Consider the following 57,671-nt stretch of genomic DNA (forward strand, 5'->3'; position numbering starts at 1 on the left):
ACACTTGCCAGGAAGAACAATGAACGCCGCGCAAGCGCAACAGCATCCACAGCGTCATCGCCAACGCGGTACGCACCGCCGGCGGTTGGGCGCCCACCAACCAAACATAGATCAGCGTCGCCACCCAGCCTGCGACCAATGGAAAGCGATAGCCAATCAAATGGGCGGGAAGAAAAAACTGCAGCGCTCGCAACGCGGCCCAGAACAAAATGGCGACCATCGCCACATGCAACCCTGAAATGGCCATCAGGTGAGCGATGCCGGTTTTCAGCATCAGCGTGCGCAAAGCCTGCTCCAGCGCGGTTCGTTCCCCAAACGCCAGCGCCAGCAATACCGCCTTGTAACGCAATTCACCGATGTTAGTTTCCGCATGGCTGATGATGCGCTGACGCAGCCCGCAGTCGCCATCCAGCAAACGAGCCTGCCTGACCCGCCCCGTCAACGGCTGGCGCTGGGCAATCGCCCAACGTTGGCTGTCAAATCCGCCTTCATTGAGCTTGCCATGTACCGGCCGCAGGCGCAGTTTCAATTGCCAACGCTGCCCGGCACACAGCCGCTGCCGTTCGGGAGCCCACGTCGTGGTAAACGCCAGCGCAGGCGCCAACCAATGACCGTCGACCCGCTCGATGCGCATCAGCGTCTGTTTACTGGCGGCGGGCTCCAGCGCGACGCTGCTCACCTGCACCACCGCCGTCACGTCCGGCATGCGAGTTAAGCGCTCCATTTGCCCGAGCAGGCTTCCGGCGTTGAAAACCGCCCATGTGAATCCCAATCCCAGGCAGGCCAAATAGCGGCAGAACGGCCAACGCGCGCGCAACAGCAAGCAGCCGACAAACAGCATCGGCCACAGCAGCCATAGTTCTGGCAACTGCGGTAAAATCAGCAGCGGCAAGATGCCGCAGATAACGGCGAATATCGCCAGATCCAGCGAAATTTTGATCGTTCTTCTCCCATCGCACCCGCCACGCGCACAAGCGCGTTACGGCAGGCAAACAGGATGAGTCAAGCGGCATGTCGCGACCAGCGGGCTTTAGCGAGAATGCGGCGAGCGCGCCAGGGTAAGAGAGGTTTATGCAGCAACTACACCGCAAATGCGGCGCAGTACGCAATTCACAAGCGTATCGTGGAGAATCGCAGGCGAAAAAAACGGCGCCTTACAGGCACCGTTTTATATTCTTTACAAGCAACAACGCTATGATCAGTCAGCGACTAGCCATAGATATTGGCGCGGTCACGCAACTCTTTGCCTGGTTTGAAGTGAGGAACGTACTTGCCGTCCAGCTCGACTTTGTCACCGGTTTTCGGGTTGCGGCCTACACGCGGGGCACGGTAGTGAAGAGAAAAACTGCCGAATCCGCGGATCTCAATGCGTTCGCCCTCGGCCAGCGTAGCGGCCATGTGCTCAAGCATCTCTTTCACTGCATCCTCAACGGCCTTCGCCGGAATATGAGATTGCTGGCCAGCAAGTCTTTCAATAAGTTCAGACTTGGTCATAGTACCTCCAAGCTTTGCAGCTAAACTACCGTATTGGGGCGGTCAGCGACCGCCCCCCGTCATTACTCGCCTTTAGCCGCTTTGAAAGCTTCAGCCATTGCGTTAGAGAAGTTGCCTTCTTCCTGTTTGTTGTTAACAGTTGCGATGGCGTCTTTCTCGTCAGCTTCGTCCTTAGCACGTACGGACAGGCTTACAACGCGGTTCTTACGGTCAACGCCGGTGAATTTAGCTTCAACTTCGTCACCTACGTTCAGAACCAGAGTTGCATCTTCAATGCGGTCGCGAGAGGCTTCAGATGCACGCAGGTAACCTTCTACGCCGCCTGCCAATTCAACTGTAGCACCTTTGGCGTCAACTGCAGTGACTTTACCAGTAACAATAGCACCTTTCTTGTTCATAGACAGGTAGTTATTGAACGGGTCTTCAGCCAGTTGCTTCACGCCCAGGGAGATACGCTCGCGCTCTGCGTCAACTTGCAGAACAACAGCAGCGATTTCGTCGCCTTTCTTGTATTCACGTACTGCTTCTTCGCCTGCAACGTTCCAGGAGATGTCAGACAGGTGAACCAGGCCGTCGATGCCGCCGTCCAGGCCGATGAAGATACCGAAGTCAGTGATAGACTTGATTTTACCTTCAACGCGGTCGCCCTTGTTGTGGGTTTCTGCGAACTGCTGCCATGGGTTGGATTTGCACTGCTTCAGGCCCAGGGAGATACGACGACGTTCTTCATCGATGTCCAGAACCATCACTTCCACTACGTCGCCCACGTTAACAACTTTGGACGGATGGATGTTTTTGTTGGTCCAATCCATTTCAGAAACGTGTACCAGACCTTCAACGCCTTCTTCGATTTCTACGAAGCAGCCGTAATCAGTCAGGTTGGTTACACGGCCAGTCAGCTTGGTGCCTTCTGGGTAACGTTTCGCGATAGCAACCCATGGATCTTCGCCCAGCTGTTTCAGGCCCAGGGATACACGAGTACGCTCGCGGTCGAACTTCAGCACTTTAACAGTGATTTCATCGCCAACATTGACGATTTCGCTTGGGTGCTTAACGCGTTTCCAAGCCATGTCAGTGATGTGCAGCAGGCCGTCTACGCCGCCCAGATCAACGAATGCACCGTAGTCAGTGAGGTTCTTAACGATACCTTTAACTTCCATGCCTTCCTGCAGGTTTTCCAGCAGTTGATCGCGCTCAGCGCTGTTCTCGGATTCGATAACCGCACGGCGAGAAACGACAACGTTGTTGCGCTTCTGATCCAGCTTGATGACTTTGAACTCAAGCTCTTTGCCTTCCAGGTGCAGAGTGTCACGTACCGGACGCACGTCAACCAGGGAACCTGGCAGGAACGCGCGGATGCCGTTCAGCTCGACGGTGAAGCCACCCTTCACTTTGCCGTTGATAACACCGGTTACAGTCTCAGCTTCTTCGTAGGCTTTTTCCAGCGTGATCCAAGCTTCGTGACGCTTAGCTTTCTCACGGGACAGCAGGGTTTCACCGAAGCCGTCTTCAACAGCATCCAGAGCAACGTCAACTTCGTCACCAACCTGGATTTCCAGCTCGCCCTGGGCGTTTTTGAATTGCTCAGCCGGGATGGCAGACTCAGATTTCAGACCGGCGTCAACCAGTACGATATCTTTGTCGATAGCAACAACGACGCCACGAACGATGGAACCCGGGCGGGTTTCGATTTCTTTTAAGGATTCTTCAAAGAGTTGAGCGAAAGATTCAGTCATGTTGTTAATCTTCAGGGTTCTTTAGTTTAACGTCCATTTAGCGTCCCGCCGAATGGGGTTGTTTCACATACCCCGCCATTGGCTCCATGCCGACAGGGTTTAAGGTTACAGGGGTAAAATTTTACCCGATATATTGCGATACCGCTATGACAAATATGACAAAAAGCCAATAGCGCCGCCGCGCTTATTGCTGCGGCAACGCCAACACTTTCTGTGCATACGTCAACGCCTGCCGGATCACTTCTTCGATCGACATGCTGGTAGAATCCAGCACGAGGGCGTCAGAAGCGGGCACCAGAGGCGCGATAGGCCGATTACGGTCACGGTCGTCCCGTTCCTTTATCTCGGCTAAAAGACGTTCAAAGTTAACATTAAAGCCTTTCTCCTGCAACTGCAGCATGCGGCGGTGCGCGCGCTCCTCCGAGCTGGCGTCGAGGAAAATCTTGACCGGCGCGTCAGGGAACACCACCGTGCCCATGTCGCGGCCATCGGCAATCAGGCCGGGCGCCTCACGGAATGCGCGCTGGCGGCGCAGCAACGCCTCGCGCACGCGCGGAAACGCAGCCGCTTGCGACGCGGTGTTGCCGACGGTTTCGGTGCGGATCTCATTGCTGACGTCCTCACCTTCCAAAATCACCTGCAGCTTGCCGTCCTGGGCAACGAAGCGAACATCGAGATGTGCGGCCAGCGGAACCAGCGCTTCCTCAGAAGTGATATCCACCTGATGATGCAACGCCGCCAGCGCCAGCACGCGATAGATCGCGCCGGAGTCCAGCAAACGCCAACCAAGGGACTCGGCCAACGCTTTACACAGCGTGCCTTTGCCCGCGCCACTTGGTCCATCAACGGTTATCACCGGGGCTGTAGCCGTCATTTCTCTCTCCTTCAGGTAGAAAACCTCACAGAGACACGGCGTGCTTCGACTCGAAGCCCGTGAGCTCTGTCACCTGCCCAATCAGGGGCAAATACGGTGGCGTATTATACGCTGCCCTACGGCGATCTGTTACCCTGGAACTATCCGGTTGTTGAAAATAAGCGCACAACCGCGAAAAAGTATAGAAGAAACGCCGGTCGCCAAAGGTTAAAAACGATAAAGGCCCGCAAAGGGGCCTTAAAAGAAATGATTTGCAAGTACTTTTTCACAAGAAAAATCACCAGCAATCGCATCACAAAACCGTCAAACAGTATGATTTACAATCACCATATTCAATAAAATATTTAATCTTTCAACGGTGAATAAACGAGCTTAGATTTACGAATATCCTCACTAAATGATTTTGAATTTAGATCAATTATAGTAAAACCGTGCACCTTTCTGGAAGCAACATATTCACTCGTGTCAAGCATATATGCCTGAAAAATTTTGCCTTCAGCACCTTTTTTAAGCGTAACCCTTGATTGAACCAGATGCACTAATCTTAAATCTATCAACTGTTCAATTGCATCATAGTCATTTTCGCTTTTTCTTAAGGGAATCAAGAATATATTACACTTAGATTTCCCGATACAAAAATCAACTAATTTTTGGAATGACTCTTCTAGCGCAACCCTGTCTTCATTTGCGTCTAATTTAAACTCTTCTCTTTTACTCTCACCATACTCCCCAGTAGCTAAATTTACATCTTCAGCACCGACTTTGGGACCACGATGATGTTCAATTCCCCTATTTCTAGCTTGATTAATTGCCTTTGCAAAGATACCGATAAAATCACGCGTAACGCCACCAGAAGCGATAATCAGTCGATCTATTGCCGTGGAATTAAGTAAACCATTGACATTTAGTGGCGGTGTTTCATCCATTATATTAGACAAAATTTTACGCATAAACTCTTTAAGAATCAAAAACTTCTCTAAAGATATATCGATATTAATCTCTTTGGCATCATCTCCTAACTTCACACCAATTGGGGGATCAGTATGAATGTACCAATCACTTCGATGTTTTATCGTGCCAATTTTTAACCACAAGCTATTTCCTTTCGCTATACGATGGAAATAATCAATAACCTTGGCTTGATCACTACGCCTAATATGATAAAGATCATCTAAAATCAAATATGCAGGGCCGTCTGACAACTCGCCAAGCTCTGTGAAAAACCGTTGGAACCTTAAAATATTTTGATGCAAATACTCTGTTTTGTGAGACTGATAGGTTTTTTGAACACCAACAGTTAATTTAGAACCCGTAGCAACCTCACCATCTACTTTTGCAATTGGGGAAGAAATTCCAGCTTTGACAGAACCCGACAGCGAGGACTCATTTTGGCTATTATGCTGGACATCTACTATTTCAGGCATAGCCAACCTTTCGGACAAATCTTTTATTATGCTCTTTAATTCATCGACTAATTCACCAGTCTTAGCCTTGTTAAAAGGTTTTCGCTCAGGTTTGCTTCCCCAGAACTTAAGCCAAAACTTGGTCCGTTGTGCTGGCGTAGTCGCTGCAGTTTCAAGCCACTTTTCAAATTCTTGTAAACTTTTTATCAAAACACTGATAAGGACATCAGGATATGAATGCCCTTTAAATGTTTCCATATCAACAAATGAGATCGGTCTTCTATCTAAAGTAAGATCAGCAACAACTTTTCTCAAAAGCGACGATTTACCAGATCCTCTTCGACCAAAAATTATGCTGTGCTGTTTTGCTTTTGACTGCGCCAAAACTCCTGGAGCAGGTTCAATGAAACGCTTAACGTTTTCAGGCGTAGCACGCATAGCCTCGTCACATAAAATAAGTAGGCTATCAACTTCAGGTGCTGTTAGCTGAAAAGCTTTATCATCACTCATTTGCACGGTCCTTCACTTGCTAAAAATGATTAAAGATCAAATAATTAGCATGAAAATTAAAATAATAAGTTAATAGTACCTCACATTTTTCCATTTAACAACCGAGCCAGTTTACACAAACAATAAAAGACCATAAAAACAGGATATTTCTATTAGTCTCCTATCTTCTTTGAACCAATCACGTATGCCCCACTTTTTAAATGAGGATAAATTTTAAATTTAGCATATGGCTTTTAAATTCTTTTAAGGCCCGCAAAGGGGCCTTAAAATAAACGATTTGACGGGTTACGCCGGCTGGCTGATGCGCGCCAGCTGTTCGAAATAATCCGGGAAGGTCTTCGCGGTGCATTTCGGATCGAGAATGGTGACCGGCGTATCCGACAGCGCCACCAGCGAGAAGCACATTGCCATGCGGTGATCGTTGTAGGTGCCGATCTCGGCGAACTGCAGTTTGGCCGGCGGCACGACGTGAATGTAGTCTTCGCCTTCGTCCACTTCCGCCCCCACTTTACGCAGCTCGGTGGCCATCGCCGCCAGACGGTCGGTCTCCTTCACCCGCCAGTTGTAGATATTGCGGATGGTGGTCGGCCCCTCGGCGAACAGCGCTGCGGTGGCGATGGTCATCGCCGCGTCGGGAATGTGGTTCATGTCCATGTCGATGCCGCGCAGTTCACCGCGGCTGCACTCGATGAAATCGTCGCCCCAGGTGATGCGCGCGCCCATTTTCTCCAGCACGTCGGCAAACTTGGTGTCGCCCTGCACGCTTTTGCGACCGATGCCGGTCACGCGCACGGTGCCGCCCTTGATCGCCGCCGCCGCCAGGAAGTAAGAGGCGGAAGAAGCGTCGCCCTCAACCAGGTAATCGCCCGGCGCGATATACGTCTGGCGCCCCTGGATATGGAATACCCGGTAGTTGTCGTGGCTCACCGATACGCCGAAGGTGCGCATCAGATGCAGCGTGATGTCGATGTACGGCTTGGAAACCAGCTCGCCCTTGATGTGGATCTGCGTATCCTGCGGCGCCAGGGGCGCGGTCATCAGCAACGCGGTCAGGAACTGGCTGGAAACGCTGCCGTCAACGGTGACGTCGCCGCCCTGGAAACCGCCGCGCAGGCGAATTGGCGGGTAATCGGTCTGTTCGAGGTAATCAATCTGCGCCCCGCCCTGGCGCAACGCGTCCACCAGATGGCCGATCGGGCGTTCTTTCATGCGGGGTTCCCCGGTCAGCACCACGTCGCCTTCACCAAGGCACAGCGCCGCCGCCAGTGGGCGCATCGCGGTGCCGGCATTGCCGAGGAACAGTTCCAGCGGTTGGTTGGCCACCAACGGCCCGGCCACGCCGGTCACTTCACACACGGTGCGGTCGGCGGAAAGCCGGTAGTTCACACCCAACGCCTGCAGCGCATTCAGCATATGGCGCACGTCGTCGCTGTCCAGCAGGTTGGTCAGCCGGGTCGTTCCCTCCGCCAGCGCCGCCAGCAGCAGAGCGCGGTTAGAAACGCTCTTCGAGCCGGGTAAGTTGACGGTGCCATTGACCAGGGCGACCGGTTGTAACGTCAGGGAATCCACCATGTGAACAAAACTCTCCAATTCTGATAAACGAAACGGCTCCGGAATAATGCCGGAGCCGCTTTAATGCAAAAGGACAACAGCCTGAGGCCGCCCGCGCCTGGCGGGCTGCCGGAATCAACCGTGACGACGTTCGAAGTCGGCCATGAAGTCGGTCAGCGCCTGGACGCCGGCCAGCGGCATGGCATTGTAAATAGAAGCGCGCATGCCGCCAACTACCCGGTGGCCTTTCAGCGCCTGCAGGCCGATAGCCTCGGCTTCGCTGAGGAACACCTTGTCCAGCGCCGCATCGGCCAGCTGGAACGGCACGTTCATCCAGGAACGGTTGGCGATCGCCACCTGGCTGCGGTAGAAGTCAGATTTATCGATGGTCGCGTACAACAGCTCGGCCTTGGCCTGATTGCGTTTTTGCATCTCCACCAGGCCGCCCTGCTCTTTCAGCCATTTGAACACCAGCCCGGACAAGTACCAGGCGAAGGTCGGCGGGGTGTTGAACATCGAGCCGTTCTCGGCCAGCACGGTGTAGTCAAGGATAGACGGCACTTCTTTGCGCGCCTTGCCCAGCAGATCGTCGCGCACGATCACCAGCGTCAGACCGGCCGGGCCGATATTTTTCTGCGCGCCGGCGTAAATCACGCCGAAGCGGCTGACGTCGAGCGGGCGGGACAGGATAGTCGAGGAGTAATCGCCGATCACCACTTTGTCGCCGAAGTCCGGCGTTTCATCGATGGCCACGCCGTCGATGGTCTCATTCGGGCAATAGTGCACGTAAGCCGCGTCGTTGCTCAGTTGCCACTCTTTCATCGGCGTGATGCCGCTCAGGCCGTCGATGCGGGTTTTCACGTCGATGACGTTCGGGGCGCAATACTTTTCCGCTTCCTTGATGGCGCTGTGCGCCCAATAGCCGCCGTCGATATAGTCGGCGGTGGCCTTGTCGCCCAGCAGGTTCAGCGGCAGCGCGGCGAACTGCGCGCGGGCGCCGCCGTGGCAAAACAGCACTTTATAGTTGGAGGGGACTTTCAGCAGATCGCGCAGATCCTGTTCCGCCTGCTCGGCAACGGCGATGAATTCTTTGCTGCGGTGACTGATCTCCATCACAGACGTTCCCAGGCCGTGCCAGTTGCACAGTTCCTGTTCCGCACGACGCAACACTTCCACCGGCAGCATCGCCGGGCCAGAGCTAAAATTATAAACCTGAGTCATTTCCCCTCACCACATTCACTGTTCGCCGCAGAAAAGCGACCTGTCGAAAAGACGCCCGAAGTTAACGCTCGCGTTAACCAACCCATCGGTTTTATCACTCACGCCCCATGGCTGCAACGCTTATTCGCCCGTCGGCGGCAAACGGCCGTGCCGGGTGATGACAGGCTCTGCGGCCGTCGCGATTGTTTGGACGATAAAACCCTGTGACATGGGGAAATTCAGCGGGTTAACGCGGTGTTTTATGCTGTATTCAGCCAACATGGCTGCGGGAGCCCGGATGGCCCCCGCAGGAGAAGAAACGATCAGTACTGATTAAACATCTGCTGGATCTGCTTCGCGTCTTTGGTTTGCGTCAGCGCCAGCTGCAGCAGAATGCGCGCCTTTTGCGGATTCAGCGTGCCGGCGGCCACGAAGCCGTACTTGGCGTCGTCCACTTCCGCATCCTCGGTGGTGGCGCCGGTCGGCACGCGCGAAGAACGCACCACCGCCACGCCGTTGTGCGCCGCCGTCGCCAGGGTGTCGAACACGGTTTTATACAGGTTGCCGTTGCCGACCCCGGCGCTGACGATGCCCTGATAGCCTTCGGCGATCAGGGCCTTGGCCGGCGCATCGGAGGCGTTGGCGTAGTTGTAGACGATGCCGACCTTCGGCAGCTCGTTCAGCTTGCTGACGTCGAACGGCGTCTCCCGGGTATGCTTACGCTGCGGCGAGCGCTGGTAATCGATCTTGCCGTTGTGGATATACCCCAGCGGGCCGTAGTTTGGCGACTGGAAGGTCTGCACGGCGGTGGTATTGGTCTTGGTGACGTCACGCGCGTCCAGCACGGTGTCGTTCATCGCCACCAGCACCCCGCGGTTGGCCGATTGCGGATCCGCCGCCGTCACCACCGCGTTATACAGGTTGAACGGGCCGTCGGCGCTCATCGCCGTCGCCGGCCGCATCGCCCCCACCAATACCACCGGCTTGTCGCATTTCACCGTCAAATCAAGGAAATAGGCCGTCTCTTCCAGCGTATCGGTGCCGTGAGTGATGACGAAGCCGTCGGTTTTGCCGCAGTCGGCGTCAATTTTCTTCGCCAGCGTCAGCCAGACCTGATCGTTCATGTCCTGCGAGCCGATGTTCACCACCTGTTCCCCCTGCACGTTGGCGATATCTTTCAGCGCCGGCACCGCATCGACCAACGCCTCGACGCCCAGTTTGCCCGCGGTATAGTTGGATTTCGTCGCCGAATCGCCGCCGCCGGCGATAGTGCCGCCGGTCGCCAGCAGGGTGATGTTGGGCAGCGCCAGCGCCGAGGCGCTGACACCGGTCAACAAGAGGGTTAACGCGCTGAGTTTCACTGATTTCATTAGATTTCTCCGTGACAGATAACTTGCTGAATTATGGCCTTTATCCTTAAAAAAACTGTGACTTTGCCGCCGCTTTAGGAATACGTGGAGCTCCAGCGTAAAACCCCGTATCATTGCGCGTTTTTAGTACGCGCAAAAAGTGAAGACAATGACGCAAACTTTTATCCCCGGTAAAGACGCCGCCCTGGAAGACTCCATCTCCCGTTTCCAGCAGAAACTGAGCGATCTCGGTTTCAACATCGAAGAAGCCTCCTGGCTGAACCCGGTGCCGCACGTGTGGTCGGTGCACATCCGCGATCGCGATTGCCCGCTGTGCTTCACCAACGGCAAAGGCGCCAGCAAAAAAGCCGCGCTGGCCTCCGCGCTGGGTGAATATTTCGAGCGCCTGTCCACCAACTACTTCTTCGCCGATTTCTATCTGGGCAAGCAGATCGCCGAAGGCGATTTCGTGCACTACCCGAATGAGAAATGGTTCCCGATCCCGGCGGACGACGCGCTGCCGGCCGGCATCCTCGACGAGCGTCTGCACGCCTTCTACGATCCGCAGCAAGAGCTGAGCGCCAGCGATCTGGTCGATCTGCAGTCCGGCAATGCCGATCGCGGCATCTGCGCGCTGCCGTTCACCCGTCAGTCAGATCAGCAAACGGTATACATTCCGATGAACATCATCGGCAACCTGTATGTTTCCAACGGCATGTCCGCCGGCAACACCGCCAACGAAGCGCGCGTGCAGGGCCTGTCGGAAGTGTTCGAGCGCTATGTGAAAAACCGCATTATCGCCGAATCCATCAGCCTGCCGGCGATCCCGGACGAGGTGCTGAACCGCTACCCGGGCGTGGTGGAAGCCATCGCCAAGCTGGAAGAGGAAGGTTTCCCAATCCTCTCCTATGACGCCTCGCTGGGCGGCAACTACCCGGTGATCTGCGTGGTGCTGTTCAACCCGACCAACGGCACCTGCTTCGCTTCATTCGGCGCGCACCCGGACTTCGGCGTGGCGCTGGAGCGCACGGTAACCGAACTGCTGCAGGGCCGCAGCCTGAAAGATCTCGACGTGTTCACCGCGCCGACCTTCGATGACGAAGAAGTGGCGGAACACACCAACCTGGAAACGCACTTCATCGACTCCAGCGGTCTGATCTCCTGGGATCTGTTCAAACAGGATGCCGATTACCCGTTCGTTGACTGGAACTTCAGCGGCAGCACGCAGGAAGAGTTCGCCACCCTGATGAGCATCTTCGACAAGGAAGACGCGGAAGTGTACATCGCCGACTACGAGCACCTGGGCGTCTACGCTTGCCGCATCATCGTGCCGGGCATGTCCGATATCTACCCGGCGGAAGACCTGCTGCTGGCTAACAACAGCATGGGCGCGCACCTGCGCGATACGCTGCTGGCGCTGCCGGGCAGCGAGTGGGAGCCGGAAGAATACCTGGCGCTGATCGAGCAGTTGGACGACGAAGGGCTGGACGATTTCACCCGCGTACGCGAACTGCTGGGCATTGCCAGCGGCAAAGACAACGCCTGGTATACCCTGCGCGTGGGCGAGCTGAAATCGATGCTGGCGCTGGCGGGCGGCGATCTGGATCAGGCGCTGATCTGGACCGAATGGACGCAGGACTTCAACGCCTCGGTGCTGAGCCCGGCGCGCAGCAACTACTACCGCTGCCTGCAAACGCTGCTGCTGCTGGCGCAGGAGCCTGAACGCGAAGCGGCGCAGTACTATACCGCGTTCGTGAAGATGTACGGCCAGGAAGCGGTCGACGCCGCCTCCGCCGCCATCAGCGGTGAAGAGCGCTTCAACGGGCTGTTCGCCGTCGATGCCGATCTGAAGGCGCTGCCGGCCCATCAGGCGCTGCTGGCGGCTTACGAGAAGCTGCAGGCGGCCAAACGCCGCCACTGGGCCAAGGCCTAAGCATCATCAGGGGATACTGCCACTTTGGGAGTACCCCTGTTGCCAAACGCCGCACTCCGTTGCGGCGTTTTCAATTTTGCGGTTTATTTCAACGCATTCGGTTTTATTTTTTCGCCGGGAAATAGGTGGTTAAACGACCATAAAAATAAATAAACCGTCAATTGTTGCCGGACGGTGAAATAATAATTAACCGATAATTAAACTTTCAACGCCGCGCGGCGACAAAACGCCTAAAAATTTAACTTTACTCCACGCCGACCACTCGGTGGATTCAAAAAAACTTGCAAACATTAAAAAATTGTTTTTGATTAAAAATCAATAAATTAACCATAAAAACCACACAAAAAACACGCCATTTCACCGCTCTACTTCCCCGCCTTATGATCCAAATCAAATTTTCCCCTATACTGCTTTGCTAGTATCTCATTGCGTTGTTTTAACCCTTAAGAGCGAGAGTTAGTTTGAAAACTGACAGCCCCTTCGATCTGATTTTACCTGCGGCAACGGCGAAAATCGCTGAAGATGCCGGCGTGTATAAAGCCACCAAACATCCGCTGAAAACGTTTTATTTGGCGATCACCGCCGGTGTCTTCATTTCCATCGCCTTCGTCTTCTACATCACGGCGACCACCGGCACCGCCGGCGTGCCTTTCGGGCTGGCGAAACTGGTCGGCGGCATCTGCTTCTCTCTCGGGTTAATGCTGGTGGTGGTGTCGGGCGCCGACCTGTTCACCTCTACCGTGCTTATCGTCATCGCCAAGGCCAGCGGCCGCATCAGCTGGGGCCAGCTGGGCGCCAACTGGCTGAACGTTTATCTCGGCAACCTGGTCGGCGCGCTGTTCTTCGTGGCGCTGATCTGGTTCTCCGGCGAGTATATGGTCGCCAACGGCCAGTGGGGCCTGAATGTCCTGCAAACCGCAGACCACAAGCTGCATCACACCTTCATCGAAGCCGTGTGCCTCGGCATTCTGGCCAACCTGATGGTCTGCCTGGCGGTCTGGATGAGCTACTCCGGCCGCACCCTGACCGACAAGATGCTCGCCATGGTGCTGCCGGTCGGGATGTTTGTCGCCAGCGGCTTCGAACACAGCATCGCCAACATGTTTATGATCCCTATGGGCATCGTGGTCAAACACTTCGCCACGCCGGAGTTCTGGCAAGCCGTAGGGGCGGTACCTGAGCAATTCGCTCATCTGACAGTAAGCAACTTCATCATCGACAACCTGATTCCGGTCACCCTCGGTAACATCATCGGCGGTGGTCTGCTGGTTGGGTTGACTTACTGGGTAATTTATCTGCGCGGGGGCCGCGAGCAGCACTAAGCTGTGAGTAACCGCGCGCAGAGTTAGAAATCCACAATCAAAGGTAGGTGTACAATGACCGAACTTAACGAGAAATTAGCCAACGCTTGGGAAGGTTTCAGCAAGGGTGACTGGCAGAATGAAGTCAACGTTCGTGACTTCATCCAGAAAAACTACACGCCTTATGAGGGTGACGAATCCTTCCTGGCTGGCGCTACTCAAGCCACCACCACCTTGTGGGACAAGGTTATGGAAGGGATCAAACTGGAAAACCGCACTCATGCGCCGGTTGATTTCGACACCAACGTTGCTTCAACCATCGTTTCTCACGACGCGGGTTACATCGCCAAAGAGCTGGAAACCATCGTGGGTCTGCAGACCGACGCCCCGCTGAAACGCGCGCTGATCCCGTTCGGCGGCATCAAAATGGTCGAAGGTTCGTGCAAAGTGTACGGCCGCGAACTGGATCCGCAGCTGAAAAAAGTGTTCACCGAATACCGCAAAACCCACAACCAGGGCGTATTCGACGTTTACACCAAAGACATCCTGAACTGCCGTAAATCCGGCGTGCTGACCGGTCTGCCGGACGCCTACGGCCGCGGCCGCATCATCGGCGACTACCGCCGCGTTGCGCTGTACGGTATCGACTTCCTGATGGCCGACAAGCTGAACCAGTTCAAATCGCTGCAGGAAAAACTGGAAAACGGCGAAGACCTGGAAATGACCATCCAGCTGCGCGAAGAGATCGCTGAACAGCATCGCGCTCTGGCTCAGATCAAAGAGATGGCCGCCAAATACGGTTACGACATCTCCGGCCCAGCCACCAGCGCGCAAGAAGCGGTGCAGTGGACCTACTTCGGCTACCTGGCCGCGGTGAAATCCCAGAACGGCGCCGCCATGTCCTTCGGCCGCGTGTCCACCTTCCTCGACGTGTTCATCGAGCGCGACATCAAGGCGGGCAAACTGACCGAAGAACAAGCGCAGGAGCTGATCGACCACCTGGTGATGAAACTGCGTATGGTGCGCTTCCTGCGTACCCCTGAGTACGATGAGCTGTTCTCCGGCGACCCAATCTGGGCGACTGAGTCCCTGGCCGGTATGGGCGTCGACGGCCGTACCCTGGTCACCAAAAACAGCTTCCGCTTCCTGAACACCCTGTACACCATGGGGCCGTCTCCGGAGCCAAACATGACCATCCTGTGGTCTGAGAAGCTGCCGCTGAACTTCAAGAAATTCGCGGCGAAAGTGTCCATCGACACCTCTTCCGTTCAGTACGAAAACGACGACCTGATGCGCCCTGACTTCAACAACGATGACTACGCCATCGCTTGCTGCGTCAGCCCGATGATCGTCGGCAAACAAATGCAGTTCTTCGGCGCCCGCGCCAACCTGGCGAAAACCATGCTGTACGCCATCAACGGCGGCGTTGACGAAAAACTGAAAATGCAGGTCGGCCCGAAAGAAGCGCCGATGATGGACGAAGTGTTGGACTATGACAAAGTCATGGCGCGCATGGACCACTTTATGGATTGGCTGGCCAAGCAGTACGTGACCGCGCTGAACATCATTCACTACATGCACGACAAGTACAGCTACGAAGCTGCGCTGATGGCGCTGCATGACCGTGACGTTTATCGCACCATGGCTTGCGGCATCGCCGGTCTGTCCGTGGCGGCCGACTCCCTGTCCGCCATCAAGTACGCGAAAGTCACCACCATTCGCGACGAAGACGGCCTGGCTATCGACTTCAAAGTGGAAGGCGAGTATCCGCAGTTCGGTAACAACGACGCCCGCGTCGATGACATCGCCTGCGACCTAGTTGAGCGTTTCATGAAGAAAATTCAGAAACTGCGCACCTACCGCAACGCGGTACCGACCCAGTCCGTACTGACCATCACATCCAACGTGGTGTACGGTAAGAAAACCGGTAACACCCCGGATGGCCGCCGCGCCGGCGCACCATTCGGCCCAGGCGCCAACCCGATGCACGGCCGTGACCAGAAAGGCGCAGTCGCCTCCCTGACCTCGGTAGCCAAACTGCCGTTTGCCTACGCGAAAGACGGGATCTCCTACACCTTCTCCATCGTGCCTAACGCGCTGGGTAAAGACGACGACGTGCGTAAAGCCAACCTGGCGGGCCTGATGGATGGTTACTTCCACCATGAAGCCTCCATCGAGGGCGGTCAGCATCTGAACGTCAACGTAATGAACCGCGAAATGCTGCTGGACGCGATGGAAAACCCTGAGAAATACCCTCAGCTGACCATCCGCGTCTCCGGTTACGCCGTGCGCTTCAACTCGCTGACCAAAGAGCAACAGCAGGACGTCATTACTCGTACCTTCACTCAAACGATGTAATGCGCCAGCCGGGCGGGAAACCGCTCGGTAGCAACGTCAGGGCCGGTTCTGCCGGCCCTTTTCTCCCACCGCTCTCCCCTGACTCTGTACGAGTCTGTTTTGCCGGACATCTATACTGAATGGATAGCCGGCAAAACAGTTATCCGGCAACTGACCGGCCGACAGGCATCATTACCCCCGGTGGCGGGCTCACTCCGCCACTGCATCGCAGATACCTGGCCGGCGGCCACGCGCCTATTTTTAGACTGCGTTTGACAGTCAATATTGGAGAAAACCCCGCAATGTCAGTAACTGGTCGCATCCACTCCTTCGAATCCTGCGGCACCGTCGACGGGCCAGGGATCCGCTTTATCGTCTTCTTCCAAGGCTGCCTGATGCGCTGCCTCTATTGCCATAACCGCGACACCTGGGATACCCACGGCGGCAAAGAAGTGACCGTCGAAGAGCTGATGAAAGACGCGGTGGCCTACCGCCACTTCATGAACGCTTCCGGCGGCGGCGTGACCGCGTCCGGCGGCGAAGCGATCCTGCAGGCTGAATTCGTGCGCGACTGGTTCCGCGCCTGCCACGCCGAAGGCATCAATACCTGTCTGGATACCAACGGCTTCGTGCGCCGCTACGATCCGGTGATCGACGAGCTGCTGGACACTACCGATCTGGTGATGCTGGATCTGAAACAGATGAACGATGAGATCCACCAGAATCTGGTCGGCGTTTCCAACCATCGCACGCTGGAATTCGCCCGCTACCTGGCGAAACGCAACCAGCGCACCTGGATCCGCTACGTGGTGGTGCCGGGTTGGTCAGACGACGATAAATCGGCGCACCTGCTGGGCGAGTTCACCAAAGACATGACCAACATCGAGAAAATCGAGCTGCTGCCCTACCACGAACTGGGCAAGCACAAATGGGTGGCGATGGGGGAAGAGTACAAGCTGGACGGCGTTCATCCGCCGAAGGCCGAGACCATGGATCGCGTCAAAGGCATCCTGGAAAGCTACGGCCACAAAGTGATTTACTGATTGGCGCAGCGCCAAAGAAAAACCGGCTCATAGCCGGTTTTTTTATGCTCAGGCGGCGGCGAACGGCGTGTGATGGTGATCCGGCTTCTGCTTCTTCAGCAGCATCAGCAGGTAAACCAGCGCCACGGCGGCGATCATCACGAACAGTACGCGGTCAGAGTAGTTCTGCATCAGCAGCGCCGTCATCGACGGACCCAGTAGGCTGCCGATGGTGTAGCTCATCAACAGCGCCTGATTCATCGCCACCAGTTCGTGCGGCATTGCCTTCTCACAGGCCCAGGACATCGCCACCGGATACAGGGTAAAGCCGGCGCAGCCGAGGATGAACAGTGAAGGCGCCATGGCGTAGTTGCCGAGCATCGCCACGCTGGCGAGGATCACTACGAACACCTGAATGCGCAGCACCAGCAGGCGCCCGTAACGATCGGCCAGACGCCCGACCGGCCATTGGCCGACGATGCCGGAGCTGACCAGCAGCGCCATCCAGTAACCGACGTTGGCGTCGCTCATGCCCTGATGAGAGAGGTACAGCGGCATCAGGCCGTACAGCGAACCGAGCACGATGCCGGAGATGATGCAGCCGTTGATGCCGAGGCGCGCGCTGCGGCGTCTCAACATTGTCCACACCGCCGCCTGCTGCGGCTCGTCTTCATGGCGGTTGACCCGCGCGAACAGCATCGGCAGCATGGCGCTGATCACAATCGCGGTCACCCACGGCACCACGTGCAGCAATTCGGTCGAGGTCATGCTCAACAGCAATTGGCCGGTCACCGTACCGAGGTAATAGACAATCATATAGGCCGCCAGCAGCTGGCCGCGGTTGCTGAGATTGCCGCTGCGCAGCAGCGCGCTTTCCACAATCACCCAGATCCAGGCGCAACCGACGCCGGCGAAGAAGCGCCAGCCCAGCCAGCTCCAGAAATCGATCGACAGCACCATGCCGGCGGTCGCGGCGGCGAACAACAAACAGGAGAGATGGTAGCTGCGGGTGAAGCCGACGCGCTGGATCAGTTTACCCGCCACCAACGTGCCCAACAGGTTGCCGCTGAAATAGGAGGAGCTGACCATTCCCACTTGCCAGGTCGACAGCTGAGCATGGGTTAACCAAAGAGGCACTAACGTATTCAAAACGGCAATGGATACCGTGAGCAACAACAGGCCGCAGAGCAACAGGAGCACTGGGCGGGAGTATGCGGACATAGTGAAATTGTGACCGAACGCGCAATGAGAGTGCGCGCATCATGCCACTGGCGATAAAAAAGTCAATCGCCTCTTATCATTCCAGCGCACGATTTGTTTCCGACCAAACGACCGAAAAAGCGTTATGCTCAGCGCAGAGCGGATTTGACGACGGAGAAGCGAGATGAGTCAGGCAAATAATGCGGCGGTCGAGACCTTGCTGGCGGACATCGGCAGCACGCACGGCGAGCTGCTGGAGATCGTACAACAGGTGCGCCGGATCGCCACGGCGAGCGGCAGTGGCGTCAGCGAATCGGTCAAATACGGCGGCATCATGTTCTCGCATACTCAATTTTTCTGCGGCGTTTTCGCCTACCGCAATCACGTCACGGTGGAATTCGGCCAAGGGCACCGACTGGAAGATCGCTATCAGCAACTTGAAGGCAACGGCCAATATCGGCGGCACATCAAGCTTCACTCGCCCGCCGAAGTGAAAAGCAAGCACCTGGCGGACTACATTAAACAAGCCTACGCGCTGGCGAAAGGCTGAATTCTCGACATAAAAAAAGCGCCCGCAGGCGCTTTTTTCTAGTGATTGGCTGTTCAGCCGATATATTCCAGGCCGCCCATATAAGGACGCAGCACTTCAGGCACCTGAATGCGACCGTCGGCCTGCTGGTAGTTTTCCAGCACCGCCACCAGTGTACGGCCGACCGCCAGGCCGGAGCCGTTCAGCGTGTGAACCAGACGCGGTTTCTTGTCGGCCTTGCTGCGGCAGCGCGCCTGCATGCGACGCGCCTGGAAGTCCCACATGTTAGAGCAGGACGAGATCTCGCGGTAGGTATCCTGCGCCGGCAGCCACACTTCCAGATCGTAAGTCTTGCACGCGCCGAAGCCCATGTCGCCGGTGCACAGCAGCACCTTGCGGTAAGGCAAGTTCAGCAACTGCAGCACTTTTTCCGCGTGGCCGGTCAGCTCTTCCAGGGCATCCATCGAATCTTCCGGACGGACGATCTGCACCATTTCAACCTTGTCGAACTGGTGCATGCGGATCAAACCACGGGTGTCGCGGCCGTAAGAACCGGCTTCCGCACGGAAGCATGGCGTGTGTGCGGTCATCTTCAGCGGCAGAGTTTCCTCTTCCACGATCTCGTCGCGCACCAGGTTGGTCAGCGGCACTTCCGCCGTTGGGATCAGCGCGTAGTTGCTGCTGTCGGCTTCTTCTTCCAGCGGGCGGGTATGGAACAGATCTTCGCCGAACTTCGGCAGCTGACCGGTGCCGTACAGCGTGGCGTGGTTGACCAGATAAGGCACGTAGGCCTCCAGATAGCCATGCTGCTCGGTGTGCAGATCCAGCATGAACTGGGACAGCGCGCGGTGCATGCGGGCGATTTGCCCTTTCATCACCACGAAACGCGAACCGGTCAGCTTAACTGCGGCGGCAAAATCCAGCCCGCCGGCCATTTCGCCCAGATCGACGTGATCGCGCACCGCGAAGTCGTACTGGCGCGGTTCGCCCCAGCGGGTGACTTCCAGGTTTTCGCTGTCGTCTTTACCGTCCGGCACCGCGTCGTCCGGCAGGTTAGGCAGCGTCAGGGCGTAATCGCGGATCTCGCTTTGCAGCGCATCCAGCGCCGCCTTGGCGGCATCCAGCTTGTCACCCAGCTCGTTCACTTCGCGACGCAGCGGCTCGATGTCTTCCCCACGCGCTTTGGCCGCGCCGATGGATTTCGATCGGGAGTTGCGTTCCGCTTGCAGCGTTTCAGTTTCTACCTGCAGAACTTTGCGGCGTTCTTCCTGCGAACGCAGCAGATCCAGATCGAGTTTAAAGCCTCGGCGAGCCAGTTTGACGGCGACTGCGTCTAGCTCATTACGCAGCAGATTGGGATCGAGCATGCTAATCCTGTGCTTGTTGTTATTGAAAGAAGTGTTGTTGTTCTATGCGGCTGATTTATAGCCGCATAAAAGAAGAGTGATACCCGCTAACCTTACCGCAACGGCCACGCTAGCGGTAGCGTTTTGTCGGGCTATTTTGATCCTGCTCAGCCAGCCATGCCAACTTTTCGCCGATTTTCCCTTCCAGCCCGCGCGAGGTCGGTTGGTAGTAGCGCGTATGGGCCATTTCGGGCGGGAAGTAGTTCTCGCCGGCGGCGTAGGCGTTGGGTTCGTCGTGGGCGTAACGGTACTCCGCCCCCAGCCCCATCTCCTTCATCAGCTTGGTCGGCGCGTTGCGCAAATGCTCCGGCACGTCATAATCGGCCTGCTCCCTGGCGTCGCGCATGGCGGCCTTGAACGCGGTGTAAACCGCGTTGCTCTTCGGCGCGCAGGCCAGGTAAACAATCGCCTGCGCGATGGCGCGCTCGCCCTCCGCCGGCCCCACGCGGGTGAAGCAATCCCAGGCGGCGATCGCCACCTGCATGCCGCGCGGATCGGCGTTGCCCACGTCTTCAGAGGCGATCGCCAACAGACGGCGCGCCACATAGAGCGGATCGCCGCCGGCGGTAATGATGCGCGCATACCAATACAGCGCGGCGTCCGGCGCCGAACCGCGCACCGATTTATGCAGCGCGGAAATCAGGTCGTAATAACGGTCGCCCTTGTTGTCGAAGCGCGCGCTGCGCTCGCCCGACACCTCTTTCAGCAGCTGCGGCGTCAGCACCCGCACGCCTTTGGCGTCGAGCTCCGCCATGTCCGCCATCATTTCCAGGCTGTTCAGCGCCCGGCGCGCATCGCCGCCCACCAGCTCCGACAGCAGGCGGCGCGTTTCCGCGGGCAGCTCGACGTTCTGGCCGCCAAAGCCGCGCGCCTTGTCGTTCATCGCCTGATCCAGCACCTGGCCGATATCTTCGGCGGTCAGCGCCTTAAGCAGATACACGCGGGCGCGCGACAGCAGCGCCGAGTTCAATTCGAACGACGGGTTTTCGGTAGTGGCGCCGATAAAGGTGATGGTGCCGTCTTCAATGTGCGGCAGGAAGGCGTCCTGCTGACTTTTGTTGAAGCGGTGCACTTCATCGACGAACAGAATAGTGCGGCGGCCGGCGTCGCGGTTTTGCCGCGCCCGTTCGATCGCCTCGCGGATCTCCTTGATGCCGGAGGTCACGGCGGAGATCCGTTCGACATCCGCCTGACCATAACGGCCGATCAGCTCTGCCAGCGTCGTCTTCCCGGTGCCCGGCGGCCCCCATAAAATCATCGAGTGCAACTGCCCGGCCTCGATGGCGCGCGGCAGCGGCTTGCCGGCGGCCAGCAGATGCTGCTGGCCGATATACTGCGCCAGCGTGGTCGGCCGCATGCGCGCGGCCAACGGCTGGAACTCGTTCTGGGAAAAATCGAGCGACAGATTATTACTCACTTGCACCTCACTGGCGCTGGTCGTCCAGCGTCACCCCCTTCGGCGGGGTAAATTTGAATTTGGCCGGATCGGCGGCAACGTTCTGCTGGCTTTTCAGCGTATAAGCGCTGCGCTGGCCATCCTGCTCCACCGCGGCGAAGCTGCGGATGGTGCCGCTGTTGGTCACGCTGATGGCGAATTGCTTCAGGTTGCCGCTGGCGGATTTCGGCGTCAGCTCGAAATCATCGCCCTTTTGCTTCACGTTGTACTGTTTCCAGTCGCTGGCATTGTTGCGGGTGATCAGCATAAACGGCGTATTGCCGGTGGCGTTCTTCAACCAGGTCGCCGTCACCTGCTCGACGAACGGGTTGTAAAACCACAGGGTTTGGCCATCGGAGACCAGCACGCTCTCATCGGGTGAGGTCATGTGCCAGTTGAACAGGTTCGGCCGCTTCACCCACAGCTCGCCTTCACCCTGTTGCACCGCGGCGCCTTCGGCGCTGGTCACGGTTTGCGAGAAGCTGGCGTGGAAACTGTTCACCTTCGCCAGGCGACTTTGCAGATCCTGTGCGGCATCGGCCAGCACGGAGGTAGAAGCGAATCCCGAAAGCAGACAGCAGGCAACTAACAGTTTTTTCATTATTCCAGATACCTTATGAAATGCGTTAACCGCAGGGCGACGCCGTGCGGGTCAATCAACCCTTTACTCCCGTTACTTTACCTGAAGCCGGCGATCGGCCGGTAGGCCAATGTTCCGAGAAGAAACGGGTTTACGCTTCTTTGCACAAGGGCCGCTTAAGCGGCCCTTTCTTATTGAATTGCAACGGCTAAACCATCAGTCATGCCGCGGCGGCGCCAGCACCTCGCGGTTGCCGTTATGCCCCTGCTCACTGACGATGCCCTGCGCCTCCATCTGTTCGATGATGCGCGCCGCGCGGTTGTAGCCGATACGGAACTGGCGCTGTACGCCGGAGATGGAGGCGCGGCGTTTATCCACCACGAAATCCACCGCCTGGTCAAACAGCGGATCCAGCTCTTCGTCACCGTCCATGCCGCCGCCGGCACCGCCCTCGCCGTCTTCACCGCCGCTGAGAATGCCCTCTTTATATTGGGGCCGCTCGCGCGCTTTCCAATCCTTGACCACCGCATGCACTTCCTGATCGCGCACGAATGCGCCATGTACGCGCACCGGGATCGAGGAGTTCGGCGCCAGATAAAGCATATCACCCATGCCCAGCAAGGACTCGGCGCCCCCCTGATCGAGGATGGTGCGAGAGTCGATCTTGCTCGACACGGTAAAGGCGATACGCGTCGGGATGTTGGCCTTGATCAGGCCGGTGATCACATCCACCGACGGACGCTGGGTCGCCAGCACCAGGTGGATACCCGCCGCACGCGCTTTCTGCGCCAGGCGAGCGATCAACTCTTCGACCTTCTTGCCCACCGTCATGATCAGATCGGCGAATTCGTCGACCATCACCACGATGTACGGCTCTTTCTCCAGCACCGGCGGCGTGATGTCCATGCTGTCGGTCGGCTTCCAGAATGGATCCGGGATCGGACGCCCCATCGCTTCGGCCTGATCGACGCGCTCGTTGTAGCCGGCCAGGTTACGCACGCCCAGAGCTGACATCAGCTTGTAGCGGCGTTCCATTTCACCCACGCACCAGCGCAGCGCGTTGGCGGCGTCTTTCATGTCGGTGACCACGTCGGTCAACAGGTGTGGAATGCCTTCGTAAACCGACAGCTCCAGCATTTTCGGGTCGATCATGATAAAGCGCACTTCTTTCGGCGTGGCCTTATACAAGATGCTCAGGATCATGGCGTTGACCCCGACCGACTTACCGGAACCGGTGGTACCGGCGACCAGCAAGTGCGGCATTTTGCCCAGATCGGCCACTACCGGTTCGCCGGAGATGTCTTTACCCAATACGATGGACAGCGGCGACGGATTGTCACGGAAAGCCGGGCAATCCAGCACTTCGCGCAGATACACCGTTTGCCGTTTGGCGTTCGGCAGCTCCAGACCGACATAAGGCTTGCCGGGGATGACTTCCACCACGCGCACCGCCGAAGTCGACAGCGAGCGCGCCAGATCGCGCGACAGGTTGGAAATGCGCGCCGCTTTAACGCCCGGTGCCAGATCCAGCTCGAAGCGGGTGATGACCGGCCCCGGCAGGATGTCCACCACGTCGGCTTTCACGCGGTAATCAGCCAGGCTGGCCTCCACCAGGCGCGCCTTCTGTTCCAGCGCGAAGGAATCGACCGGCTCCACCTCTTTCGGCGCTTCGGTCAACAGATCCAACGTCGGCAGCGGCGTGGTCGGCTTCTGCAGCGGCTGATCGTTGCGCATCAGGAACGGGTGAATCAGGCTGTCCATCGCCGGATGTTGCTCGGCCTGAGCTTGCTGAGGCTGCTGCTGCGCCGGTTGCTGCGGCTGCTGATATTGCGGCTGCGACGGCTGTTGATACTGCTGTTGCTGCGGCTGCTGGTATTGCTGCGGCGGCTGTTGGTATTGTTGAGGCGGCTGATGCGATTGCTGAGGTTGAGCCGCAGGCGCCACAGGCTCAAACTGACCGAACGGCACATCGTCCTCTTGCTCGCTTTGCTGTTCAATGCGCTCTTCAAGCTGCGGGGACAGCGTGAACATTGGCTCGCTCGGGCCATCGTCCACCAGATCCGCCATCGGCGAGAAGCTGAAAGCATTGCGGGTATCGATCGGGCTGGTGGCCGGTGCCTGCGGAGCAGGTGCTTGCTGGCCGTAGCGCGCCTGCTGCTGCTCCTCTTCGTCGTCCTGTTGATAGCCTTCGCCGTAGCGTTGGTGCTGCTGCTCGGCAAACGCCTTGCTCAGCTCGGCTTCCTGCAATGCGCTCTCGTCATCTTGTTGCTCAGACGCGTAGCTTTCGCCATAGCGCTGGCTTTGCTGCTCGGCAAACGCCTGACGCAGCGCGGCTTCCTGTAGCGCCTCTTCTTCCTGCGGGTTCACCACCGCCTCTGTCTGGCGCTGCTCCTGTTCGGCCGCACGCTGCGAAGGCAGCTTGATGCCGTAGGAAGCCAGTTCGCGACGGGTCGGGATGCGCACCGGATTCGGCCGCGGCAGTTCAGGGCCGATGCCCTGCTTAACCTGCGGATTGCCGTCGCTGGTCGCCGTGAAGGCCGGCATAAAGGTCGCCGCCGCGGCACCTGCAGCAGCAGCGGCTGCCGCCGTATCCGGCTGCGGTTTGGCGCCGGTGGCGCTGAAACCGCTCGAATTGCCGATGTCGACGCTGTCACGCTGTGCGGCGGTAAAATCAAAGGGAGAACGCGCCGGCGGCTGCGGTGCGGCCGGCTCTTGCCAGTTGCCGAGGCGCGGCTCATCGTCATCCTGATAAGGATCGACAGGACGCGTCGCCTTAGGCGCGGGCGTTTCTTCCGGGATCTCGAAGGAATACAGCGGCGGCGTAGCGTCTTGCGCCGGGGCGCTCACCGGGTGCTGATTGACAGAGGCCGGCGCGGCCGGCGCCACCGTCACCGACGGCGCCTGTGTGGCGATCGGCGCTGCAACGGGCTCGTGGATCTCTGCCTTCACCGCCGGTGCAGGCGAAGCCGCCGGCGCGATGGATGCGGCTTCTGCTTCAAGCTCGCCATCGTCGGCGCGCAGGCCGCTGAGCAACGGATCGGCGGCGTCTTCCGCCGCCGCTTTGGCGCTTTCGGTGACCGAAGGCGCGGAGAATAGCACGTCGTCATCGGCGGCCGCGGCTCCGGCGGCGGTCGCGGCAACCGCTGCGGCGGCGCCCTTCCCTGCCTGCTCAGGCTCGTCGTCGACGTAACGCTCGTCATCCTCAAAATAACGCTCTTCGCGACGTGAGCGATTGGTCATCACCGTCGCGACGCCCAGCACCGCCCCGCCGATCTTCTCGGCGATCACCAGCCAGGACCAGCCGGTAAACAGCGTCAACCCCGCCGCCCATACGCACAGCAGCGCCAGCGTAGCGCCGATGCCGTTGAACCACGGCAACATGGCGTTGCTCAGCAGGCTGCCGATCACGCCGCCGGAAGCGAAGTAATAGAGATCGTCGACGTTCAGCGCCGCCAGCCCGCAGGAGGTGAGCACTAACGCCAGGGTGCCGATCAGGCGCAGGGAAAGCGCGAAATAGTCGATGTAGTCTCTGTTGCTGCGTTGGCGATAAGCCGCCCAGCACAGGACCAGCATGATCGGCGGTATCGCGTAGGCGAGCACCCCGAAGGTGAAGAACAGCGTATCGGCCAACCAGGCCCCGACACCGCCGCCCAGATTGTGAATCGGCTCATGCCACGCGGTCTGCGACCAGCTTGGGTCAGACGGATTGAAACTGACCAACGCAGCCATGAGGTAAACGGCAAAAATCGCTACCACGATAAGCACAGCTTCCAGCAAACGCCGGCCACTGCTGAGTCTTTTCAGGGTAACTTCTTTATCTTCTGTATATTCCTGGCTCAAGAAAGGCTCTCCAGGTTCCTGTTAGCTGACATAGCAACAGCGCCGAGAAACTGCCCCGGCGCCGAAACTGTATGAATAAACAGGAGTGTAACCAATTTAATCAGGTTTTGCACCTGCACCTTACCGTGTTTTGATAACCAGACGGTTACTCTGTTTCACTTCTTCCATCACTACGTAGGTACGGGTGTCGTTAACCCCCGGCAAACGCAGCAAGGTTTCGCCCAGCAATTTGCGGTAAGCCGACATGTCCGGTACGCGGGTTTTCAACAGGTAGTCGAAATCGCCGGAAACCAGATGACACTCCTGAATCTCTTCAAGCTTCTGCACTGCCGAGTTGAATTGCTCAAACACATCCGGCGCGCCGCGGTTCAGCGTGATCTCCACGAAAACCAGCAGGGACGCATCCAGATAATGCGGGTTAAGCAATGCGGTATAGCCATGAATGAAACCCTGGCGCTCGAGACGGCGCACGCGTTCCAAACATGGTGTTGGGGATAACCCCACGCGCTTCGAAAGCTCGACGTTCGAAATACGCCCATCCTTCTGCAGCTCATTCAGGATGTTGCGGTCGATACGGTCAAGATCTTTACCCGGGCGTTTCTTGTTGTCTGCCATTATTATTGTCTCTCTTATTTTCTTCCGTGCACTTGCCACACCCTAGCCAACGTCAATGTGTAAGGGTTCGTTCCAAGCGAAGACCCGATGCCTGTCATATGCTTCTTCACTACCATCATTCCACGCCGCGCAGCCTGTCTGTCCAACTCCGCGCGATGCAGGTAACGACGTTTAGGTCGAGAAAAAATCAGCAAACGCTTGCGCGCTCTGCTCCGCACACCCATCGCGCATTGCCGCCTCGCGGTGCTAATACGTACGATTTGCTGGTGTTACGGGGATAATTTCTTCTTCCTATGATGTTTTCGCAAATGCGCAGCGGATTGTCAAAGTAAAAGAAGCAAAATCAGAACAACGTACCGTCACGAAAAGTCTGCATCCCATTTTTGGTTATGAATCGCTGGCAGATAAACCCCGGCGGGGAGCGGCTGAAGTCGCAGAATGCGCCGTTTTTGCGCGGTTGGCGATTCAGCGGCCGAATGCGGCTTTGATAAGGTAAATTTCTGCGTTCGGCGTACGATTTGCCGACAGCGGGTGCATTAATAGGCGACAACTATCATACAAATCGTTAACAACGTCGCCCGGCGCTTTTTTTACTGCGCCATTTTCCCTACAATCGGCTTCATTGTCCGCCATTGTGGAATAAAGAGGTTATTCATGGGCACGGCTAAACATAGCAAATTACTGATTCTGGGCTCCGGCCCGGCCGGTTACACCGCCGCCGTCTACGCGGCGCGCGCCAACCTGAATCCGGTGCTGATCACCGGTCTGGAGCAAGGCGGCCAGCTGACCACCACCACCGAAGTGGAAAACTGGCCGGGCGACGCCGAAGGCCTGACCGGCCCGGCGCTGATGGAGCGCATGCGCGAGCACGCGGAGAAGTTCCAGACTGAAATCGTCTTCGATCATATCAACAGCGTCGATCTGCAGCAGCGTCCGTTCCGCCTGTTCGGCGACAGCGGCGAATACAGCTGCGACGCGCTGATCATCGCGACCGGCGCCTCCGCCCGCTACCTTGGCCTGCCTTCCGAAGACGCCTTCAAGGGCAAAGGCGTTTCCGCCTGCGCGACCTGCGACGGTTTCTTCTACCGCAACCAGAAAGTCGCGGTGGTTGGCGGCGGCAACACCGCCGTTGAAGAGGCGCTGTACCTGTCCAACATCGCCGCCGAGGTTCACCTGATCCACCGTCGCGACAGCTTCCGCTCGGAGAAGATCCTGATCGACCGGCTGATGGAAAAAGTGAAAAGCGGCAACATTGTGCTGCACACCGACCATACGCTGGACGAAGTGCTGGGCGATGAAATGGGCGTGACCGGCGTGCGCATCCGCAGCACCAAAGCGGAAAACGAAACCCGTGAACTGGAACTGGCCGGCGTGTTCATCGCTATCGGCCACAGCCCGAACACCGGCATCTTCGGCGGCCAGCTGGAGCTGGAAAACGGCTACATCAAGGTACAGTCCGGCATTCACGGCAATGCGACCCAAACCACTATCCCCGGCGTCTTCGCCGCAGGCGACGTGATGGATCACGTCTACCGCCAGGCGATCACTTCCGCCGGCACCGGCTGTATGGCGGCGCTGGACGCAGAACGTTACCTGGACGGCATCGCCGGCGCGGAAGTCTGCTAAGACGTTTTCATCATCGGCAAAAAGCGGCTCTCGAGCCGCTTTTTTTGTTTCTGGGTTTAGCAATCTCTCCTTCCCATCTGTTATAGCCATATTTGCCCGCTTTATTCTTTTCAGTCTGCCGGGTGACGAGGTAACATGAGGCCTCGCTTGTTTGTCGCCGATTGCGCCAAACACTATTATTTAACAGTACGTTAACCCAGCCCGTAACAAACGGGCGCCGGCGACGCAGACGCATATCTGATGAAAAAAACCAGACAGCAACAGTTAACCCGTTGGCTTAAAACCCAGAGTTCGTTAGCGCAGCGTTGGCTGCGCCTTTCCATGCTGTTGGGGCTGTTCAGCGGCCTGCTGATCGTGGCGCAGGCGTGGCTGCTGGCCAGCCTGCTGCACGCCCTGATCATCGAGCACATCCCGCGCGAACAGCTGATCCCTTCGTTTATCTGGCTGATCGTCGCGTTCGCATTGCGGGCGCTGTTGAGCTGGCTGCGGGAGCGGGTCGGTTTCCAGTGTGGCCAGGTGATCCGTCAGCGCATGCGCCAGCAGGTGCTGGATAAGTTGCAGCAGCTCGGCCCGGCCTGGATCCAGGGCAAACCGGCGGGCAGTTGGGCCAGCATCATCGTCGAGCAGATCGAGGATATGCAGGACTATTACTCGCGCTATCTGCCGCAGATGTATCTGGCGGTCTTCATCCCGCTGCTGATCCTGATCGCCGTTTTCCCGATCAATTGGGCCGCCGGTTTGATTCTGTTGGCGACCGCGCCGCTGATCCCGCTGTTCATGGCGCTGGTCGGTATGGGGGCCGCCGACGCCAACCGCCGCAACTTCGTGGCACTGGCGCGATTGAGCGGCAACTTCCTCGACCGCCTGCGCGGTCTGGACACCCTGCGGTTGTTCGACCGCGCGCAGGCCGAAACCGCGCAAATCGCCAAATCCTCCGAAGACTTCCGCAGCCGCACCATGGAAGTGCTGCGCATGGCCTTCCTTTCTTCCGGCGTACTGGAGTTCTTCGCCTCGATTTCCATCGCCGTGGTGGCGGTGTACTTCGGCTTTTCCTACCTCGGCGAACTCAATTTCGGCAGCTACGGCCTCGGCGTAACGCTGTTTTCCGGTTTTCTGGTGCTGATTCTGGCGCCGGAGTTTTTCCAACCGCTGCGCGATCTCGGCACCTTCTACCATGCCAAAGCACAGGCGGTCGGCGCGGCGGAGGCGCTGGAAACCTTCCTCCGCGCCGAAGGCGAGCAGATGGGCAACGGCACGCGGCAGCTGCCCGCCGATCAGCCGCTGACGTTGCAGGCGAACGCGTTGGAAATCCTGTCGCCGAACGGCGTGCTGCTGGCCGGGCCGCTGAGTTTCACCCTGCAACCGCAGCAGCGCGTGGCGCTGGTCGGGCTGAGCGGCGCCGGTAAAAGTTCGCTGCTCAATCTGCTGCTCGGCTTTCTGCCCTACCGCGGCTCGTTGACCGTCAACGGCGTCGAGCTGCGTGAACTGTCCGCAGAAAACTGGAGGCAACAGTTGAGCTGGGTCGGGCAGAACCCGCATCTGCCGGCGCAAACCTTGCGCGCCAATATCCTGTTGGGCTGCCCGCAGGCCGACGAAGCGCAGCTGCAGCAGGCGGTGGAGCTCGCCTACGTCAGCGAACTGTTACCGTATCTGCCGCAGGGGCTCGACACCGAAGTGGGCGACAACGCCGCCCGCCTGTCGGTCGGCCAGGCGCAGCGCGTGGCGGTCGCCCGGGCGCTGATCGGCCCGCGCCGCTTGCTGCTGCTGGATGAACCGGCCGCCAGCCTCGATGCCCATAGCGAACAACGGGTGATGCAGGCGTTGAATGCCGCTTCGCATCAGCAAACCACCCTGCTGGTGACGCACCAGTTGGAAGATACCGAAGACTACGATCAGATTTGGGTGATGGATAACGGGCGCATCGTGCAGCAGGGCGATTACGCTACCCTCAGCGCCCAGCCGGGCCTGTTCGCCACGCTGATCGCCCATCGCCGCGGGGAGCTTTAATCATGCGCGTTTTGCTGCCGTTTTTGGCGTTGTATCGCCGCCATAGCCTGCTGATTAGCCTGGGCATCCTTTTGGCGATCGTCACCCTGCTGGCCAGCATCGGCCTGCTGGCGCTCTCCGGCTGGTTCCTGGCCGCCTCTTCGCTGGCCGGATTGGCGGGCCTGCTGACCTTCAACTATATGCTGCCGGCCGCCGGCGTGCGCGGCGCGGCGATCTTCCGCACCGCCGGGCGCTACGCCGAGCGCGTGGTCAGCCACGACGCCACCTTCCGCGTGCTGTCGCACCTGCGGGTGTTCACCTTCAGCAAGATCCTGCCGCTGACGCCGGGCGGCATCGCCCGTTTCCGCCAGGCCGACCTGCTCAATCGCCTGGTGGCGGACGTGGACACGCTGGATCACCTTTATCTGCGGGTGATCTCGCCGCTGGTAGGCGCGGCGGCGGTGATCCTGGTGGTCACCTACGGCCTGAGCTGGCTGGATCCTGCGCTTGCCCTGACGCTTGGCGGCATTCTGTTGCTGCTGTTGCTGCTGGTGCCGCCGGTGTTCTATCGCGCCGGCAAACCGATCGGCGGGCAACTCACCGCCCTTCGCGGCCAATACCGCACCGACCTGACCGCCTGGCTGCAGGGGCAGGCGGAGCTGGTGGTGTTCGGCGCCGTCAACGACTTCCGCCAGACGCTGAACGCCACCGAACAGCTGTGGCAACGCCGCCAGTGGCAGCAAGCCTCGCTGAGCGGCAAGGCGCAGGCGCTGATGATCCTCGCCAGCGGGCTGACGGTGACACTGCTACTGTGGCTGACCGCCGCCGGCATCGGCGGCGATACCCAACCCGGCGCGCTGATCGCGCTGTTTGTCTTCGCCGCGCTGGCGTCGTTCGAAGCGCTGATGCCGGTGGCCGGCGCCTTCCAGCACCTCGGCCAGGTGATCGCCTCCGCCACGCGGGTCAAACAGATCATCGATCGCCAACCGGAAGTCTCCTTCCCGGCCGTCGGCCCGGCCGCCGCCGACCGGGCTCAGCTTAGCCTGCGGCAGTTGAGCTTCACCTACCCCGATCAGCCGCAGCCGGTGCTGCGCGACGTCACGCTCGAGGTGGCAGCCGGCGAACACATCGCCTTGCTCGGCCGCACCGGCTGCGGCAAGTCCACCCTGCTGCAGCTGCTGACCCGTGCCTGGCGCACCGACGGCGGAAAAATTCTGCTCAACGGCGAACCGCTGGAAGATTATGATGAAACCACGCTGCGTCGAATGACCACGGTCGTCAGCCAGCGAGTACATATCTTTAGCGATACGCTGCGGGAAAACCTGCGGCTGGCCGCACCGGCTGCCGGCGACGCTCGCCTGAGCGAGGTGTTGCAGCAGGTGGGGCTCGGCAAATTGCTGGACAGCGACGGCGGGCTGAACGCCTGGCTGGGGGAAGGCGGCCGGCAGCTGTCCGGCGGCGAACAGCGCCGGCTGGGCATCGCCCGCGCGCTGCTGCACCCTGCCCCGCTGCTGTTGCTTGACGAACCCACCGAAGGGCTGGACGCCGAGACCGAGCAGCAGATCCTGGCGCTGCTGCGCCGGCATTGTCAGGGCAAGACGCTGATCCTGGTGACGCACCGCCTGTACGGCCTGGAGCATCTCGATCGCATTTGCGTAATGGATGACGGCCAAATTGTCGAACAGGGCGATCACGCCGCCCTAATGCGCCAGCAGGGCCGCTATGCCCGCTTTCGCAACCGTATCAGCAACCTGGCGCCGTAATCGGCCCGTAGAGGACGCAGAAACCCTGTATGCGCATCGTTAAGCTTTCCCCTCAGTCGCTGGCGTTTCCCTCGCCTGAGGGCGCCCTGCGCGATCCCAACGGCCTGCTGGCGATCGGCGGCGACCTCACGGCGCCACGGCTGCTGGCAGCCTACGAGCGCGGCATCTTCCCCTGGTACTCGCCGGGGGAAGCGATTCTGTGGTGGTCACCCGATCCGCGTGCGGTGCTGTTCCCGGCCGAGTTTCATCTCAACCGCAGCCTGAAACGCTTTCTGCGCCACGACCCGTTTCGCATCACGCTTAATCACGACTTCGCCTCAGTGATCGCCGCCTGCGCCCACCGGCCGGATGAAGGCACCTGGATCGGCCCGGAGGTACAGCGCGCCTATCAACATCTTCATCGCCTCGGCTACGCGCACTCGGTGGAGGTATGGCAGGATGATCAACTGGTCGGCGGCATGTACGGCGTGGCGCAGGGCGCGTTGTTCTGCGGCGAATCGATGTTCAGCCGCGTCACCAACGCCTCAAAATGCGCATTGATGGCCTTTTGCCGCCATTTTGCCGCTTATGGCGGGGAATTGATTGACTGCCAGGTGCTGAACGCTCACACTGCCCGCCTTGGCGCGCGTGAAATTCCTCGCCGTCAATTTTTGCAGCAGCTCAGCACCCTTCAACGGCGGCCTTTGGCACCGGCGTGCTGGGCGCCGCAAGTCATATCCCCACAGCCGGTTGAACCGCCCTGCCCAGCAAACTAATTGGTGGAAACGGTGCAATGTTCACCGACACATCTTTACATAATGGGGGTTTTTCGGCATTATCTTGCCGGTTAAAAACTAAGGTAGTTAGACCTAGAGGATTCGATGGCCAAAGAAGACAATATTGAAATGCAGGGCACCGTTCTTGATACGCTGCCGAACACCATGTTCCGCGTTGAATTGGAAAACGGGCACGTGGTAACCGCACACATCTCCGGTAAAATGCGTAAAAACTATATCCGCATCCTGACGGGCGACAAAGTCACTGTAGAGCTGACCCCGTACGACCTGAGCAAAGGCCGCATTGTCTTCCGTAGCCGTTAATCGGCTCACCGCGCGCCACACGCTGGCGGCATCGAGGATGTAATATCCCTCGGGAGCCCTTTCCGTTTACCCCCGCAGCGACGTTACACAACGGGTTGCAGGTGCGCAGGTAAACTGAGAGGGCTCACTCGTTTCTGCTGTACGGTGAATCTCACCCATAAAAAAAGCGATGCCGAAGCATCGCTTTTTCTTTGCCTGAAGGCGGCCTTAGTGCACCGCGCCCTCGTCCGCTTTGCGCTTGGCGGCGCTGAGGAAGTGGTAGGTCAGCTGTTTCTTGTCCTTGTCCAGCTCGACCTTCACGGAACCGCCGTCCACCAGCGAGCCGAACAGCAACTCGTTGGCCAACGGTTTCTTGAGGTTCTCCTGCATGACGCGCGCCATCGGACGAGCGCCCATCGCACGGTCGTAGCCCTTCACCGACAGCCAATCACGCGCTTCGTCGCTCACCTCCAGCGAGACGCCCTTCGCATCCAGCTGCGCCTGCAGTTCGACGATAAACTTGTCGACCACCTGCTGGATCACCTCGGTAGACAGATGGTTGAACCAGATGATGTTATCCAGACGGTTGCGGAACTCCGGCGTAAACACCTTCTTGATCTCTTCCATCGCGTCGGTGCTGTTGTCCTGCTGCACCAGGCCGATCGACTTGCGTTCGGTTTCCCGCACCCCGGCGTTGGTGGTCATCACCAGGATCACATTGCGGAAATCCGCCTTGCGGCCGTTGTTGTCGGTCAGCGTGCCGTTGTCCATCACCTGCAGCAGCAGGTTGAACACGTCCGGGTGCGCCTTCTCGATCTCATCGAGCAGCACCACTGCATGCGGATGCTTGATCACCGCATCGGTCAGCAGCCCGCCCTGATCGTAACCGACGTAGCCCGGAGGCGCACCGATCAGACGGCTGACGGTATGCCGCTCCATGTACTCGGACATGTCGAAACGCAGCAGCTCGATATCCATCGCCTTGGCCAACTGTACGGTGACCTCGGTTTTCCCGACCCCGGTCGGCCCGGCAAACAGGAAGGAACCGACCGGCTTGCGCTCGTGGCCCAGACCGGCACGGCTCATCTTGATCGCTTCGGTCAGCGCTTCGATCGCCTGATCCTGGCCGAATACCAGCATCTTCAAGCGATCGCCCAGATTTCTCAGCACGTCGCGATCGCTGGCCGACACGGTTTTCTCCGGGATGCGCGCAATGCGCGCCACCACGGATTCGATATCGGCCACGTTGACGGTTTTCTTGCGCTTGCTGGCCGGCATCAACCGGCTGCGGGCGCCCGCCTCGTCGATCACGTCGATCGCCTTGTCCGGCAGATGACGATCGTTGATGTATTTCACCGACAGCTCCACCGCGGCGCGGATCGCCTTGGCGGTATAACGCACGTCGTGGTGCGCTTCATACTTGGCCTTCAGGCCGTTGATGATCTGAACGGTCTCTTCCGCCGTCGGTTCGGTGATATCGATCTTCTGGAAGCGGCGCGCCAAAGCGCGATCCTTTTCGAAGATGTTGCTGAACTCCTGGTAGGTGGTCGAGCCGATCACCCGGATCTTGCCGCTCGACAGCAGCGGTTTGATCAGGTTGGCGGCATCCACCTGCCCACCGGAAGCCGCACCGGCGCCGATGATGGTGTGAATTTCATCGATGAACAGGATGCTGTTCTGATCCTGTTCCAGCTGCTTGAGCAGCGCCTTGAAGCGCTTCTCGAAGTCGCCGCGGTATTTGGTGCCGGCCAGCAGTGAACCGATATCCAGCGAATACAGCGTGCAGTCCGCCATCACTTCCGGTACGTCGCCCTGCACGATACGCCAGGCCAGGCCTTCGGCGATCGCGGTCTTGCCCACGCCGGATTCGCCGACCAGCAGCGGGTTGTTTTTACGACGGCGGCACAGCACCTGAATCGCGCGCTCCAGCTCACGATCGCGGCCGATCAACGGATCGATGCCGCCCACACGGGCCAACTGATTGAGGTTGGTGGTGAAGTTTTCCATACGGTCTTCCCCTCCGGACTGCTCTTCGTTCACCGGGTTTTCCGCATTCGGCGCTTGGCCCGGCTCGTCTTTACGCGTGCCATGTGAAATGAAGTTCACCACGTCGAGACGGCTGACGTCGTGCTTGCGCAGCAGATAGGCCGCCTGCGACTCCTGCTCGCTGAAGATGGCCACCAACACGTTGGCGCCGGAGACTTCGCTGCGGCCGGAAGATTGCACATGGAAGACCGCGCGCTGCAACACGCGCTGGAAGCTGAGCGTCGGCTGAGTGTCGCGCTCTTCTTCGCCGGCGGGCAGCGTCGGTGTGGTTTGTTCGATGAAGGCTTCCAGCTCCTGGCGCAACGCGGCCAGATCCACCGTACATGCCTCGAGCGCTTCTCGCGCGGCAGGGTTGCTCAGCAACGCCAGCAACAGGTGCTCCACGGTCATAAACTCGTGTCTGTGCTCACGCGCCCTGGCGAAAGCCATGTTGAGACTGAGTTCCAGTTCTTGATTGAGCATAAGCACCTCCCCAATAGATTGCCTTATTCAGGCTTTTTCCAGCGTACAAAGCAACGGATGCTCGTTCTCCCTTGCGTACCGGTTCACATGGACGACTTTGGTTTCCGCCACCTCGGCGGTGAAAACACCACAGATCGCCTTGCCTTGATAGTGGACCGTGAGCATCAGTTGCGTTGCGCGTTCAATATCATAAGAAAAGAACTTTTGCAGAACGTCAATCACAAATTCCATCGGTGTGTAATCGTCGTTGTTAAGTATAACTTTATACATAGACGGCGGTTTTACCGCATCGATTTGTTTTTCTTCGGCCAAGTGTTCAAAATTTAGCCAGTCGTTGTTATTGCCCATCGCTGCTCATCTTCTCTGCTCTGCCCTCTGATATGGGGACAGGTTTCGGTTATTCAAAGTGGGGATAGTTACTATTTTATCATCTTCGCCATCGTCCCGCCGCACTGTAACGTGCGCAAAAAAACGGGCCAATTGTGACTGAATCGTGGCAATAGCGTTACCTGCTTCAAACTTTGGTGAACTGCTCCCCGCCGACAAAAGCCGATCCCTTGACGCCCCGATCATTTGCTCTAGAGTGTAAATTCGTGGCTGGTGGTCTTTTAACCACCCCTTGTCCACCCTGCTACCCGCCCACGGCGGGTGCGAATTCAGTTATTCATCTCACTTAAAATAGCGTTGCGAGGGATGTAAAAGCATGGAGACGGGTACTGTTAAATGGTTTAACAACGCCAAAGGCTTTGGCTTCATCTGCCCAGCCGGCGGTGGCGAAGATATTTTCGCGCATTATTCCACCATCAAGATGGATGGTTACAGAACGTTGAAGGCAGGTCAGCAGGTCAGCTTCGACGTGCATCAAGGGCCAAAAGGGAACCATGCCAGTCTGATTGTGCCGGTGGAAAGCGAGGCGCTGTCCTGAACGCCTCCAGCAGCGTCGCGCTGCATTGACCCTGACTGCGATAAAAATGCCAGCCGCCGTGTGACTGGCATTTTTTATGCCTTTTACTTACTCGCGCGCCAGCGCATCGATCGGATTCAGCCGCGCGGCATTGCGCGCCGGCAGATAGCCGAACACCACGCCGATGCCGGTGGAACAGAGGAACGCGCTCAGCAACGCCGCCGGCGGGAAGCTGATCTGCCAGCCCGGCAATACCAACTGCACCGCCAGGCCGATGGCGAACGACAGCGTAATCCCCAGCGCGCCCCCCACCAGGCAGACCAACACCGCCTCGATCAAGAACTGCTGCAACACGTCGCCGGAACGGGCGCCCACCGCCATGCGGATGCCGATCTCGCGCGTGCGCTCGGTCACCGACACCAGCATGATGTTCATCACGCCGATGCCGCCCACCACCAGCGAAATCACCGCCACCAGCGTCAGGAACAGCTGCAGCGTGCGGGTGGTTTTCTCCGCGGTTTGCACCAGGCTGTCCATGTTATAGGTGAAAAAGTCCTTCTTGCCGTGGCGCAGCGTCAACAGTCGCGACAGTTGCTGCTCCGCTTCCTTGCTGTCGTAACCGTCGCGGATGCGCACGGTGATCGAATCGAAATAGCTGTTGCCCATCAGCCGGTTGGCCATGGTGCTGTACGGCACCCACACGTTCAGCGTCTTGCTGCTGCCGAACATCGACTGCTTCTCCTTGGCCACGCCGACCACCGTCGCCGGCATGTTGCCCACCAGGATCACTTCCCCCACCACGTTCTTCTGGTGCGGGAACAGCCGCCGTTGGGTATTGGCGTCAATCACCACCGTCTGCGCCTGCGACTGTACCTGCATCGGATCGATGCCGACGCCCTGGGTAAAGCTCATGCCGTACACGCGGAAGAACTGCTCGCTGACGCCGTTGACGTTGGCCGCCGCATCAACGTTGCCCAAACGCAGCCGCATGCTGCTGCTGATGCTCGGCGACAGCGCACTGATGTAAGGCTGTTCGCGCAGCGCATCGAGATCGCCGTATTTCAACGATTGCCGGTAGGTCGGATCGTCGTCGCCGAAATCCTTGCCGGGATAGATATCGACAGTATTGGTGCCGATGGATTTGATGTCCGCCAACACCATCTGCTTGGCGGCGTCGCCGATCACCAGGATCGACACCACCGAGGCGATGCCGATAATGATGCCGAGCATGGTCAGCGCGGTGCGCATCTTGTTGGCCGCCATCGCGCGCCAGGCCATGATCAGCGCCTCGCGGAAACGGCCGCCCATCTGCCGCCAGGAAGGCGCCGCGGCGGCCAGCGCCAGCGGCTTGGCCTGCGCATTCTCCTGCGGTGCCGGCCGCGAGTCGGCGATAATCTCGCCGTCGCGGATCTCGATGATCCGTTCAGCCTGACGCGCCACCGCCGGATCGTGAGTCACCAGGATCACCGTGTGCCCCTGGGCGCACAACTGTTTAAGGATCGCCATCACCTCTTCGCCGGAATGGCTGTCGAGCGCGCCGGTCGGCTCATCCGCCAGGATCACCTGCCCGCCGTTCATCAACGCGCGGGCGATACTGACGCGCTGCTGCTGGCCGCCGGAAAGCTGGCTCGGCCGATAGTTGACTCGCTCCCCCAGCCCCAGACGGCGCAACAGTGCTTCCGCCCGTTCGCGCCGCGCCGCTTTGCCCAGCCCGGCATACACCGCCGGCACCTCGACGTTGTGCGCCGCGCTCAGATGCGGCAGCAGATGATAACGCTGAAAGATAAAGCCGAAATGCTCGCGCCGCAGCTGCGCCAGCGCATCGTCGCTCAGCGTCGCCACGTCCTGGCCGGCCACCCGATAGACGCCGGCGCTCGGCTTGTCCAGGCAGCCGAGAATGTTCATCAGCGTCGATTTGCCGGAGCCGGAAGCCCCCATGATCGCCACCATTTCACCGGCGTCGATGCTCAGACTGATCCCCTTCAGCACCTCCACCGTCTGCTCGCCGGAACGGTAGCTGCGGCGAATGCCGTTCAGCTGCAACAGCGCCGCCATCAGCCAGCCTCCACGCCGCCGCGGCTGACGATCACCTCATCGCCCGCCTCGAGCCCGCTGAGGATCTGCACATCGATATTGTTGCGCAGGCCGATGGCCACCTCACGCTTCTCTTCCTTGCCCTGTTTCAGCACCGAAACGTGGTAGCGATTGTCGGCGATCTGATCGCCCAGCGCCGCCAGCGGGATCACCAGCGCCTGCTGGACGCCGGCCAACTGAATGTGCACCTGCGCCGTCATTTGCAAGCGCAGCAGCCTTTCCGGGTTGGGCACTTCGAAACGCGCGTAATAGAAGATGGCGTTGTTGACCTTTTCCGGCGTCGGCTGAATGTCTTTCAGCACGCCGTCGAAGCGCCGGGTCGGATCGCCCAGCACCGTGAACCAGGCCTTCTGACCCGGCTTGAGGTTAATGACGTCGGCCTCCGAGACCTGCGCCTTCACCAGCATGGTGCCGAGATCCGCCAGCGTCAGAATGTTCGGCGCCTGTTGCGCCGCGATCACCGTCTGGCCCTGCAGCGTGGTAATCTGCACCACGTCGCCATCCATCGGCGCTTCGATGCGGGTATAGGCCAGATTGATCTTGGCGGTATCCAGGCTGGCCTGGTTGCGGGCGATCTGCGCATTGATGGTGCCCACCTGCGCCTTCTTCACCGCCAGCTGCGTCGCCGCCTGATCCAAATCCTGACGCGACACCGCCTGCAGCCTGGCCAGCGCCTGGTTGCGCTGCAGCGTGACCGCCGCCAGCTGCTGTTCCGCCTGCGCCTGCAGCAGCTGCGCATGCAGTTCGCGCAGCGTCGCCTCGCCTTCGCGGATGCTGTTCTGCGCCTGTTGCGGATCGATAACCCCCAGCAACTGGCCTTTTTTCACCTTGTCGCCGATCTCGACATACAGTTTTTCCAACTGCCCGCTGACCTGCGCGCCGACGTCAACCTTGCGCACGGCGTCCAGCTGGCCGGTCGCCAACACGTTCTGCTGCAGATCGCGCTGGATGACCTTTACCGTTTTGAAATCGGTCGGCGCCGGATGGCGGAAGTGCCAAACGGCCGCCGCGGCAAGCGCCGCAATCACCGCCAGTGCGAGTATCCAGCGGCGTTTATATCCTTTAAACCCTGTCAAAATTGACCTGCCTGTGCTTGTGAATATCAACCGCCCATTGCGGCGGCGGAGCTAAATTAGCACGCACCGTAGGGAATAACTAAACCTTAGCTCAACACAATGTGGAGACACGCTTGGTTACAGTTCGGCATTGAACTCCCGTTTAGTGAAGCCTTGATGAAATAGCGCCATTCAACACAGCCAAGGATTTCATCATGTCACAGCTCAGCTACCCACTCGCCTCCGCCCGGCCGCTTAACGGCTGGCAACTGATGACGGCGCTGATCAATGGCGAAAAGGCACCGAGCAACGCCTGGAAAAAAACCTCGTTTCGCCTGAAGTTTCTCGGCCGTTCGCTGCTCAACTGGCGCACCACCAGCGGCCTGCTCAGCACCCTGGCCAGCAACCCGCTGCTGGAGGAGATCCTGAGCGCGCAGCCGAACCTGCCGTGCAAACTGCATCGTCCCTACCTGGCGGCCAACATGAGCAAGATCGAATGCTTGTTCGCCCTGCGCGATCATTACGATCTCATCGTACAGCGCATGCCGCTGAAGATGCGTCTCGGCCACCTAGGCCCACAGCCTTTCGTGCTGGCCCGCGCGATGGGCAAAAACGAAGCGCCGATCTCGCTGGAACTGGCGGCGATCGACAAACTGAATAAGGAAGGGGAAGCCACGCTGCTGCTGCGCAACGCCAACGGCGTGATGCTGGCGGAAATCACCTTTGCGCTGATGCATTATCAGCAGCAGCCGACGTTGTTCATCGGCGGCCTGCAGGGCGCGAACCATGAGGTGCCGCACGCCGAGATCCAGCACACCACCAAGGAGTGTCACGGTCTGTTCCCTAAACGTCTGGTGCTGGAAGGCGTTTGCACGCTGGCTCGGCATCTCGGCATCCGCCGGATCGTAGCCGTCGGCAACGCCACCCATATCTATCAAAACTGGCGTTACCAGAGTAAGAAGAAGGACCAACTGCACGCCGATTACGATCAGTTCTGGCTGTCGATGGGCGCCAAACCGCTCGACAGCGGCTATTTCCTGCTGCCCGAGCGCATCGCCCGCAAGCCGATCGAAGAAATTGCCAGCAAGAAGCGCGCCGAGTATCGCCGCCGCTATCAGTTGCTGGACGAACTGGAACAGGGATTGGCGGCGCATTTCTGCGCCCGATAACGCCCGGCGGGCCGTCAGTCCGCCCGGCCGCGCGCCAGCCAGATTACCCGTGAGAACATTTTCTTCAGCAGCGGCGGCACCGAGTCCGTACCCCATTCGCCGGCCTGCATCGCGACCTCAATCGCCAGATCCGGCTTCGACGAGTGGTGAACCGCTTTCAGGATCACCTTGCGCACCGGCATCTGCGCGTTGAGCGGCACCGACGCCATTCGGTGATAGACCGGGGCGAACCCTTCGCGGAACATGAAGTGTTCCATGTCCGGCGCCGGCAGCGCGGTCAGCCGATCGCGTTCGTTGTCTTCATGATTGTCCAGCAGGCTGCGCACGGTGTTAGCGTACTTTTTGCCCGCCTCATCGCCGTCCACCAGCGCATGCCACTCGATACCCATGCGGCGGGCGAAGCGCAGCAGCGGCTTCAGGCCGCACTGGGCGAATTCGATGACCCTCACTCCTTCCGCCTCGAAATGGTAGCCGCACTGGCGCGCCAGCTCGTTCAGCAGCCACACTTCGGTCTCGCCTTCCACCAGCAGCCAGCAGCGGGCGAACAGCGACGACGGCCGGTTGAAACGGATGTGAAACGCGATGCGCCGCCCGTCTTCGGCGCTCAGCCCGCGCGGCCCGAGACGGTAGGTCGCAACCCGCCCCGACTCGCGCACCAGCCGGCAGACGTGCTCCACCGGCACCAGCGACACCAGTTCGCTGGAGTTGGTGGTGGTGATGCGCTGCAGCGGCAGCTGATTGAGCAGCCCCCAGGCCACCGACAGCATGATCGGATGCAGGCGAGTTTCCGGATCCTCCACCAGCAGCAGCGGCCGGGCATGGGGATCCAGCTTGACGTCGCCCTTGGCCTGCAGCAGGGTGGAAAACATGCCCAGCAGGATCAGGCGCATGCTGCGGCTGTTCGGCTCGGCCACCATGCGGTTGATGCCGTCCAGCGCGCGCCAGGCGTCCTGCTCCGGTTCACCGCCGCGGCGGCGCGGCCGCGTCACCTGTGAACTCTGCTCGGCGAAATAGTGCTCCAGCAGCTGCTGCATCGCCGCCAGCCCCTGACGCAGCTCACCGTTGGTCAACTTCTGCGGATTACGCACCAGCTCGCGCGTCAGCTGATCCAACTGCTGCGCCAGCGCCTGGGTATCGGGTTTGCGTTCATCGCCGAGGCTGCTGGGGCGCAGGCGACGAATAAAGCGCGCGTCGCGCAGGCGCAATACCGGATGGATGCGGATAATGGCGTGGGCCAATTGTTCGATATGGTGCAGTTGAAAGGCGTTGCCGTCGGCGTCGAGAAAACCACGCCAGGTGCACACCGTGCCGTCGTCGGCCAGCTCGCCCTCGCAGCGGTAATGAATGCGGCTCAAGCCATCTTCGCCCTTGACCCACAGCGGCGTCAGGTGGCGATAGCGCGGCAGGTGCGCATGGCCGATGTCTTTTTCGCAGAAGGTGAACACCACCTGCAGGTGGCGCTCTTTGGCCGACTCCTCACCGGGAGGGAAATGGAAGTCGTGCGCTTCAAACCGATACAGCTTCTGCTCCGGCGCCAGCAGCAGCGTCAGCGCATCCAACAGGCTGGATTTACCCCAGGCGTTTTCGCCGAGCAACAGCGTGTTGTCGTCCAGCATCAGCGACAGCCGGTTAATGCCGCGAAAACCTACAATTTCGATACGCTCCAAGAACATCCGCCGCCTCCCGTGCGCGCCGTCGCCTCTTCAATGAGGTGACCTTCACAGAGCATGGTCAAAAAACCCCTTGCAGGTCAAGCGGCCAACGTCAAATCTGCCGCTTTACTCCGGCCGGGCTTTTGGTTAGCGTGTGCTCCTCGCCGGCGTTCGGCGCGCTTCAAAACTCAAGGACACAAGCTGCACCATGTACTCAGGACTGTTGATTATTCTGTTACCGCTGATTGTCGGTTACCTCATTCCCTTACGCCATCGCCCGCTGCTGGTGCTGATCAACCGGCTGCTCAGCTGGATGGTGTACGTGATCCTGTTTTTCATGGGTATCAGCCTGGCATTCATGGAAGATCTCAGCAGCAACCTGGTGCTGATCTTCCAGTACAGCGCAGTGTTTTTCTTCTGCATTCTCTGCGCCAACCTGCTGTTGCTGGCGCTGCTGGAGCGGCGCATGCCGTGGCGCAGCAGCCATAAACAGGAAAAGCTGCCTTCGCGCGTGCACATGGCGCTGGAGTCGCTCAAGCTGTGCGGTGTGGTGCTCGGCGGCTTCCTGCTCGGCCTGACGCAGTGGCAATGGCTGCAGTTCGCCCATAAAGGCAGCGAATATGCGCTGATCTTCCTGCTGTTGCTGGTCGGCATTCAGCTGCGCAACAGCGGCATGACGCTGCGCCAGATCGTGCTCAACCGCCGCGGCACGCTGGTGGCATTGGTGGTGACCGTCGCGTCGCTGGCCGGCGGCGCGCTGGCGGCGCAGCTGCTGGGGTTGCCGGTCAAGGCCGGGCTGGCGATGGCCTCCGGCTTCGGCTGGTACTCGCTGTCCGGCATTCTGATCACCGACGCCTACGGCCCGGTGATGGGCAGCGCCGCGTTCTTCAACGATCTGGCGCGCGAGCTGGTGGCGATCATGCTGATCCCGACGCTGGTGCGCCGCAGCCGCTCCACCGCCCTCGGCCTGTGCGGCGCCACCTCGATGGACTTCACCCTGCCGGTGCTGCAGCGCAGCGGCGGGCTGGACATGGTGCCGCCCGCCATCGTGCACGGCTTCCTGCTGAGCCTGCTGGCGCCGGTGCTGATCGCCCTGTTCTCCTGATCCTTTCCCCCTGGGGGCCGCCTGGCCCCCAAAGCGTAATCATTCCCATCCGCACGGCAAAATTGCGCTAAATCAAACTTGCCCGCAGTAGTCGCACAAAAGCCTTTTGCAACCCCGATCGCCGATCTATGCTTTTAAACAAGCATTACAAATGCAACTTTAAAATAAAAGGAAGCGACTATGTTCTGTGTGCAATGTGAACAAACCATCCGTACCCCGGCAGGCAACGGCTGCGCGTATGCTCAGGGCATGTGCGGCAAAACGGCGGAAACCTCCGATCTGCAGGATCTGCTGGTGGCGGCGCTGCAGGGCCTCTCCGCCTGGGCGCTGCAGGCGCGTTCGCTGGGCATCGTCGACCACGAAATCGACAGCTTCGCCCCGCGCGCCTTCTTCTCCACCCTGACCAACGTCAACTTCGATTCCCAGCGCATCATCGGCTACGCGCGGGAAACCCTGCTGCTGCGCGACTCGCTGGCCGCCCGTTGCCGGCTGCTGGACGCCGGCGTGCGCGTCGATCACCCGATGGCGGCGCTGCAGCTGGCCGGCGACGCTATGCCTGCGCTGCTGCAGCAGGCGGCGCAGTTTGCCCTCGACAGCGACAAGGCCGAGGTCGGCGACGACGTACACGGTTTGCGCCTGCTGTGTCTGTATGGCCTGAAAGGCGCGGCGGCCTATATGGAACACGCGCACGTGCTCGGCCAGTTCGACGAACAGCTCTATGCCGACTACCACGCTTTCATGGCCTGGCTCGGCACCCGGCCGCGCGACGTCGATACCCTGCTGAACAACGCCATGGGCATCGGCAAGATGAACTTCAACGTGATGGCGATCCTCGATCGCGGTGAAACCCAGGCCTACGGCGATCCGCAGCCCAGCGCGGTCAACGTGCGCCCGGTGGCCGGGAAAGCCATTCTGATTTCCGGCCACGATCTCAAAGATCTGCGTATGCTGCTCGAGCAAACCGAAGGGCAAAACGTCAATGTCTACACCCACGGTGAAATGCTGCCGGCGCACGGCTATCCGGAACTGAAAAAATTCAAGCACCTGGTGGGCAACTACGGCAGCGGCTGGCAAAACCAGCAGACGGAATTCGCAAAATTCCCCGGCCCGATCGTGATGACCTCCAACTGCATCATCGATCCTAACGTCGGCAACTACGGCGATCGTATCTGGACCCGCAGCATCGTCGGCTGGCCGGGCGTCAACCATCTGGAAGGCGACGACTTCGGCGCCGTGATCCGCCAGGCACAGGGAATGAACGGCTTCCCTTACACCGAGATCGAACACCTGATCACCGTTGGCTTCGGCCGCCAGACGTTGCTGAACGCCGCCGACACGGTCATCGACCTGGTGTCGCAGAAAAAACTGCGCCACGTCTTCCTGGTCGGCGGCTGCGACGGCAGCCGCGACGAGCGCAGCTACTTCACCGACTTCGCCCGCAGCGTGCCGCAAGACTGCCTGATCATGACGCTGGCCTGCGGCAAGTACCGTTTCAACAAGCTGGACTTCGGCACGCTGGAGGGGCTGCCGCGCCTGCTGGACGTCGGCCAGTGCAACGACGCCTACTCCGCCATCATGCTGGCGGTCAAGCTGGCGGATACGCTCGGCTGCAGCGTTAACGAGCTGCCGCTCAGTCTGGTGCTGTCGTGGTTTGAACAGAAGGCGATCGTCATTCTGCTGACGCTGCTGTCGCTGGGGGTGAAAAACATCGTCACCGGCCCGACCGCGCCGGGCTTCCTGACCGACAACCTGATGGCGATCCTCAACGAGAAATTCGGCCTGCGCCCGATCACTACCGTCGAGCAGGATATCGCAGCGCTGCTCGCCTGATGCCGTTACGTTATGGGGCCGCCTGCGCCGGCCCCTTTGCTTTTTGAGGTGCCCCGATGACTCAACCCACTCCGCTTTGCCCGAACCGCATGCAGGTGCATTCCATCCAGCGTGAAACCGCCGACGTCTGGACGCTGAACCTGATCTGCGACGTTTTCTACCCTTACCAGGCCGGCCAGTTCGCGCTGGTCAGCATTCGCAACAGCGAGGAGACGCTGCGCGCCTATACGCTCTCCTCTTCGCCCGGCCAGAGCCGCTTTCTCAGCATCAGCGTGCGCTGCCTGCCGGACGGCGTCGGATCGCGCTGGCTGACGCAAGAGGTCAAGCCCGGCAACACGCTGTGGCTGTCTGACGCGCAGGGCGAATTCAGCTGCGAGCGCCACCCGGCCGATCGTTATCTGATGCTGGCCGCCGGCTGCGGCGTGACGCCGATCGTCTCGATGTGCCGCTGGCTGACCGCCAACCGTCCGGCCTGCGATATCGTCGCGATCTTTAACGTGCGCACCCCCGCAGACACGATTTTCGCCGATCAATGGCGCGCGCTGTGTGCCGCCCATCCGCAGCTGCGCCTGACGCTGATGGCCGAGCGGGATCTGCAGCCCGGCTACCTCAGCGGCCGCATCGATGAACAGACGCTGCGGCAGGCGGCGCCGGATATCGCCGAACGCACGGTGATGACCTGCGGCCCTGCGCCCTACATGGATCAGGTGGAGCAGCTGTGCCGCCGGCTCGGCGTGCCGGCCGAGCGTTTCCATAAAGAGCAGTTCCACACGCCGGCGGCGCAGGCCGACGCCACCGAAGGGCTGACGCTGCGCGCCGCGCGCCCGCTGCGCGAATTCCGCGTGCCGGTCGGCAGCACGCTGCTGGCGGCGATGGAGGCCCATGCCCTGCCGGTCAACGCCGCCTGCCGCGCCGGGGTGTGCGGCTCGTGCAAAACCCGCATCCTTGAGGGTGACTACACCACCACCAGCACCATGACGCTGAGCGAGGAAGAAGTAGCGCAAGGCTACGTGCTGGCCTGCAGTTGCCAGCTGCAGGGCGACGTCACATTGGCGTGATCCCCTGGCCCCATCGCCGCGATGGGGCATTTATCGGCAAGCTCCCCGCGGCCAGCCCGGTTACACTTTTCCCCGTCCTACGCTCTTTACCCTTCCTGACCGCATCTCGTCCACAGCCGGTAAGCTATGCTTGCAGTTGTTCTGCTGCCACTCACCGGATCGAGTCCACATCGTTTTTCAAACCTTGTTTGGGGGAACCATGAAGCAAACCGTAGCCACACTGATCGCCAAAACGCTGGATCAAGCCGGCGTAAAACGCATTTGGGGCGTGACCGGCGATTCGCTCAACGGCCTTAGCGACAGCCTGCACCGCATGGGCACCATCGAATGGCTGGGCACCCGCCATGAAGAGGTGGCCGCCTTCGCCGCCGGCGCCGAAGCCCAGCTTACCGGCCAGTTGGCGGTGTGCGCCGGTTCCTGCGGCCCCGGCAACCTGCACCTGATCAACGGCCTGTTCGACTGCCACCGCAACCATGTGCCGGTGCTGGCGATCGCCGCACACATCCCTTCCAGCGAAATCGGCAGCGGCTACTTCCAGGAAACCCATCCGCAGGAGCTGTTCCGCGAATGCAGCCACTATTGCGAGCTGGTCTCCAACCCGGAACAGCTGCCGCGCGTGCTGGAGATCGCCATGCGCAAGGCGATCCTCAATCGCGGCGTCTCGGTGGTGGTCTTGCCGGGCGACGTGGCGCTGCGCATGGCGCCGGAAGACGCGACCCTGACCTGGCATACCCCGGCGCCGCCGCTGGTGCAGCCGCCGATGAGCGAGTTGAACAAGCTGGCGGAAACGCTGAACAAGGCGAAGAACATCACCCTGATGTGCGGCAGCGGCTGCGCCGGCGCGCATGATGAAGTGGTCAAGCTGGCCGAGCTGCTGCAGGCGCCGGTGGTGCACGCGCTGCGCGGCAAAGAGCATATCGAATGGGATAACCCCTACAGCGTCGGCATGACCGGGCTAATCGGCTTCTCCTCCGGCTACCACGCGATGATGAACGCCGACACGCTGGTGCTGCTCGGCACCCAGTTCCCCTATCGCGCGTTCTACCCCACCAACGCCAACATCATTCAGATCGACATCAACCCCGGCAGCATCGGCGCGCACTGCCCGGTCAACATGGCGCTGGTGGGCGATATCCACACCACCCTCACCGCCCTGCTGCCGCAGCTGGAGCCGAAGCGCGACCGGGCGTTCCTCGACAAGGCGCTGGAGCATTACCGCAACGCGCGCAAGGATCTCGACGGGCTGGCGACCGCCGGCGACGACCAACCGATCCACCCGCAGTATCTGGCGCAGCAGCTCAGCCACTATGCCAGCGACGACGCCATCTTCACCTGCGACGTCGGCACGCCGACAGTGTGGGCCGCCCGCTACGTGAAAATGAACGGCAAGCGTCGCCTGCTCGGTTCGTTCAACCACGGTTCGATGGCCAACGCCATGCCGCAGGCGATCGGCGCTCAGGCCACCGCGCCGGATAAACAGGTGATCGCCATGTGCGGCGACGGCGGCTTCACAATGCTGATGGGCGATTTCCTGTCGCTGGCGCAGCTCAAGCTGCCGGTGAAAATCGTGGTGTTCAACAACAGCGTGCTGGGATTCGTGGCGATGGAGATGAAGGCCGGCGGCTACCTGACCGACGGCACCGACCTGCATAATCCGGACTTCGCGGCGATCGCCAACGCCGCCGGCATCAAGGGCATCCGCGTGGAAAAAGCCTCCGATCTGGACGGCGCGCTGCAGGAGATGTTGGCGCATCCCGGCCCGGCGCTGCTGGACGTGGTCACCGCCAAGCAAGAGCTGGCGATGCCGCCGCAGATCAAGTTCGAACAGGCGAAAGGCTTCAGCCTGTACATGCTGCGCGCCATCATCAACGGCCGCGGCGACGAAGTGGTTGAACTGGCGAAAACCAACTGGCTGCGCTAAGCAAGCTGCCCCGATAAAATAAAGGGTATATGATGCCATGTACCCTTTTCCTCTCCCTTACATTCCAGGAACCCTATGCTTATCGATCTACGCAGCGACACCGTTACCCGCCCCAGCGCCGCCATGCGCCAGGCGATGGCTCAGGCAGAGGTCGGCGACGACGTCTACGGCGATGACCCGACGGTCAACGCGCTGGAGGCCGAGGCGGTGCGTCTGTCGGGCAAAGAAGCGGCGCTGTTTCTGCCCAGCGGCACCCAAGCCAACCTGGTGGCGCTGCTGAGCCACTGCCAGCGCGGCGATGAATATCTGGTCGGCCAGCAGGCGCACAACTACAAATACGAAGCCGGCGGCGCAGCGGTGCTGGGCAGCATCCAGCCGCAGCCGATCGAGGCCGACGCCGACGGCACGCTGCCGCTGGACAAGCTCGCCGCCGCCATCAAACCCGACGATATCCACTTCGCCCGCACCCGGCTGTTGAGCCTGGAAAACACCATCAGCGGCCGAGTCCTGCCGCAGGCCTACCTGCAGCAGGCGTGGCAGTTTACCCGCGAGCGCCAGCTGGCGCTGCATATCGACGGCGCACGCATCTTCAACGCCGCCGTGGCGCTGAACCTGCCGCTGAAAGAGATCGTGCAATACTGCGACACCTTCACCATTTGCCTGTCGAAAGGGTTGGGCGCGCCGGTCGGATCGCTGCTGTGCGGCAGCGAGGCCTTCATTCAGCGTGCGCTGCGCTGGCGCAAGATGACCGGCGGCGGGCTGCGTCAGGCCGGCATCCTGGCGGCGGCCGGCCTCTACGCGCTGGAGCATAACGTTGCGCGGCTGCGCGAAGACCATGACAACGCGGCCTGGCTGGAGCAACAGCTGCGGCAGATCGGCGTGGAGATCGCCGCTCCCGGCGCGCAGACCAACGTGTTGTACCTGCGCCAACCGCCGGCGCTGGCGGCCAAATTCGGTCCGTGGATGCGCGAACGCGGCGTGCTGATCAGCAGCGGCCCGCTGACACGCATTCTGACCCACCTCGACGTCAGCCGTCAGGATCTGCAGCGGGTGGTCGAACTGTGGCGGGAGTTTCTTCAGCAGCACGCCTGATCGCTTGGGGCGCAGGCCGCGCCCCGCAATCAGAAGATCCAGCGGCCGTAAACCCAATACCACAGCCCCAGCACCGCCGCCAGGTTGAGCGCCACGCTGAGGATGAACCAGGTTTTAAACGGCTGCTTCTGGGTCTTGTGGCGAAACAGCTGCTGCGCCAGCAGCGCGCCCAACCAGCCGCCCAGCGCGCCAAACAGCAACAGCGTCGTCTCCGGCACCCGTCGCCATCCCTTGCGCGCCGCCAGCTTATCGCCGCCGTAGATCAGAAACGTCAGCAGGTTCGCCAGCAGCAACCCCATCCACACCGGATGCGGCGAGAACAGGCTGGCGATCAGCGCCAGGCCCAGCAGGGCGTAACAAATCACATTGAGCTTCATGACATCCGGTCTTCGTTCGATAAGGGGCGCGTAGTGTGAACCTGCGCCGCGGCGGATGCAACTGGCTTATACCCATACAAAAAGTGCATTTAAACCCTGAATTTGGCATCCTGTCGTTCTGCGACTCTTTCACCGCACAAGGCGGCCCGATGACACCCCAACGCGTACTGGTTCTTGGAGCCAGCGGCTATATAGGCCAGAACCTGATCCCGCACCTGATCGAACAGGGGCACCAGATTACCGCCGCCGCGCGGCGCATCGAGTGGCTGCAGGAGCAGAACTGGCCGCAGGTCAACTGCCTGTATGTCGATCTGTACCGCCCGGAAACCCTGAGCGCGGCGCTGTGGGAGATCGATACGCTGTACTATCTGGTGCACGCGATGGGCGACGGCGACAACTTTATCGAAAAGGAGCGCCAGGCGGCGGAAAATCTGCGTGACGCGCTGCGCAATGCCGGCGTCAAGCAGGTGATCTTTCTCGGCGCGCTGCAGCCGAACGACGACAGTTCGCCGCACCTGGCGGCCCGCCGCCTGACCGGCGAGATCCTGCGCCAGAGCGGCGTGCCGGTGACCGAGCTGCGCGCCGGCATCATCGTCGGCCCCGGCTCGGCGGCGTTCGAAGTGATGCGCGACATGGTCTATAACCTGCCGGTGCTGACGCCGCCGCGCTGGGTGCGCTCGAAGTCCTCGCCGGTGGCGCTGGAGAACCTGCTGGTTTACCTGGCCGATCTGCTGGCGCACCCGGCGCAAGAACACCGCATCTTTGACGTCGCCGGGCCGGAATACCTCAGCTATCAGGACATGTTCCAACGCTTTATCGCCATCAGCGGCAAACGGCGCTGGCTGATCCCGATCCCCTTGCCGACGCGGCTGATTTCAGTGTGGTTCATCAGCCTGATCACCTCGGTGCCGACGCCGATCGCGCGCGCGCTGATCCAGGGGTTGAAGCACGATCTGCCCGCCGACGGCCGGCCGCTGCAAGCCCTGATCCCGCAACGTCTGCACACCTTCGATCAGGCGGTCACCGCCACGCTGCAGCGCGAACTGGAGGTGGTCGATTCCGCCGACTGGGGCTACGATCCGGCGGCGCGGGCCCGCTGGCGCCCCGGCTACGGCTATTACCCGAAACAGGCGGGATGTTCGCTCGACACCGCCGCCTCCAGCCAGGCCCTGTGGCAAACGGTGCAGCAGCTGGGGGGCGAGGAAGGCTATTTCTACGCCAATATCCTGTGGCGGATCCGCGCCCGCATGGACGACATGATCGGCAACGGCGTGGTCTATGGCCGCCCGGCGCGCGCGTCCCTGGCGCTGGGTGACGAGATCGACGGCTGGAAAGTCATCACGCTGAAGCCGCTGCGGCAGCTGGCGCTGCTGTTCGGCATGAAGGCGCCGGGGCTGGGGCGGCTGAGCTTCACCATTACCGATCGCGGCGATCGCCGCACGCTGGACGTGCGCGCCTGGTGGCACCCGGCCGGCTTCAGCGGGCTGCTGTATTGGTTCGCCATGATGCCCGCGCATCTGTTCATTTTTCGCGGCATGGCGAAGCGCATCGCCGAGCTTGCCGAGAACCTGGACCGCCAACAGCGCTGAACGGCGCTCATTTGTCGATCAACCGCACAGTTTGCCGCTGTGCTTCGGGGCTTTCCGATTGCATAGCGCACGAAATCACGGAAGAATGGCATCTTATTTGCTGGGAGCGCCGCAAGCGCCCGCCGGTATTCCGATTTTGGGTGAGAATAGAGTCCGTTATGAAGGTATTGGTCACCGGTGCCACCAGTGGGTTAGGCCGTAACGCCGTTGAATATCTGCGCCGCCAGGGCATCAAAGTGCGCGCCACCGGCCGCAACCAGGCGATGGGCGGCCTGCTGGAAAAAATGGGCGCTGAGTTCATTCATGCCGATCTCACCAACCTGATCTCTTCGCAGGCCAAAGCGATGCTGGCGGACGTCGATGTGCTGTGGCACTGCTCCAGCTTTACCTCGCCCTGGGGCACCGAAGAAGCCTTCGAACTGGCCAACGTCCGCGCTACCCGCCGCCTCGGCGAATGGGCGGCGGCCTATGGCGTGGCGCAGTTCATTCACATCTCTTCCCCGGCGATCTATTTCGACTACCACCATCACCGCAACGTGACCGAAGACTTTCGCCCGCAGCGTTACGCCAACGAGTTCGCGCGCAGCAAGGCCGCCGGCGAGCAGGTGATCCAGCAATTGGCACTGTCCAATCCGCAGACCCATTTCACCATTTTGCGCCCGCAGGGCCTGTTCGGGCCGCACGACAAGGTGATGTTGCCGCGGTTGCTGCAGATGATCAAACGCTACGGCAACCTGCTGCTGCCGCGCGGCGGCGCGGCGATGGTGGACATGACCTATCTGGAGAATGCGGTGCACGCCATGTGGCTGGCGACGCTAAAAGAAGACACGCCGTCCGGCCGCGCCTACAACATCACCAACCAGCAGCCGCGCCCGCTGCGCACCGTGGTGCAGCAGCTGATCGACGATTTGGGCATGAAGTGCCGCATCCGCTCCGTCCCCTATCCGATGCTCGACATGATGGCGCGCGGCATGGAGCGCCTGGGCAGCAAAAGCGAAAAGGAGCCGGTGCTGACCCATTACGGCGTCGCCAAACTCAACTTCGACCTCACGCTCGATACCACCCGCGCGCAGCAAGAGCTGGGCTATCAGCCGATCGTCTCGCTGGAAGAAGGCATCGCGCGCACCGCCCGCTGGCTGAAAGATCACGGCAAACTGCACGGCCTGTAATCAACGCCACGCGCCGTACTTCAACAGCAGCGCATCGATAATCGCCTCACTCTCTGCATCCGGTTCACCGCGAACATCGTCGGGCCGGAAATGCATCTGAAACGCCGCCAGCACATTGCGCTGCTGCCGCGCATCCCATGACGAATCAACCGCGTAGCCGTAACGCGCCAGCTTATCAAGCAGCGGCGCCAGCGGCACCGGCGCATGACGATCGCGCCCCGCCAGCAAACGCTGCACGTCTGCCTCGTCCGGCCAGGCGCCGATGCCGGCCTGCGCCAGTTGTCGCCAGGGGAACAGCGGGCCGGGATCCTGTTTGCGCTGCGGTGCGATGTCGCTGTGCCCCACCACGTCCTGCGGCTGGATGCCATAGCGTTGGATGATGTCGCGGCTCAGCGGAATCAGCACGGCGATCTGCTCCGCCGTATAAGGCTGCCAATGGGTGAACAGCATGCTGCGGGTGAACCCCTTGTTGACGATTTCAATGCCGATCGAGGTGTCGTTGAGATTGCTGCGGCCGCGCCAGGCGCTGGCACCGGCATGCCAGGCGCGCATCGCTTCCGGCACCAGCCGGTACACCGTCGGTTTGCCGTGTTCGCGCTGCGGGTGCGCCGGCAACAGGTAGTGTGCGCTGACGTGTTCATCGGTCAGCGTTTTCAGTGATGAATGAAAGTCTTCCGCCGTATAGTGCATCACCAGAAACCGAATACGCTGATCGGCGCCCTGCGCCTGATGCAAGGTTTCGAGCTGGTAAGCGCCACGATCGACGAGCGTGTTCTGCTGCGGATTTTGGCATCCCGCCAACAGCGCGGCGGCGATGATCCCTGGCCAAATTTTCACTTATCCTCCTGATTGACGTCCGTGAAAGATGTAACGCGACGCGATTGATCTGTATCCAATCATCACGCTCATCGAGAAATAATGACAGAGAGCGCCGATGTGCAAGCGAGTGTTGCTCCCGGCTGGCGGCCTTTCCCGCCCATGATAGTCTCAAAGTATCATCTGCGCTGAAAGAGCGGAGTCGAACATGTTCACGCCACGCTATCTGTCCTGGTTGCTCTGTGCCGTCATGCTGCCGCTCAGCGGCTGCGATCGGCAAAAAGTCGCCGATGCGATGGGCGGGAGCGCCCCGCCCTCGGCCGCGCCCGTCACGAGTGCCAGCGCGCCGGCCTATACGCCGCTGAGCGCCGATCAACTGTACCAGTTGGTCAGCCCGGTGGCGCTGTTCCCCGACAAGCTGCTGGCGCAGGTGTTGGCCGGCGCGGGCTATCCTGACCAAATCAGCGCCGCGGATGCCTGGCTGGCGCAAAACCGCGGCTTGCAACCGGCGGCGCTCAGCTCGGCGGCCGACGCTCAGCCCTGGGATCCCAGCGTGCGCGGCCTGGTGCAATTCCCCGACGTGCTCGATCAAATGGCGAAAAACATCCCCTGGACCACCACCCTGGGCAGCGCCTACCTGAACGATCCCACCGACGTGATGAACGCCATTCAGGTGATGCGTCAACGGGCGGCCAGCCAGGGCACGCTGAAAAACACCCCGCAGCAGCGCATCGTCGTGGCGCCGACGACGCGTTATGTCGAACAGCAGCCCTATCGCCAGCGCGTGGTGGCGGCGCCGGGCGAGACCATCGTTATCGAACCCAGCCAGCCGGATACGGTTTACGTTCCGCATTACGATCCCTGGGAGGCCTACGGCACGCCGATCCAGGCCTATCCGAGCTATCAGTATCAGCCCTCGGGCTACAGCGGCGGCGACATGCTGGCGGCCGGCGTGATCAGCTTCGGCGTCGGCATCGCGGTGGCCTCTTTGCTCAACCAACACAACAGCGGCTGGCACAACTGGGATATGCGCTGGGACGATCGGCGCCAGCCGGTGGTCTACCGCAATGCGCCTTACGTATCGCATTCCACCACCGTGGTGAATCGCGTCACTAACATCAACCAATATAACAACGTGAACACTGTGAATCGCAGCAGCACCAGCACGGTGAACAACTACAATACCGCCGCCGCGCCGGCGCCGCGTTTCAGCCAACCGGTGCCTAACGCTGCGCCGCAACTGCCGCGCGTCGCGCCTGCGGCCCACGCGCCGATGACCATGCCGAACTTTGCGCATACTCAGCCGGTGGCGCCTCACGTACAGCAGCCGATAACCGTACACCCGCCGGTAGCGGCCGCCCCACACGTGCAACAACCGGTCATCGCGCCCCATGCACAGCAGCCGATGAGCACGCCGACGTTCACGCATGCCGTTCCGACGGCGCCTCACCCACAGCAGCCGACAGCCGTACATTCAGCGCCGCTGCAGACGCATCCGATGCCGGCCGCTGCGGCGATGCATCCAGCCGTCGCGCGCCCGCAGATTCAGCCGGCTCCGCACGTCGCTCAGCCGGTGATCCGCGAACCGGCAGCGCCGCAGCATCCGGCGGCGATAAGCCCAATGCCGGCGCCGCAACAGCGCATCATGCCGCATGCGGCCCCGGCGCCGCAGCTCCATCAGACGTCCGTTCAGCCGATGCCGCATCGCCAGGAGCCGGTGCCCACGAAGCCGCAGGAACACCGCCCAATCGTCGAGCAGCACAAGGTGGGATAAATCAAGAGGATGTCGCCCCGGCGGAATGGCCGGGGCGAAAAGAAAGCATGGCGTTAGCGGCTCACTTTCACCGCGGTGCCGCTGACGGTCACCATCAGCATGCTGCCGTCTTTGCCAACGGTTTCATAATCGATATCAATGCCGACCACCGCGTTGGCGCCCAGCTCTTTCGCCTGGTCTTCCAGCTCTTCGAACGCGATCAGGCGCGCCTTGCGCAGCTCTTTCTCGTAAGCGCCCGAACGGCCGCCGACGATATCGCGCACGCCGGCGAAGAAATCACGAAAAATGTTGGCGCCGAGAATCGCTTCGCCGGTGACGACGCCGCAGTATTCGGTGATGGTAAACCCTTCCAGGGTCGGGGTAGTTGAAAGCTGCATCAGAACTCCTTGTTTGATTAATTCAACGTATCTATGACCAGAAGATTGACATTATGTTCGCTTAATCAATGGCACGCAGTACGAATGCAAGGCCAAAAAACGCATTTATACTGTAAGCTATCGGTCTTCATGGTAGAGACTTTCACATAAGGTAATAAGATGAAAACAAAAACGATTGCGGCTGTTTTACCCTTAGCGCTGTTGCTGAGTGCCTGTACCACGGTGGAACCGGCATACAAGGATATCGGCACCCGCAGCGGCAGCTGTGTGGAAGGCGGCCCGGATACGGTCGCGCAAAAGTTCTATGACCTGCGCATCCAGCAGGGCGCCGGCCTGCCGGACAGCAACCGCCTGGCGCAGCTGCAGCCTTATCTGAGCAAAGTGCTGTATCAGGATCTGGTCAGCACCGCTCAAAACCCGGGCAAGCATCAGATTACCGGCGATCTGTTCTCCGGCAATGCGCAGGGGCCAAGCAGCGCATCCGTCGCCAGCGCCTCGACCATTCCTAACACCGATGCGAAGAACATCCCGCTGCGCGTTGACCTGAGCTACCAGAAAGACGCCAACAGCACCGTGAACTGGCAGGACGAAGTGCTGATGGTGCGCGAAGGCACCTGCTGGGTGGTTGATGATATTCGCTACCTGAATGTTCCAGCGCACGCCACCAACGGCAGCGTACGCCAGGTGCTGGAAAACCAGTAACCCGCTTCCCCCGGCCGACGCGGGCTTGCCGCGTCGGTCATCCCGCCGCCCGTCTACCGCTCGAATTTCGTCCAATAGAAAAAATTTCGCTACCGATCTCACAGCCTGCACCACAAATCCCCTCCCTCGGCTTGAGTCGCGGTATCTTGTGCTAATCTTTTACTGTCCCGCCGCACACTCATAAATTTTAACGCACAAAGATTGCATAAGTATTCTGTGGAAGTTAACATTTGCGGCATCAATGTCTATTCAATTCTGGCGCATGAGTATTCAACTTAACGATATCAATTGCTATTACGGCGCTCACCAGGCGCTGTTTGACATCACGCTGGAATGTCCAGCCGGGGAAACCCTGGTGCTGCTTGGCCCAAGCGGCGCCGGGAAAAGTTCATTGCTGCGGGTGCTGAACCTGCTGGAAATGCCGCGTTCGGGCCAACTGCAGATCGCCGGCAACCAATTCGACTTCAGGCAGGCGCCGGGCGAGAAAGCCATTCGCGAACTGCGGCAAAATGTCGGCATGGTGTTCCAGCAATACAACCTGTGGCCTCACCTCACCGTGGTTCAGAACCTGATCGAGGCACCTTGCCGCGTGCTGGGTCTGACCAAGGCTCAGGCGATGGAGCGCGCCGACAAGCTGCTCAAGCGTCTGCGCCTGACCGACTTCGCCGATCGCTTCCCGCTGCACCTTTCCGGTGGCCAGCAGCAGCGCGTGGCGATCGCCCGCGCCCTGATGATGGAGCCGCAGGTGTTGCTGTTCGATGAACCGACCGCAGCGCTGGATCCGGAAATCACCGCCCAGATCGTCAGCATCATTCGCGAACTGGCCGGCACCGGCATCACGCAGGTGATCGTCACCCACGAAGTGGAAGTGGCGCGCAAAACAGCCAGCCGCGTGGTGTACATGGAAAACGGCCACGTAGTGGAGCAAGGCGACAGCAGCCACTTCACGCAGCCGCGGACCACCGAGTTTGCTAATTACTTATCACACTAACAATTAACTTGCTGTAATTTGGGGAGTTTGCGATGAAAAAACTAATAATCGCCGCCGTTCTGGCCGGCATCAGCGTTTCCGCCTCCGCAGCCGAAACCATCCGTTTCGCTACCGAAGCCTCCTATCCTCCGTTTGAATTTATTGACGCCGGCAACAAGATTCAGGGTTTTGATGTCGATCTGGCCAACGCGCTGTGCAAAGAAATGCAGGCCGAGTGTACCTTCACCAACCAGGCGTTCGACAGCCTGATCCCGAGCCTGAAGTTCAAGCGTTTCGATGCGGTGATGGCCGGTATGGACATTACGCCGGAGCGTGAGAAGCAGGTGCTATTCACCAAGCCTTACTACGATAACTCGGCGCTGTTCATCGCGCAGAAAGGCAAAATTGCCGACGTGGCGGCGCTGAAAGGCAAGAAAGTCGGCGTGCAAAACGGCACCACCCACCAGAAATACCTGACCGACAAGCACCCGGAAATCACCACCGTGCCTTACGACAGCTATCAGAACGCCATTTTGGATCTGAAGAACGGCCGCGTTGATGCGGTGTTCGGCGATACCGCGGTGGTCAACGAGTGGCTGAAGCAGAATGACGCGCTGGCGGCAGTGGGCGCCAAAGTGACCGACAAAGACTACTTCGGTACCGGCCTTGGCATCGCGGTGCGCCAGAAGAACACCGATCTGCAGGGCAAGTTCAACGCCGCTCTGGACAAGATCAAGCAGGATGGGACCTATGAAACCATC

The 57,671-nt window shown here is 59.9% G+C and carries 45 protein-coding genes (2 of these 45 cut by a window edge); 23 read left to right on the forward strand and 22 right to left on the reverse strand.

Annotation, left to right across the window (positions count from 1 at the left end; genetic code table 11):
- The 8 genes from ACMGF9_RS15170 to ansB all read right to left on the reverse strand — a co-directional run.
- On the reverse strand, positions 1-940 hold the beginning of the coding sequence (locus tag ACMGF9_RS15170; protein ID WP_370456215.1) for a ComEC family protein. It extends 1,337 nt beyond the left edge of the window; only the first 940 of its 2,277 coding nucleotides appear in the window; its start codon is at positions 938-940; its stop codon lies beyond the left edge, outside the window.
- 269 nt (positions 941-1,209) lie between these two features.
- Positions 1,210-1,494 carry an integration host factor subunit beta gene (gene ihfB / locus ACMGF9_RS15175; RefSeq protein WP_004928264.1) on the reverse strand — a complete coding sequence of 95 codons (285 nt, stop codon included), beginning with the start codon at positions 1,492-1,494 and terminating at the stop codon, positions 1,210-1,212.
- Between the two features lie 62 nt (positions 1,495-1,556).
- Positions 1,557-3,230: a 30S ribosomal protein S1 gene (gene rpsA, locus ACMGF9_RS15180; RefSeq protein WP_004928267.1), complete on the reverse strand. Its 1,674-nt coding sequence runs from the start codon at positions 3,228-3,230 to the stop codon at positions 1,557-1,559.
- Between the two features lie 184 nt (positions 3,231-3,414).
- Positions 3,415-4,104 (reverse strand): (d)CMP kinase, encoded by a 690-nt coding sequence (cmk, locus tag ACMGF9_RS15185; protein ID WP_004928270.1) that lies wholly within the window; start codon positions 4,102-4,104, stop codon positions 3,415-3,417.
- A 344-nt stretch (positions 4,105-4,448) separates the two neighbouring features.
- Positions 4,449-6,017, reverse strand: a complete 1,569-nt coding sequence (locus tag ACMGF9_RS15190) for a hypothetical protein (protein WP_126180868.1) — start codon at positions 6,015-6,017, stop codon at positions 4,449-4,451.
- A gap of 285 nt (positions 6,018-6,302) precedes the next feature.
- Complete coding sequence (aroA, locus tag ACMGF9_RS15195) at positions 6,303-7,589, reverse strand: 3-phosphoshikimate 1-carboxyvinyltransferase (RefSeq protein ID WP_016928320.1); 1,287 nt, start codon at positions 7,587-7,589, stop codon at positions 6,303-6,305.
- Positions 7,590-7,703: 114 nt separating this feature from the next.
- Positions 7,704-8,789: a 3-phosphoserine/phosphohydroxythreonine transaminase gene (gene serC, locus ACMGF9_RS15200; protein ID WP_004928275.1), complete on the reverse strand. Its 1,086-nt coding sequence runs from the start codon at positions 8,787-8,789 to the stop codon at positions 7,704-7,706.
- A gap of 302 nt (positions 8,790-9,091) precedes the next feature.
- Positions 9,092-10,138: an L-asparaginase 2 gene (gene ansB, locus ACMGF9_RS15205; RefSeq protein WP_021504333.1), complete on the reverse strand. Its 1,047-nt coding sequence runs from the start codon at positions 10,136-10,138 to the stop codon at positions 9,092-9,094.
- Between the two features lie 148 nt (positions 10,139-10,286).
- Here ansB and ycaO point away from each other — a divergent pair, with 148 nt between their 5' ends.
- From ycaO to pflA, 4 genes are all read left to right on the forward strand, one after another.
- Entirely contained in the window at positions 10,287-12,050 is a 1,764-nt protein-coding gene (gene ycaO / locus ACMGF9_RS15210) for a 30S ribosomal protein S12 methylthiotransferase accessory factor YcaO (protein WP_021504334.1), read from the forward strand.
- Between the two features lie 461 nt (positions 12,051-12,511).
- Positions 12,512-13,372 (forward strand): formate transporter FocA, encoded by an 861-nt coding sequence (focA, locus tag ACMGF9_RS15215; protein WP_004928284.1) that lies wholly within the window; start codon positions 12,512-12,514, stop codon positions 13,370-13,372.
- Between the two features lie 54 nt (positions 13,373-13,426).
- Complete coding sequence (gene pflB / locus ACMGF9_RS15220; RefSeq protein ID WP_004928286.1) at positions 13,427-15,709, forward strand: formate C-acetyltransferase; 2,283 nt, start codon at positions 13,427-13,429, stop codon at positions 15,707-15,709.
- A 281-nt stretch (positions 15,710-15,990) separates the two neighbouring features.
- A complete protein-coding gene (gene pflA, locus ACMGF9_RS15225) occupies positions 15,991-16,731 on the forward strand; it encodes a pyruvate formate lyase 1-activating protein (RefSeq protein WP_015377324.1) in 741 nt (246 codons plus the stop codon).
- A 48-nt stretch (positions 16,732-16,779) separates the two neighbouring features.
- Here pflA and ACMGF9_RS15230 read toward each other — a convergent pair whose 3' ends face one another.
- The gene (locus ACMGF9_RS15230; RefSeq protein WP_033654251.1) at positions 16,780-17,931 is read right to left on the reverse strand and encodes an MFS transporter; all 1,152 of its coding nucleotides are present in this window, start codon (positions 17,929-17,931) and stop codon (positions 16,780-16,782) included.
- 163 nt (positions 17,932-18,094) lie between these two features.
- Here ACMGF9_RS15230 and ACMGF9_RS15235 point away from each other — a divergent pair, with 163 nt between their 5' ends.
- Complete coding sequence (locus ACMGF9_RS15235) at positions 18,095-18,460, forward strand: DUF1801 domain-containing protein (RefSeq protein ID WP_015377322.1); 366 nt, start codon at positions 18,095-18,097, stop codon at positions 18,458-18,460.
- Positions 18,461-18,513: 53 nt separating this feature from the next.
- On the opposite strand, the gene serS is transcribed toward ACMGF9_RS15235, so the two are convergent.
- The 5 genes from serS to lrp form a co-directional block, all read right to left on the reverse strand.
- Positions 18,514-19,806, reverse strand: a complete 1,293-nt coding sequence (serS, locus tag ACMGF9_RS15240) for a serine--tRNA ligase (RefSeq protein WP_015377321.1) — start codon at positions 19,804-19,806, stop codon at positions 18,514-18,516.
- 109 nt (positions 19,807-19,915) lie between these two features.
- Positions 19,916-21,202, reverse strand: a complete 1,287-nt coding sequence (locus ACMGF9_RS15245; protein WP_049870719.1) for a replication-associated recombination protein A — start codon at positions 21,200-21,202, stop codon at positions 19,916-19,918.
- Between the two features lie 67 nt (positions 21,203-21,269).
- Entirely contained in the window at positions 21,270-21,881 is a 612-nt protein-coding gene (gene lolA / locus ACMGF9_RS15250) for an outer membrane lipoprotein chaperone LolA (RefSeq protein WP_015377319.1), read from the reverse strand.
- Between the two features lie 195 nt (positions 21,882-22,076).
- On the reverse strand, positions 22,077-25,700 hold the full coding sequence (locus tag ACMGF9_RS15255) for a DNA translocase FtsK 4TM domain-containing protein (protein WP_075684379.1): 3,624 nt from the start codon (positions 25,698-25,700) through the stop codon (positions 22,077-22,079).
- Positions 25,701-25,820: 120 nt separating this feature from the next.
- A complete protein-coding gene (gene lrp / locus ACMGF9_RS15260) occupies positions 25,821-26,315 on the reverse strand; it encodes a leucine-responsive transcriptional regulator Lrp (RefSeq protein WP_004928318.1) in 495 nt (164 codons plus the stop codon).
- 654 nt (positions 26,316-26,969) lie between these two features.
- Between lrp and trxB the strand changes: the two genes are divergently transcribed.
- From trxB to infA, 5 genes are all read left to right on the forward strand, one after another.
- Positions 26,970-27,941 carry a thioredoxin-disulfide reductase gene (trxB, locus tag ACMGF9_RS15265; RefSeq protein WP_004928321.1) on the forward strand — a complete coding sequence of 324 codons (972 nt, stop codon included), beginning with the start codon at positions 26,970-26,972 and terminating at the stop codon, positions 27,939-27,941.
- 240 nt (positions 27,942-28,181) lie between these two features.
- Complete coding sequence (gene cydD / locus ACMGF9_RS15270) at positions 28,182-29,948, forward strand: heme ABC transporter permease/ATP-binding protein CydD (RefSeq protein ID WP_414160304.1); 1,767 nt, start codon at positions 28,182-28,184, stop codon at positions 29,946-29,948.
- A 2-nt stretch (positions 29,949-29,950) separates the two neighbouring features.
- Entirely contained in the window at positions 29,951-31,690 is a 1,740-nt protein-coding gene (cydC, locus tag ACMGF9_RS15275) for a heme ABC transporter ATP-binding protein/permease CydC (RefSeq protein ID WP_021504341.1), read from the forward strand.
- 29 nt (positions 31,691-31,719) lie between these two features.
- Positions 31,720-32,445, forward strand: coding sequence for a leucyl/phenylalanyl-tRNA--protein transferase (gene aat / locus ACMGF9_RS15280; protein WP_015377315.1), 726 nt, complete (start codon positions 31,720-31,722; stop codon positions 32,443-32,445).
- 105 nt (positions 32,446-32,550) lie between these two features.
- Entirely contained in the window at positions 32,551-32,769 is a 219-nt protein-coding gene (infA, locus tag ACMGF9_RS15285) for a translation initiation factor IF-1 (RefSeq protein WP_002211347.1), read from the forward strand.
- Between the two features lie 207 nt (positions 32,770-32,976).
- Here infA and clpA read toward each other — a convergent pair whose 3' ends face one another.
- Both clpA and clpS read right to left on the reverse strand, forming a co-directional pair.
- On the reverse strand, positions 32,977-35,256 hold the full coding sequence (clpA, locus tag ACMGF9_RS15290; RefSeq protein WP_004928343.1) for an ATP-dependent Clp protease ATP-binding subunit ClpA: 2,280 nt from the start codon (positions 35,254-35,256) through the stop codon (positions 32,977-32,979).
- A gap of 27 nt (positions 35,257-35,283) precedes the next feature.
- Entirely contained in the window at positions 35,284-35,604 is a 321-nt protein-coding gene (clpS, locus tag ACMGF9_RS15295; protein WP_004928347.1) for an ATP-dependent Clp protease adapter ClpS, read from the reverse strand.
- A 355-nt stretch (positions 35,605-35,959) separates the two neighbouring features.
- Between clpS and cspD the strand changes: the two genes are divergently transcribed.
- The gene (gene cspD / locus ACMGF9_RS15300) at positions 35,960-36,181 is read left to right on the forward strand and encodes a cold shock-like protein CspD (protein WP_004928349.1); all 222 of its coding nucleotides are present in this window, start codon (positions 35,960-35,962) and stop codon (positions 36,179-36,181) included.
- A gap of 87 nt (positions 36,182-36,268) precedes the next feature.
- Here the strand turns inward: cspD and macB are convergent, their stop codons facing one another.
- Together macB and macA are read right to left on the reverse strand one after the other, a co-directional pair.
- Positions 36,269-38,215: a macrolide ABC transporter ATP-binding protein/permease MacB gene (gene macB / locus ACMGF9_RS15305; protein WP_048322702.1), complete on the reverse strand. Its 1,947-nt coding sequence runs from the start codon at positions 38,213-38,215 to the stop codon at positions 36,269-36,271.
- The gene (gene macA / locus ACMGF9_RS15310; protein ID WP_075684377.1) at positions 38,215-39,330 is read right to left on the reverse strand and encodes a macrolide transporter subunit MacA; all 1,116 of its coding nucleotides are present in this window, start codon (positions 39,328-39,330) and stop codon (positions 38,215-38,217) included. The genes macB and macA overlap by 1 nt, the downstream gene beginning before the upstream one ends.
- A 194-nt stretch (positions 39,331-39,524) precedes the next feature.
- Between macA and ACMGF9_RS15315 the strand changes: the two genes are divergently transcribed.
- Complete coding sequence (locus ACMGF9_RS15315) at positions 39,525-40,478, forward strand: VirK/YbjX family protein (RefSeq protein ID WP_261438405.1); 954 nt, start codon at positions 39,525-39,527, stop codon at positions 40,476-40,478.
- Positions 40,479-40,492: 14 nt separating this feature from the next.
- Here the strand turns inward: ACMGF9_RS15315 and ACMGF9_RS15320 are convergent, their stop codons facing one another.
- Complete coding sequence (locus ACMGF9_RS15320) at positions 40,493-42,151, reverse strand: ATP-dependent endonuclease (protein ID WP_160125305.1); 1,659 nt, start codon at positions 42,149-42,151, stop codon at positions 40,493-40,495.
- 187 nt (positions 42,152-42,338) lie between these two features.
- Here ACMGF9_RS15320 and ACMGF9_RS15325 point away from each other — a divergent pair, with 187 nt between their 5' ends.
- The 5 genes from ACMGF9_RS15325 (at position 42,339) to ltaE (ending at position 49,136) form a co-directional block, all read left to right on the forward strand.
- Positions 42,339-43,235 (forward strand): lysine exporter LysO family protein, encoded by an 897-nt coding sequence (locus ACMGF9_RS15325; protein WP_004928363.1) that lies wholly within the window; start codon positions 42,339-42,341, stop codon positions 43,233-43,235.
- Positions 43,236-43,415: 180 nt separating this feature from the next.
- On the forward strand, positions 43,416-45,065 hold the full coding sequence (gene hcp / locus ACMGF9_RS15330) for a hydroxylamine reductase (RefSeq protein ID WP_015377309.1): 1,650 nt from the start codon (positions 43,416-43,418) through the stop codon (positions 45,063-45,065).
- 56 nt (positions 45,066-45,121) lie between these two features.
- The gene (gene hcr / locus ACMGF9_RS15335; RefSeq protein WP_414160305.1) at positions 45,122-46,123 is read left to right on the forward strand and encodes an NADH oxidoreductase; all 1,002 of its coding nucleotides are present in this window, start codon (positions 45,122-45,124) and stop codon (positions 46,121-46,123) included.
- A gap of 199 nt (positions 46,124-46,322) precedes the next feature.
- A complete protein-coding gene (poxB, locus tag ACMGF9_RS15340) occupies positions 46,323-48,044 on the forward strand; it encodes a ubiquinone-dependent pyruvate dehydrogenase (protein ID WP_414160306.1) in 1,722 nt (573 codons plus the stop codon).
- 75 nt (positions 48,045-48,119) lie between these two features.
- The gene (ltaE, locus tag ACMGF9_RS15345) at positions 48,120-49,136 is read left to right on the forward strand and encodes a low-specificity L-threonine aldolase (protein WP_021504350.1); all 1,017 of its coding nucleotides are present in this window, start codon (positions 48,120-48,122) and stop codon (positions 49,134-49,136) included.
- A 29-nt stretch (positions 49,137-49,165) separates the two neighbouring features.
- Here the strand turns inward: ltaE and ACMGF9_RS15350 are convergent, their stop codons facing one another.
- Positions 49,166-49,513: a DUF1294 domain-containing protein gene (locus ACMGF9_RS15350; protein ID WP_004928387.1), complete on the reverse strand. Its 348-nt coding sequence runs from the start codon at positions 49,511-49,513 to the stop codon at positions 49,166-49,168.
- A 149-nt stretch (positions 49,514-49,662) separates the two neighbouring features.
- Between ACMGF9_RS15350 and ACMGF9_RS15355 the strand changes: the two genes are divergently transcribed.
- Complete coding sequence (locus tag ACMGF9_RS15355; protein ID WP_414160307.1) at positions 49,663-51,102, forward strand: DUF2867 domain-containing protein; 1,440 nt, start codon at positions 49,663-49,665, stop codon at positions 51,100-51,102.
- A gap of 158 nt (positions 51,103-51,260) precedes the next feature.
- Positions 51,261-52,271, forward strand: coding sequence for an NAD-dependent epimerase/dehydratase family protein (locus tag ACMGF9_RS15360; protein ID WP_004928393.1), 1,011 nt, complete (start codon positions 51,261-51,263; stop codon positions 52,269-52,271).
- On the opposite strand, the gene ACMGF9_RS15365 is transcribed toward ACMGF9_RS15360, so the two are convergent.
- The gene (locus ACMGF9_RS15365; RefSeq protein WP_015377303.1) at positions 52,272-53,108 is read right to left on the reverse strand and encodes an N-acetylmuramoyl-L-alanine amidase; all 837 of its coding nucleotides are present in this window, start codon (positions 53,106-53,108) and stop codon (positions 52,272-52,274) included.
- 187 nt (positions 53,109-53,295) lie between these two features.
- Here ACMGF9_RS15365 and ACMGF9_RS15370 point away from each other — a divergent pair, with 187 nt between their 5' ends.
- On the forward strand, positions 53,296-54,861 hold the full coding sequence (locus ACMGF9_RS15370) for a DUF3300 domain-containing protein (protein ID WP_076740381.1): 1,566 nt from the start codon (positions 53,296-53,298) through the stop codon (positions 54,859-54,861).
- 53 nt (positions 54,862-54,914) lie between these two features.
- Here the strand turns inward: ACMGF9_RS15370 and ACMGF9_RS15375 are convergent, their stop codons facing one another.
- Positions 54,915-55,238 (reverse strand): heavy metal-binding domain-containing protein, encoded by a 324-nt coding sequence (locus ACMGF9_RS15375; protein WP_004928400.1) that lies wholly within the window; start codon positions 55,236-55,238, stop codon positions 54,915-54,917.
- A 159-nt stretch (positions 55,239-55,397) separates the two neighbouring features.
- Between ACMGF9_RS15375 and ACMGF9_RS15380 the strand changes: the two genes are divergently transcribed.
- The 3 genes from ACMGF9_RS15380 to artJ all read left to right on the forward strand — a co-directional run.
- Positions 55,398-55,940, forward strand: coding sequence for a lipoprotein (locus ACMGF9_RS15380; protein ID WP_015377301.1), 543 nt, complete (start codon positions 55,398-55,400; stop codon positions 55,938-55,940).
- A gap of 262 nt (positions 55,941-56,202) precedes the next feature.
- A complete protein-coding gene (gene artP, locus ACMGF9_RS15385) occupies positions 56,203-56,931 on the forward strand; it encodes an arginine ABC transporter ATP-binding protein ArtP (RefSeq protein ID WP_414160308.1) in 729 nt (242 codons plus the stop codon).
- Between the two features lie 32 nt (positions 56,932-56,963).
- Positions 56,964-57,671, forward strand: partial view of an arginine ABC transporter substrate-binding protein gene (gene artJ / locus ACMGF9_RS15390; protein ID WP_004928409.1) — the 5' portion only. Its footprint extends 24 nt past the window's final position; 708 of the gene's 732 nt are visible here — the first part of the coding sequence; the start codon lies at positions 56,964-56,966; the stop codon falls past the right edge of the window.

Source organism: Serratia sp. BNK-23 (assembly GCF_047456145.1).
GTDB classification, from domain to species: Bacteria; Pseudomonadota; Gammaproteobacteria; order Enterobacterales; family Enterobacteriaceae; genus Serratia; species Serratia nematodiphila.

Excerpts from the sequence above, each read along its gene's own strand:
- ihfB (WP_004928264.1), bottom strand. The coding sequence starts at position 1,494 with ATGACCAAGTCTGAACTTATTGAAAGACTTGCTGGCCAGCAATCTCAT.
- aat (WP_015377315.1), top strand. The coding sequence starts at position 31,720 with ATGCGCATCGTTAAGCTTTCCCCTCAGTCGCTGGCGTTTCCCTCGCCT.
- ACMGF9_RS15320 (WP_160125305.1), bottom strand. The coding sequence starts at position 42,151 with ATGTTCTTGGAGCGTATCGAAATTGTAGGTTTTCGCGGCATTAACCGG.
- aroA (WP_016928320.1), bottom strand. The coding sequence starts at position 7,589 with ATGGTGGATTCCCTGACGTTACAACCGGTCGCCCTGGTCAATGGCACC.
- rpsA (WP_004928267.1), bottom strand. The coding sequence starts at position 3,230 with ATGACTGAATCTTTCGCTCAACTCTTTGAAGAATCCTTAAAAGAAATC.
- ACMGF9_RS15245 (WP_049870719.1), bottom strand. The coding sequence starts at position 21,202 with ATGCGGCCGACCACGCTGGCGCAGTATATCGGCCAGCAGCATCTGCTG.
- ACMGF9_RS15190 (WP_126180868.1), bottom strand. The coding sequence starts at position 6,017 with ATGAGTGATGATAAAGCTTTTCAGCTAACAGCACCTGAAGTTGATAGC.
- infA (WP_002211347.1), top strand. The coding sequence starts at position 32,551 with ATGGCCAAAGAAGACAATATTGAAATGCAGGGCACCGTTCTTGATACG.
- ACMGF9_RS15370 (WP_076740381.1), top strand. The coding sequence starts at position 53,296 with ATGTTCACGCCACGCTATCTGTCCTGGTTGCTCTGTGCCGTCATGCTG.
- ACMGF9_RS15315 (WP_261438405.1), top strand. The coding sequence starts at position 39,525 with ATGTCACAGCTCAGCTACCCACTCGCCTCCGCCCGGCCGCTTAACGGC.
- clpS (WP_004928347.1), bottom strand. The coding sequence starts at position 35,604 with ATGGGCAATAACAACGACTGGCTAAATTTTGAACACTTGGCCGAAGAA.
- hcr (WP_414160305.1), top strand. The coding sequence starts at position 45,122 with ATGACTCAACCCACTCCGCTTTGCCCGAACCGCATGCAGGTGCATTCC.
- cydC (WP_021504341.1), top strand. The coding sequence starts at position 29,951 with ATGCGCGTTTTGCTGCCGTTTTTGGCGTTGTATCGCCGCCATAGCCTG.
- hcp (WP_015377309.1), top strand. The coding sequence starts at position 43,416 with ATGTTCTGTGTGCAATGTGAACAAACCATCCGTACCCCGGCAGGCAAC.
- ltaE (WP_021504350.1), top strand. The coding sequence starts at position 48,120 with ATGCTTATCGATCTACGCAGCGACACCGTTACCCGCCCCAGCGCCGCC.
- poxB (WP_414160306.1), top strand. The coding sequence starts at position 46,323 with ATGAAGCAAACCGTAGCCACACTGATCGCCAAAACGCTGGATCAAGCC.
- ACMGF9_RS15230 (WP_033654251.1), bottom strand. The coding sequence starts at position 17,931 with ATGTCCGCATACTCCCGCCCAGTGCTCCTGTTGCTCTGCGGCCTGTTG.
- ACMGF9_RS15325 (WP_004928363.1), top strand. The coding sequence starts at position 42,339 with ATGTACTCAGGACTGTTGATTATTCTGTTACCGCTGATTGTCGGTTAC.
- serC (WP_004928275.1), bottom strand. The coding sequence starts at position 8,789 with ATGACTCAGGTTTATAATTTTAGCTCTGGCCCGGCGATGCTGCCGGTG.
- serS (WP_015377321.1), bottom strand. The coding sequence starts at position 19,806 with ATGCTCGATCCCAATCTGCTGCGTAATGAGCTAGACGCAGTCGCCGTC.
- ansB (WP_021504333.1), bottom strand. The coding sequence starts at position 10,138 with ATGAAATCAGTGAAACTCAGCGCGTTAACCCTCTTGTTGACCGGTGTC.
- lolA (WP_015377319.1), bottom strand. The coding sequence starts at position 21,881 with ATGAAAAAACTGTTAGTTGCCTGCTGTCTGCTTTCGGGATTCGCTTCT.
- clpA (WP_004928343.1), bottom strand. The coding sequence starts at position 35,256 with ATGCTCAATCAAGAACTGGAACTCAGTCTCAACATGGCTTTCGCCAGG.
- trxB (WP_004928321.1), top strand. The coding sequence starts at position 26,970 with ATGGGCACGGCTAAACATAGCAAATTACTGATTCTGGGCTCCGGCCCG.
- cspD (WP_004928349.1), top strand. The coding sequence starts at position 35,960 with ATGGAGACGGGTACTGTTAAATGGTTTAACAACGCCAAAGGCTTTGGC.
- lrp (WP_004928318.1), bottom strand. The coding sequence starts at position 26,315 with ATGGCAGACAACAAGAAACGCCCGGGTAAAGATCTTGACCGTATCGAC.
- cmk (WP_004928270.1), bottom strand. The coding sequence starts at position 4,104 with ATGACGGCTACAGCCCCGGTGATAACCGTTGATGGACCAAGTGGCGCG.
- ACMGF9_RS15375 (WP_004928400.1), bottom strand. The coding sequence starts at position 55,238 with ATGCAGCTTTCAACTACCCCGACCCTGGAAGGGTTTACCATCACCGAA.
- ACMGF9_RS15380 (WP_015377301.1), top strand. The coding sequence starts at position 55,398 with ATGAAAACAAAAACGATTGCGGCTGTTTTACCCTTAGCGCTGTTGCTG.
- pflA (WP_015377324.1), top strand. The coding sequence starts at position 15,991 with ATGTCAGTAACTGGTCGCATCCACTCCTTCGAATCCTGCGGCACCGTC.
- pflB (WP_004928286.1), top strand. The coding sequence starts at position 13,427 with ATGACCGAACTTAACGAGAAATTAGCCAACGCTTGGGAAGGTTTCAGC.
- ycaO (WP_021504334.1), top strand. The coding sequence starts at position 10,287 with ATGACGCAAACTTTTATCCCCGGTAAAGACGCCGCCCTGGAAGACTCC.
- ACMGF9_RS15350 (WP_004928387.1), bottom strand. The coding sequence starts at position 49,513 with ATGAAGCTCAATGTGATTTGTTACGCCCTGCTGGGCCTGGCGCTGATC.
- artP (WP_414160308.1), top strand. The coding sequence starts at position 56,203 with ATGAGTATTCAACTTAACGATATCAATTGCTATTACGGCGCTCACCAG.
- ACMGF9_RS15360 (WP_004928393.1), top strand. The coding sequence starts at position 51,261 with ATGAAGGTATTGGTCACCGGTGCCACCAGTGGGTTAGGCCGTAACGCC.
- cydD (WP_414160304.1), top strand. The coding sequence starts at position 28,182 with ATGAAAAAAACCAGACAGCAACAGTTAACCCGTTGGCTTAAAACCCAG.
- ACMGF9_RS15355 (WP_414160307.1), top strand. The coding sequence starts at position 49,663 with ATGACACCCCAACGCGTACTGGTTCTTGGAGCCAGCGGCTATATAGGC.
- ACMGF9_RS15235 (WP_015377322.1), top strand. The coding sequence starts at position 18,095 with ATGAGTCAGGCAAATAATGCGGCGGTCGAGACCTTGCTGGCGGACATC.
- macB (WP_048322702.1), bottom strand. The coding sequence starts at position 38,215 with ATGGCGGCGCTGTTGCAGCTGAACGGCATTCGCCGCAGCTACCGTTCC.